Here is a 57671-nt window from a genome sequence, read left to right on the forward strand (position 1 = left end):
CTTATGTGGACGTTACGAGGGGATTGACGAACGTGTAATTGAAGAGTATAATGTTAAAGAAATTAGTGTAGGCGACTACATTTTATCCGGCGGAGAAATACCTACCCTTACCATTCTCGATTGCTTAATTAGACTACTGCCAGGTGTTTTAATAAACCAAAATACCTTATCTTCCGAGTCTTTTGAAGAAGACGGAGAATTTAAGGGCGGGCTTGAATGCGGTCTATATACAAGACCTGAAATTTGGCGTGATCGAGCTGTACCGAGTGTTTTATTATCCGGTAACCACAGGCTAATTAATGAGTGGAAAAAAGAGCAATCACGTATGATTACTAAATTACGCCGTCCGGAGTTACTTAAAGATTTATAGTATGGAGTTAAAAAAATGAATATTATTGATAGTTTTGAACAAGAAAATATTTCAAAACTTACGGCAAATAAAAAGATTCCTGATTTTGAAGCCGGTGACACAGTTAAAGTAACCGTTAAAATTATTGATAGATCGATTGAGAAAGACGGTAAGGAAAAATTAACGGAAAGATTTCAAGCTTATGAAGGTGTAGTTATCGCAAAAAGAAATCGCGGCATTACTTCATCTTTCTTAGTACGTAAAATTAGCCATGGTGAAGGTGTCGAAAGACGTTTTATGACTTACTCGCCGATAGTACACTCTATTGATGTAGTAAAATACGGGGTAGTTCGTCGTGCTAAACTTTATTATTTAAGAAATAGAAGCGGTAAGTCTGCTAGAATTAAAGAGAGACATATCCCTATTGCTAAAACTAAGGCAGCAAAAGCTTAAGTACGCTCGCGGTGTCTACCGGCGTTGTTGCATAGTGCGATGTTATTCCTGCGAAAGCAGGAATCCAGAAAAAAGCGAGATGTCATCCCGTGGCTTGACCACGGGATCTAGAAAAATAATTAAAAAAGACTGGATACCGTGAATAAATCACGGTATGACAGAAAATGAAGAGTAGGTAGACGAAGATCAACTTCAAAAAGAGCAAGGAGTTCACAAGACGAGGAGCGGCAGCAGTTACTTAATACGTGAGCACCGCAGTACTTGTAGAACGACGTAGCCAATTTTTGAAGTTCAACGAGCATATATACTCAAATGATTTCAAGAATTGAATTTGTTATTAAATGGTGAACGCATGCAGCTTATACTTAATAAGTGAGTACGTGAATCCATGAAGATAACAAAGAGCAATTCTTGAAATCAGCAGAGTATATACTTAAATCCCTAAAGTATCCCTATAAAGTTCTAGCATAGCATCTTGCTCGGCAAGTTTATCTTTATCCAATTTCTTTAGTTTCAATATAGATTTCATAGCTTTAACATCAAATCCATGTGAAGAAGCATCTTGGAAAATGTCTTTTACTTCTTGAGATAAATCAGCTTTTTCTTGTTCTAATCTTTCTATTTTGCTTATATATTGCTCTAATTGTTCTTTTACTACTACTTCTGACATAAAAAATCATTTAACCTTTTTGAATTTACTATATAATACAAATATAATCCTTATTCAACAAAATATATAATAATGCAAATTTATCCTTTAAGACTTTTACCTAATAAAATCGATTTTGATTTTATGAACTTTAAAAAAGTCAGCTACACTTTCTCAATTATTTTATCACTCATTAGCTTTATTTGGATCGGTATATATAAATTTAATTTCGGTATTGATTTTGCCGGCGGTATAGTTATTGAAGTAAGGCTTGATCAAGCTCCTGATTTGCCAAAAATGCGGGGGGTTCTAGGTGAGCTTGGAATAGGTGAGGTGGTCTTACAGAATTTCGGTAGTGAGCGTGATTTATCTATTAGATTCGGTAGTAGTAGCGAAGAAAATCTCATGAAAAATATTGAGTTAATTAAAGCATCTTTGCAAAGTAATTTTCCGTATAAGTTTGAATATCGTAAGGTAGATTTTGTCGGTCCGCAAGTCGGTAGGCAGCTAATAGAAGCGGGGACTATGGCGATGCTGTTCTCTTTCTTAGCTATTATGGTTTATATTTGGGTGCGTTTTGAGTGGTATTTCGGTCTTGGTATACTTATCGCTTTAGTGCATGACGTAATACTCGCTCTTGGGTTTATGAGTATGACAAAGCTTGATTTTAACTTAAGCACTATTGCCGCAGTGTTAACTATTATAGGTTATTCCGTTAATGATTCGGTAGTAATATATGATAGGATTAGAGAAAATTTACGTAAATATCATAAAAAAAATATCACGGAAATTATAAATTTAAGTATCAATGAGACTTTATCAAGAACTATTTTAACAGTAATTACTACACTACTTGCCAATTTAGCCCTTATTCTTTTTGGCGGTGAGGCAATCCGTAGTTTTAGCGTACTTGTATTTTTTGGGATAATAGCCGGTACTTATTCGTCAATTTTTATCTCTGCTCCGATACTTACAATGTTTGCTAATAGGAAGTTTAATAAAAAAGTAATAGAAAGGTAATAAATCGTCATTGCGAACTGGTATCGCCTGTGTGGATGCCAAATCGTCATTGCGAGGAGCGAAGCTTTGCTGCAATCCAGAAAAAATAATTAAAAAAATTCTGATTTACAGAATTTTTTACTAGATTGCTTCGTCAAAATTTTCAATTTTTCCTCGCAATGACGATTATTAATTTAACACTATGACTTATAAAAATTTTTTATGCTAAAAGAAGAAGACAAAATTTTTACTAACCTACATGGACAGCAAAGCCATGATTTGAAATCTAGCAAGAAGCGAGGCGATTGGGATAATACTAAAGCTTTGCTTGATAAAGGTAGAGACTTTATTATTGAAGAAGTCAAGAAATCAGGGCTTAGAGGGCGAGGCGGTGCCGGATTTTCTACCGGTATGAAATGGTCGTTTATGCCCAAAAATTCAGAGAAGCCTTGCTATTTGGTAGTAAATGCCGATGAGTCAGAGCCTGGTACTTGTAAGGACCGTGATATATTAAGGTTTGAGCCGCATAAATTGATAGAAGGTTGTTTGCTTGCAAGCTTTGCTATAGGAGCGAATGATTGCTATATCTATATTAGAGGTGAGTTTTATAATGAAGCTTCCAATATTCAGCGTGCCTTAGATGAAGCTTATAAAGATGGGTTGATAGGAAAGAATGCTTGCGGGTCTAGCTTCGATTGTAATATTTATTTACATCGTGGGGCGGGGGCTTATATTTGCGGTGAGGAAACGGCATTACTTGAAAGTTTAGAGGGTAAAAAAGGCATGCCTCGTTTAAAGCCGCCTTTTCCTGCTAGCTTTGGATTATATGGCTGCCCGACTACTATAAATAATGTTGAGTCTATTGCAGTAGTACCGACCATTTTAAGACGAGGAGCTAGTTGGTTTGCTTCTATCGGTAAGCCTAACAATACCGGTACTAAGATTTTCTGCATATCGGGGCATGTTAATAAGCCTTGCAATGTTGAAGAGGCAATGGGAATTTCGTTAAAAGAATTGATTGAGAAATATGCTGGCGGTGTTCGAGGCGGTTGGGATAATCTTAAAGCCATAATTCCGGGCGGTTCTTCCGTGCCTTTACTTCCTAAGTCATTATGTGAAGTGGATATGGATTTTGATAGTTTAAGAACCGCAGGTTCCGGACTTGGTACAGGCGGTATTATAGTTATGGATAAATCTACCGATATTATTTATGCAATAGCACGCCTTAGTAAATTTTACATGCATGAATCATGCGGGCAATGTACTCCTTGCCGTGAAGGTACGGGCTGGATGTGGCGAGTTATGATGCGGTTAGTTAAAGGTAATGCCCAAAAATCCGAGATAGATGAACTTCTTAATGTTACAAAAGAAATAGAGGGGCATACTATTTGTGCCTTAGGTGATGCGGCAGCTTGGCCGATCCAAGGGCTGATACGCCATTTTAGAAGTGAGATTGAGGAGAGGATAAGAAGTTATAGCGTGGCTTTTTAGGGCTATATAAATGTTCAGGATGTCATTCCTGCGAAAGCAGGAATCCAAAAATAACTTCAAATATCTTATCTATAAGAACGTTACATATTTGATGAAATAAACCTATAAAAAACAAGTTTTTATAGGTTTTACTGGATTCCCGCCTACGCGGGAATGACATCAAAAACTCTGACGACATAGTTAAAAGTCACGTAACAAATATTTAAAATAATTAAGAGATTATGCAAACAGATAATACAAAACCAAACACTAATAAAACAGCTAAGCAAGAGTGGGGGTCTTTTGCTTTTGTAATATGTATCGCTTTACTTATTAGAATACTTATTATGGAGCCGTTTACCGTTCCGACCGGTTCTATGAAAGCAACCATACTTGAGAATGACTATATATTTTCTACGAAATATAGTTATGGTTATAGTAATTATTCTTTATCTTTTTTCGATTTTATTCCTCTTTTTAAAGGACGAATATTTGCACGTGAGCCTGAGCGTGGCGATATTGTAGTTTTCCGTCCGCCTAATAACATGAGCCTTAGATATATAAAACGCTTGATAGGATTACCGGGTGATAAGGTGCAATTGATCGATGACGTGATATATATTAATGATAAAAAAATAGAACGCACGGAAGTTGGAACTTATATAAGCGAAGAGGGGATAAAATATTTAAAGTTTAAAGAAACTTTGCCAAACGGTAGGACATATTTTTCTTATAAGCTTGCTCCTATTTTGGGCGTTATATATAATGATAGATACGGTAATACGGATGTTTTTTATGTACCTGAAGGGAAATATTTCTTTTTAGGGGATAATAGAGATCAGTCAAATGATAGTAGAGTAAATCTTGGATTTGTACCGTTTGAAAATTTTATTGCTAAAGCGCAATTTATTTGGTTCTCAACAAAAATAACTTGGTGGGATAATGATATAGGAGTTATTAATCTAGTACTAAAATTAAAGCCATGGATTGAATCTGTTAGGTTAAATCGAATTTTCAGAAATCTTTATAACACGGATGAGTAATGGAATCATTTGAAAAGTTAGAAAAGCTGCTTGGCTATAGTTTTAAAAATAAAGAGCTTTTAATAGAGGCGTTGAGTCACCCGTCTTTAAGACAGCACCACGAATATAAGGATGATAAAGATTATGAACGATTAGAGTTTTTAGGTGATGCCGTATTAAATTTAGTAATCACAGAAATTTTATTTAGGAATTTTGCAAATTATAATGAGGGGAATTTAGCTAAAATTAGATCATATTTAGTTTGCAAAGAAACAATATGTGTGGTTGGGACCAAGCTCACTTTAAAAGATTATATAATTATGACTCATGGCGAAGAAGTAGCAGGAGGGCGTGATAATCCTAATAATATAGAAAATGCTACGGAAGCTTTAATTGCAGCTATATATCTTGATAGCAATATTGAAACAACCCATAATATTATCGGGAAATTATGGGCAGAATTTATAAAAGTTCAGAATTTAACGGATTATGACCCAAAAACTGCTTTACAAGAATGGGCTCAAGCGAGTAGCCATCACCTACCTATATACCGTCTGATAAAAAGAGAAGGAGCAGCCCATTTATCAACTTTTACGGTGCTTGTGAAAGTAAAAGATTATGAACAAACAGGCACGGGGCATTCTATAAAAGAAGCCGAAAAAAACGCAGCAAGGAAATTATTACATAGACTTAAAAATGATTAATCAAGCTCAAAAAACTATATCTGTCTGTATAATAGGGCGACCAAATAGTGGGAAGTCGACTTTGCTAAATAGAATAATCGGTGAGAAGCTTTCAATTGTTACCCCAAAAGTTCAAACTACTAGGTCAATTATTACCGGTATTATTACCTTAAAAGATACGCAGGTAATTTTATACGATACGCCCGGTATATTTGAGCCGAAAGGGAGCCTAGAGAAAGCAATGGTAAGATGTGCTTGGTCTAGTTTGCATAGTGCCGATATCGTTATGCTAATTATCGATAGTTTAAAACCGTTTGATGATGTAACACATAGTATTTTAGATAAGCTTCGCTCACTTAATATTGTTCCGATATTTTTATTGAATAAAATAGACATCGAATCAAAATATCTAGATGACATTAAAGCTTTTTTAACGAAAAATCATCCTGATAGTTTGCTTTTTCCTATATCCGCTTTATCAGGTAAAAATATTGATGGATTACTTGAATATATAACAAGTAAGGCAAAGATTTCTCCTTGGCTTTATGCAGAAGACGATATAACGGACTTACCGATGCGTTTTATTGCGGCAGAAATCACAAGAGAGCAGTTATTTTTAAATTTACAGCAAGAACTCCCGTATAAATTAACCGTGCAAACCGAAAAATGGGAAGAACTCAAAGATAAATCCGTAAAGATTAATCAGGTTATAGTAGTTTCAAGAGAGAGCTATAAAACTATAATACTTGGTAAAAACGGCTCTAAAATCAAAGAGATAGGGGCAAAATCTCGAATGCAAATGGAGCGGTTTTTCGGCTTTCCTGTTCATTTATTTTTGTTTGTTAAGGTGCGTGAACTGTGGGAAAATAACCCGGATTTTTATCAGTATATGAAGATATAATAAATTTAAGCGTCATTGCGAGGAAAAACTATAAGTTTTGACGAAGCAATCTTAGGAGTCCTACTTTATGAGATTGCCACGCTCCTTTTAGTCGCTCGCAATGACGATTTTAGAAAAATAACATTAAATAATCATGATAGTACTTGGGATTGATCCGGCACTTGGAAGCCTTGGATGGGCAATAGTTGCAAGGCAATCGACAAAATTGAAATATTTAGCTAGTGGTATTATTAAAACAAATAGTAAGGATGAAATTCATCATAGACTTGCTTTTATCAATAGCACGTTAGAAAAAGTAATATTAGAATATCAACCGAATATGGCAGCGATTGAAGAAACATTTGTTAATACTAATAGCGTGACTTCGTTAAAGCTCGGCTATGCTAGAGGGGCGATAATGTCGCTGATCGGTAGGTATAATTTGGACATGCGGGAGTTTAAGCCGAATACGGTAAAAAAAACCGTGACCGGTTATGGGCATGCAGAGAAAGACCAAATTTTGCATATGATAAAGTTACTTCTGCCTGGAACTTCTGCTATTACCAACTCTGATGAAGCTGACGCAGTTGCAATCGCTTATACTTGTCATGTTATGAGAGTTTAAATGAATCCGGTTATAATATTAGTTGCCCCGCAAATGGGTGAGAATATCGGTGCTACCGCAAGAGCAATGAAGAATTTCGGCTTAAATGAGCTTAGAATCGTAACTCCAAGAGACGGCTGGCCTAATGAGCAAGCACGTAGTAATGCAGTCGGAGCGGTTAATATTATAGATAATGCAAAAGTTTATGATAGTCTTGAAGATTGTATTAAAGACCTCGAATATTTATATGCTACTACTTGCATTAAAAGGGCTATGAATAAAGATTACGTATTTTCACAAAATTTGCCTTTAGATTATCCAAATTCTGCAAAAGTCGGGATAATGTTCGGGAGGGAAAATAACGGGCTTAGTAATGAAGAAATCTCACTTGCCAATAAGATTATCACTATTAATACAACCGAATTTAGCTCATTAAATATTGCTCAAGCGGTTATTATTATATGCTATGAATTATTTCGTAATTCTATGCCTAGAGAAGATATATACAATATTCAAAAATTAGCTACCAAAGAAGAAATAGAGCATTTCTTAACAAACTTATTTGGAAAACTCGATAAAGTCGGATTCTTTAAAGCTCCTGACAAAAAGCCTGCTATGCAGCAAAATATCACTAACATATTTACGCGTATCAATAATCTCTCTACTCCTGAAGTTCAAACGCTACAAGGCATTATAAAGTCTTTGTATACTCGATGAACTTCAAAAATTGGCTACGTCGTCCTACAAGTACTGCGGTGCTCACGTATTAAGTATACGCTCCGCTCCTCGTCTTGTGGACTCCTTGCTCTTTTTGAAGTTGATCTTCGTATACTGCTAGGAATACATCATTCTTGATGAGAGGCATTTATTTTATCAAAGGTCTAATAATTTTAGCTACTCTTTCTGCTTCATTTAAAGGTGTGTAGCTATATTCCTCCAGCATTGTTACGGACTCATCAAAGGTTCGTGCTATTTTCTGTTCTACTAACTGCTTTATAAAAATCTTATGTTTTGAGGAATTAAAGTTTGGTGGGCAGAATATATAAAGGGGCTTGCCGCTTGAAGCTGCTTCACTGCACATTGAAATCGAGTCGACCGTAGAGATTATATATTTTGCATTGGCAAGCATAGCTATATATGGATTATAGCCTGCGTCTTCGTTCGGGTCATAAATAATTGTAGAAGACGGCATATTATTTTTAATAATTGATTTTACGGCTTGTGGTGTACGTCTGCTGAAACTAATGAAAAACGGTATTTGTTGATTAGTATATATTTTATTTAATAATGAAGAAAATAAATTTGCTTCATTTTCATTGAAATTAAATTTTTTATTATTTCCGCCGATTATCACTGCAATAAATTGTTTAAGATTAGGATAATGGTTTTGTAGTTCCAAGTTCGCCGCGGCGAACTTTTCGGTTACGTTATTGATAGCCCCATTGATGGGGATGATGTTTTTGTTCTTGGTGTCATCCCGTGGCTTGTCCACGGTATCCAGTAAATCAATAAACAATCTGGATCCCGTGGACAAGCCACGGGATGACAAGCGACGGCAATCATGATAAGGCAGAATAACGGCATCAAATGAATTATAAGGCAAAGAGGGCTGCATTATTTGTATTAACGTAACATTTTTGAATTTCTTTTTTAAATAAAATGCTAGTACTGCCGTTCTTCTCCCGGCAGTTATTATTATGTTGGGAAGTGGTTTTGCTATGATATCCTGCAATAACTCACTTTTTATATGAATAGGATAATATTTTAGTAAAAAATTCGGTAGCTTAGCTAAGCAATTATATTGCAATTTAATTATCGTATATTCTTTTGTTAATTTTTCTGCGAGTGCAATAGCCTGATGCGTGTTTCCTGTTCTATCATCTGCCAATACGTATATACTCGTTGAACTTGAAAAATTGGCTACGTCGTCTTTGTAAGACCTCGGATGCTCACGTATTACTATACGCTCCGCTCCTCGGCTTACAGACTCCTTGCTCTTTTCCAAGTTGAACTTCGTATCACAACTCTTCATTTCATAGGAGTATATTCTCATGATAAATATTCTTTTAAAGGTAATGTTAATAAGTTTGTTATAGGTAGTGATTTATCACAAGCATCGGCTATTTTCGGCATAATCGGAATTTGAGCGATTAGAGGAATATTATATTTTTGCGATAAATGCCCGCCGCTGTTATTTTTAAGCATATAACTCATATTCTCAATTATCCCCAAAATAGGTAAATTTAGTTTTTGATATAAATCTATGGAACGCACTACATCTATCTCCGATATTTTTTGCGGTGCAGTTACGATTATTACGCCGTCTAAATGATAATTCTCTAAAAGGCTTAAATGAATATCACCTGTCCCCGGCGGCATATCGATAATTAAATAATCTAAATTATCCCATTTTGTTACCGATAATAATTGATAAATAGTCTTACTCGCCATAGGACCGCGCCAAATAATTGCCGAATGGTCTTTAATAAAAAAACCTATAGACATAATCTGAGTATTTCTAGTCGTTATCGGTATTATTCGTCCATCTGTTGTTTTCGGCACTTCGTTAATGCCGAATATATGCGGAATTGACGGACCGTAAATATCGGCATCTACTATTCCTACTTGGTAATTTTCTAGGCTCAATTGCTGAGCAATAAGAGCCGATATTGTAGATTTTCCGACTCCGCCTTTGCCTGAGGCTACTAAGATAATTTTTTTTACGTTTTCTACAAAATGTTTTGGTTTTTGAGCTTTTTTCTCCATCGGTTTACTTTCGGTGAAAACAATTGTTATTTTATTTATTTCCGAAATCTCATTAAGTTTATCAATTGCTTTAGCTTTTATTTCTTCGGCTTCTAACTTGTTTTTACCTGATATATCTATGGAAAAACCTATATTATTACCCTTAATTATAATATCCGATATAACTTTATTTAAAAAAGTACCGTCTTTAAATATAATATGCTGAAGTTTATCAATAATTTGCTTTTGGTGTAAATCCGCCATAATTAAATTTCCTTTTTGAGGCTGTTTAAGTTCGTAACTTGACGTTATATGCTATAATATATATAATCACTTAATCCTTAAAATAATATAAAAAAGCAAATGCTTAGTAAAAAATATAGCTCGATTTTAAAAAAATCCCCATGGAAAGATTTTGATTCTGATAAAGAAGATAACATATTCACAAGACCGCGTAAAAATCAATTTAATTTTGATAAATTTCAATTCCAGTTTAATTTTAATAGCAAAACAATAATTTTAGCTGTTGTTGCAGTGATTGCTTTATGGTTTGCTTCGGGTATTTATGAAATAAAAGAAGGTGAAGAAGCGGCAGTAATAAGATTTGGGCGTTTTGTGCGTAAGGGCTATCCCGGGCTTAATTATCATTTACCGACTCCTTTTGAAAAGATAATAGTTGAGAAAGTTAAACAATCACGGCGAATTGAGATTGGTTATCGTACAAATAGCTCGGCACGTAGCGGTGGCGATAATACTAAAAATATTGCCGGTGAAAGTATAATGCTTACCGGTGATGAAAATATCGTTGCTTTAAATTGCGACGTAATGTGGCATATTAATAACCTCGAAGATTTTATTTTTAACGTACAAAGACCTGAAGAAACAGTAAAAGCAACGGTAGAAAGTGCTGTTAGAGAAGTAATAGGCAATACTCCTATTTCGTGGGTATTATCCGATCAAAAGCAGGAAATTACTTATAAAATAGAAAAATTAGCACAAAAGATACTGGATAGTTATAATGCCGGGGTGATGATTGAGAAAGTGCAATTATTGAAAGCTGAACCGCCTGCGGAAGTGATAGACGCTTATAGAGACGTGCAAACTTCAAAAGCAGATAAAGAGAAAGAAATAAATCAAGCTCAAGCCTATAATAATAAAATTTTGCCGGAAGCTAGAGGAGCGGCTGCAAAGATTATACAAGAAGCAGAAGGTTATAAAGAAGAAGTTATATCAAAAGCAGAAGGTGATAGCCAAAGATTTAATGCCATTTATAAACAATATACTATAGGTAGGCAAGTAACTAGAGATAGGTTATATTTAGAGGTAGTCGAAGAGATATTAAGTGGTTCAAATAAAACGATTATTAATAATGCACTACTACCGCATATGGCTATAAAATAGGTATACTAAGATAGAACTTCAAAAATTGGCTACGTCGTTCTACAAGTTCTGCGGTACTCACGTATTAAGTATACGCTGCGTTCCTCGACTTGTGAACTCCTTGCTCTTTTTGAAGTTGATCTTCGTATACCAAGAGTCCTACTCTTCATTTTATCGGAATGACATTTAAACAACAAGGAATATTAAATGCAACAAAAGATTTATTATATAATTTTTACAATTGTTTTCGGGCTGATACTGATTTTTAGCTCCTTATTTTCAGTTGACCAACGCCAGTCTGCTGTAGTATTCCAGTTTGGTGAAGCAGTTAGAACTATAGAAAATCCAGGGCTGAATATTAAAATTCCGTTTATTCAAAATGTTGAATTTTTTGATAAGCGTCTTTTAGATGTTGAGGTTGAGGCAAAAGAACTAACGGCTGCTGATGGTAAACGAGTTATTGTCGATGCTTATGCTAAATTCCAAATCAATAATCCCGTAATGTTTTATAAAACGGTACATGATTATCAAGGTGTGAAAATTAGGCTGACTCGTAATCTTGAATCGTCAATGCGTAAAGTGATAGGTAAAATTTCGCTAAGTAGTCTTTTAAGTCAAGAGCGTAGTAATGTAATGCTAAATATCTTAAATCAAGTAGACGGAGAAGCTAAAAGCTTTGGAATTGACGTTGTAGATGTTAGAATTTTAAGAGCAGACTTACCGAAAGAAAATAGTGCGGCTATTTATCGCCGTATGCAAACGGCACGTGAAAAAGAAGCAACCCAAATTAGAGCAGAAGGACAGGAAGAAAGCGTGCGTATTCGTTCAAAAGCAGATAAAGAAAGTAAAATAATACTTGCTAAAGCTTATCGAGATGCACAAATTATCAAAGGTGACGGCGATGAGAAAGCAGCAAAAATATATAATTCTGCTTATTCCGTCGATCCGGAATTTTATAAATTTTATAGATCACTTTTAGTATATAAAAATTCTTTAAAGAAAGAAGATACTAATTTTGTGATTTCACCTGAGGCTGAAGTTTTAAAATACCTTAATTTAACTAAGTAGTATACTTGTTTATTTGAAAAATTGGCTATGTTGTCTTTTGCTGATAATCCTCACGTACTAGTATGTACGCTGCGGTTATCAGCTTCAAGACGGCTTGTTCTTTTCCAAATAAAACTTCGTCTACTTATTGTTTATTTTACTTTGGAGTATATGATTAATTTAAAAATATTTCTTGTTATAATAGTTTTAATATCAAGTAACGTTGTTCTAGCAAAAGAAAATAGTAAATCTTTAAAAGTAGCGGATCAAGAAGAGGATGAATTTACTGCAATAAATTCTGCTCCTTTAAAAGTAAGTGAAGCTGCCCGTTATAGCTTTGCCGATATAGTTGAGCCGTTAATTCCTGCAGTTGTTAACATTTCGACAATAGAATATGTTAATAGTAAGTCGGAAAACGCTGAGAAAGATCCGCTGCAAGAAAAAAAGCCTTTAGACTTCATTAATGATTTTTTAGAAAAGCTTAATATACCGCTGAATTTGGAAGAGGTCGATCAAACTCCTAAAAGCGTTCCGCTTGGTTCAGGGTTTATTATTGAGCCTAACGGTTTAATAGTGACAAACTATCATGTAATTGCAAATGTTGATAAAATTAATATAAAACTTGCAGATAATACCGAATTATCTGCTAAATTAATAGGTAGCGATACAAAAACCGATTTAGCTCTCTTAAAAATAGATAGTGAGGAACCGTTACCGTTTGTTGAGTTTGGAGATTCAAATGATGCAAGAGTAGGAGACTGGGTTATTGCAATCGGTAATCCGTTCGGTAATCTAGGGGGTACGGTGACAAGTGGTATTATCTCCTCGAAAGGGCGGGATATCGATATAGATACTGATAATATAGTCGATAATTTTATTCAAACGGATGCTGCAATTAATAACGGTAATTCCGGCGGTCCTATGTTTAATTTGGATCAGAAAGTAATTGGCGTAAATACGGCAATTTTTTCACCGCTCGGTACAAATATAGGTATTGGTTTTGCTATTCCCTCAAATACTGCAAAGCCTATAATCGAACGTCTTAAGAAAGACGGAAAAGTAAGTAGAGGACGTCTTGGAGTAACAATACAAGATTTAACCGAGGAAATTTCTGAAGGGTTAGGGCTTAAAGATACTAGGGGGGTGTTAGTAGCTAAAGTACAAGAAGACGGTCCAGGTGATAAAGCAGGAATTAAAACAGGTGATATAATAATAGAGTTTGCAGATATACCGGTTAAAAATACTAAAAAATTGCGTGTAATTATTGCAGATGCTCCTATTGATCAGGAAGTAAAAGTAAAAATACTTCGCGATAAAAAAGAGCTTGAATTACCTATTAAAATTACTTCAGATAATGAAGAAGTTACTAAGGATTCTACAGAAGAGACCAATAAAGAAGAAATAACAAACAAAGAAAAAAATAATTTATCTATTACTAAAAATAATATTACTTTTAGTAATTTGACTGAAGAATTAAGACAACAATATAATATTCCGAGCAATAAAGCGGGAATAGTTATAACCAATATTGATGAAGAAGAAAGTAGTTTCAAAATTGGCGATCTGATAACCAATATTAATCAGGAAAGCATAGACAATATAAGTAAGCTAGAAGAATTATATGAAAATGCAAAAAAATTGAATAAGCAAAATATTTTGCTCTTGATTGAAAGGGACAGTGGTAATATGTTCGTGCCGTTACAAGTTATATAGAGTGATTATCGTCATTGCAAGGAAATACGAAGTATTGACGAAGCAATCTAGTAAAAAAGTCCTGAGATTGCTTCAGCCACGTTGTGGCTTCGCAATGACGTTAAAAAGTCAAGCCATACAAAAATAATACCTAAATAATTTATGAATGAAAAAATAGCAATTTTAAGTGCATACAGTTTTGTTAATATAGAAGAACCGGCGAATTTGATACCGAAACTTTTGCTTATCGGTAAAAAAAAATATGTTAGAGGTACTATTTTATTAGCTAACGAAGGTTTTAACGGTTCTTTTTCAGGCTCATATGAAAATGTAAATCTTGTACTTGAAGAACTAATAAAACTAACCTATCCCAAAGATGTTAACGTTAAAATAAATTATAGTGATGTTCATCCTTTTCATAAGCTGAAAGTTAGACTTAAGAAAGAGATTGTAGCGATGAATGTCGATGATTTGAATGTTGATTTATTTAAAGGCGAATATATAGAGCCGAAAGATTGGGATGAATTTATCACCAAACAAAATGTTATAGTAATAGATACTCGTAATGATTATGAAGTTGAGGTCGGTACATTTAAATCGGCAATTAATCCTAATACTAAAACATTTAAACAGTTTCCTGCTTGGGTTCAGCAGAATCAAGAATTGCTCAAAGGTAAGAAAATTGCTATGGTTTGTACAGGTGGTATTAGGTGTGAAAAATCCACCAGCCTACTTAAAAGCATAGGTTATGAAGAGGTATATCATTTAAAGGGTGGTATATTGCAGTATTTAGAAGATACGCAAAACAAGAATAATTTATGGCAAGGTGAATGTTTCGTCTTTGATGATAGGAGAGCAGTAGCAGATGATTTGTCACCCGCTGAAGGACATTGGTTACAGAGATAGATGTCGTTGCCCGATTTTCCATACCTAATCGTCATTGCGAGGAGCGAAGCGACGTGGCAATCCAGAAAAAATAATAAAAAAATTCTGATTTACAGAATTTTTTACTGGATTGCTTCGTCAAAATTTCAATTTTTCCTCGCAATGACGTGACGTTATACAAGTTTTTTATTATTAATATTATGACTAAAACCAAACAAGAAATTTATAATAAGCGTCCGACTTCGCCGCATTTAACTATATATAAGCCGCAAATTAGTTCTACTTTATCAATTTTGCATCGTATGACCGGCGTAGCTCTATTTTTTGCAGTATCGATTTTGGCGTGGTGGTTGATTCTTAGCAAATATGACAATAATTATTTACAACTTGCTAATTGCTGCATTATAAAAATATGCTTAGTAGCAGTGAGCTACGCTTGGTTTTATCATTTATGTAACGGCATTAGGCATTTATTTTGGGATATCGGTTATGGCTTTTCTATAAAAGCAGTTAATATCACCGGTTGGTGTGTAGTAATATGTTCTATATTATTAACTATATTGCTATGGGTATAAAAATATAAATAAGAATAATGAAAACCACTTTACCTGAACGTTCTTTAAAGATTGAAGTAAGGCTTAATTTTATAGTGCAGCAGATTTTAGATATTGCACAAGATAAAATAGCCATGATTATCTTGTATGGTTCATTTGCTAGAGGTGATTGGGTACGTGATCTACCGAACGGTTACCATAGCGATACCGATATTTTGATAATCCTAAAAAAAGGTAAATATAAAGGGCATGCTACTTTAAGGCTAGAAGATAAAATATATAAAAGATTAGAAAAGACGGGTGTAATAAATCCTAAACAAATTATCCCGTATGATTCACTAATATCGATAATTCTAGAGTCAATAGATGAAGTAAATAGGCAATTAGAAAAAGGACGTTATTTTTTCACTGATATTAAGAAAGAAGGTATTCTTTTATATGATAGCGGTGAATTTACACTTAGCGAAGCTAAAGATTTACCTTGGAGCGAGATGAAAGAAATTGCTAAAGATTACTACGAAGAATGGTTTGATAAAGGTAAAGATTTTTTAGATGGAGTAGATTACTATTTAAAAAAAATCGATATGCCGTTGCTGCTTTCTTGTTACACCAAGCTACAGAAAGTCTTTACAGTACTATTTTATTAGTGTTCTCTAATTATAAACCTAAACTACATAATTTACAAAAATTAGGTAGCATGGTAGGAAATTATGATAATGAATTATGGACTGTATTTCCTCAATTAACCGAAGAGCAAAAAAAATGTTTTGAGCTTCTTGAAAAAGCCTATGTTGATGCAAGATATGATAAAAATTATAAAATTACTAAAGAACAGCTTTTATATTTGATTGATAGAATTGAAAAGCTAAAACAGATAACAGAAAAAATATGTTTAGAGAAAATTAATGGTATATGATTTTAAAGCGGAAATTGTAAAAGCAAAAAATAGCGGTTCTGCTAAAAGCGGTTCACATCATTGGTTATTACAAAGAGTAACAGGAATTATATTAGCTTTATGTTCCGTGTGGCTAATATATTTTACGTTAACCAATAAAAATAATGACATAAATATTATTATGTGGGAGCTTAAAAAACCTTTTAATGTTGTGGCATTATTAATTACGGTAGCTATTTCGTTATATCATGCGATGCTTGGTATGCGTGTAGTGATTGAGGATTATGTAAGTTGTCACAAATTACGTAATATATTGATTATAATAGTGCAATTATTTTGTATTGTGACTATTGTGGCTTTTATAGTAGCAATGTTTTATAGGGGGTGAAATGTTATTAGATAAATTAGAATTATTGCAGAAAGCTGTAAGCATAGGAATATATCAAGCAGAAAATAATATATTTAGTGAGAAATCAATTTTAGATTTGATTGATGATGAAAAAATAAATTAACTATATCGTCATTGCGAGCAGGTATTACCTGTGTGGACCGGTTTTCCGTCATTGCGAGGAAATTACGTAAGTAATTGACGAAGCAATCTCAGGATATTTGGCGAGATTGCCACGTCGCTTCGCTCCTCGCAATGACGTAAAACATTTCAAAATACAAGATAAAAAATTAATTTAATGACCAAAGCGTATAATATCATTCATCACAAATTTGACGTCGTTGTCGTAGGTGCCGGCGGAGCAGGGCTTCGTTCTGCATTCGGTATGGCTAAAGAAGGGCTAAATACCGCCTGTATAACTAAGCTGTTTCCAACTCGTAGTCATACTGTGGCTGCTCAGGGTGGAATTAGTGCAGCACTTGGGAATATGGGCGAAGATGATTGGCGTTGGCATATGTATGATACCGTGAAAGGTTCAGACTGGTTAGGTGATCAGGATGCTATCGAATATATGTGCAAGAACGCTCCCGATGCGATTTTAGAGCTTGAGCATTACGGCGTACCTTTTTCAAGAACCGAAGAAGGAAAAATTTATCAACGTCCTTTTGGCGGTATGACTACGGAGTATGGTAAAGGAAAAGCAGCTCAGCGTACATGTGCTGCGGCAGATCGTACGGGGCATGCCATACTGCATACTTTATATCAGCAGTCACTAAAACATAAGGTGCAGTTTTTTGTTGAGTATTTTGCTATTGATTTATTGATGGAAGACGGTGAATGTAGAGGTGTAGTTGCGTGGAATTTAGATGACGGTAGTCTGCATTGTTTTAGAGCTCATAATGTAGTGCTTGCAACGGGCGGATACGGGCGTGCTTATTTTTCGGCAACGTCCGCTCATACTTGTACGGGTGATGGAGGCGGTATGGCGATTAGAGCAGGTTTGCCGCTGCAAGATATGGAGTTTGTACAGTTCCATCCGACAGGCATATATTCGGCGGGCTGTCTTATTACCGAGGGAGCTAGAGGTGAAGGTGGATATCTCGTTAATGCAAACGGAGAGCGTTTTATGGAGCGTTACGCTCCGGCTGCAAAAGATTTAGCTTCAAGAGACGTAGTTTCAAGAGCGATGACTATCGAGATTCGTGAAGGGCGAGGAGTCGGCGAGCATAAAGATCATGTATTCCTGCATTTAAATCATTTATCGCCTGAGATTTTACATAGTCGTTTGCCGGGTATTTCTGAGACGGCTAAAATTTTTGCCGGTGTTGATGTTACTAAAGAGCCGATACCGGTACTTCCCACGGTTCACTACAATATGGGCGGGATACCGACTAATTACCACGGTCAAGTCATAATTAAAGATGGTACGAATCACAATAGTGTAGTAAAAGGACTTATGGCAATCGGTGAAGCGGCTTGCGTATCTGTACACGGTGCTAATCGATTAGGGTCAAACTCTTTACTTGATTTAGTAGTATTTGGTAGAAGTAGTGCTTTAAAAGCAGCTGAGCTTATTAGTCCAGCGAGTCCCCATAAGCCTATAAAAGAAGAAAGCTTTGAAAAAATTATAAATAGATTTGATAAAGTCCGTCACGCTAATGGTAATATTTTAGTTGCAGATTTAAGGCTTAAAATGCAAAGAACTATGCAAAGCCACGCTTCGGTATTTAGAACTCAAGAAGTACTAGATGAAGGAGCAGAAATGATTAGCGAGATAAGAAGTGGCTATAAAGATATAAAAATTAACGATAAGTCTTTGATTTGGAATAGTGATTTAGTCGAAGCCTTAGAGCTAGATAATCTACTTGATCAGGCTTTGGTAACGGTATATTCAGCAGCTGCAAGAAAAGAAAGCAGAGGAGCTCATGCTAGAGAAGATTATCCTGATCGTAATGATGGGGATTGGATGAAACATACTCTTAGTTCTATCGATGAAGCAGGTAAAGTAGTTCTTGATTATAAACCTGTAACGCTAACCACTTTAACCGATGAGATAAGTGCAATTCCACCGGCCAAGAGGGTGTATTAAAAAATCGTCATTGCGAGGAAAAACTGTAAGTTTTGACGAAGCAATCTCATGAAGTATTATAAAATTCCTGAGATTGCCACGTCGCTTCGCTCCTCGCAATGACGAAAACACCGATCCAAGCAGGAATAAATCTATAATAATTTATGTTTGAGTATTTAATAAAATTTTATCCAAAAATCCTTTTTATTGTAGAGGGGACTTTGGTAACTTTAAAATATAGCGTTATTGCCGTTATATTCGGTTTAGTGATAGGGATGTTGCTCGCTATTTGTAAGGTAAATAAGAATCGTGCTTTAAGGCTTTTTGCAAATTTCTATACTTCTATTTTTAGAGGAACGCCTTTATTAATCCAATTAAGTATTATTTATTTCGCTTCACCTTATATTATAGGTGTTAAATTCAGTGTGTTTATGGCGGGAGCTATTTCTTTTTCCCTTAATTCAGGAGCATATGTTTCCGAAGTAATCAGAGCGGGGATTAATGCAGTTGATAAAGGGCAGTTTGAAGCGGCTGAAGCTCTTGCTATTCCAAAGTTTTTAATAATGAAAGATATAATTCTGCCGCAAGCAGTTAAAAATATTTTTCCGTCATTAGTAAATGAGCTTGTAAATTTGATTAAAGAATCAGCCATTATTTCTATGCTTGGAGAAATGGATTTAATGCGTAGAGCACAAATTGTATCAATTGAAACATATAATTATTTTTTTCCAATGCTTATTGCTGCGTGCTGTTATTATATTTTAGTGATGTTAATCAGCTTTATAGCAAAAATAATTGAGAAAAAAATGATTGTTAATTAAAACATACTTGCTTTTATGGAAAAAGTAATTATAATTTAAATTTAGTGTAATTTACAAATTCTTATAATTTGTATTTAGAAATGATTTAAAATAAAGGGTGGAAGTATTTTTTCACCCTTTAATTATCGTATATATAAGTTTTTTTTGGAGTATTTTTTTTAATGCCGACATATAATCAATTAGTACGTTTTGGGAGAAAGTCAAAAACTCGTAAGACCAAATCTCCTGCCTTAGAATCTAATCCTTTTAAAAGCGGTGTTTGCCTAGTTGTAAAAACCGTTACCCCTAAAAAGCCTAACTCTGCACTTCGTAAGATTGCAACGGTGCGTTTAAGTAATAAAAGAACAGTAAATGCATATATTCCCGGTGAAAAGCATAGTGTAAAGGAGCATGATAGGGTATTAGTAAGAGGCGGTCAGGTTCCTGATCTTCCGGGGGTGAAATATCATATCGTACTCGGTGCATATGATATTGCCGGAGTTAAAGGGCGTAAGCAAGGTCGTTCACGTTATGGTGCTCCTCGTAAACAAGTTGCAGTTACAAAAAAATAAATTATTAGTTTAGAGAGAAAAAATAAAATGTCACGTCGTCACGCCGCCGAAAAGCGAGTAATTTTACCTGATATGAAATATAACAGTATTTTACTGTCAAGATTTATCAATAATATTATGAAAGAAGGGAAGAAAGCCCTTGCAGAGAAAATTGTTTATTCAGCCTTTAATAAAATTGAAAAGAAGCATAGAGTCGATCCGTATCAAACCTTTAATAATGCTATGCATAACGTGAAGCCGCATTTAGAAGTAACTTCGGTTAGGGTTGGAGGAGCTAATTATCAAGTTCCGACGCATGTTGATGAAAGAAGAGGATATGCTCTTGCTAGCCGTTGGATTATTAATGCTGCGTCAAAACGTTCTGAAAAAATGATGATTGATAAACTTGCTGAAGAGCTGTTTGAAGCTTCTAATAATAGAGGCGTCGCCATTAAGAAGAAAGAAGATACTCATAAAATGGCTGAAGCTAATAAAGCTTTCTCTCATTTTAGCCCTAAAAAAATGAAATAAGGTAGGGTATATAATGAGTAAAATAAATAAACTTGAGCATATTCGTAATATCGGTATATGTGCCCACATTGATGCCGGTAAAACCACAACTACCGAACGTATTTTATATTATACCGGTAAATCGCATAAAATAGGTGAAGTTCATGAGGGCGGTGCTACCATGGACTGGATGGAGCAGGAGCAAGAACGCGGTATAACCATTACCTCAGCTGCTACTACTTGTAGATGGCAAGATAAGATAATTAATATTATCGATACTCCCGGACACGTTGATTTTACTATCGAAGTAGAGCGTTCGCTTCGTGTTCTTGACGGTGCGGTTGCAGTATTTGACGGTGTAGCAGGTGTTGAACCTCAGTCTGAAACGGTTTGGAGGCAAGCAGATAAATATAATGTTCCTAGAATGTGTTTTGTCAATAAAATGGACAGAATGGGAGCAGATTTTTATAGATGCGTTGAAATGATCAAAGATCGTTTAGGAGCAAAACCGCTTGTTATTCAGTTGCCTGTAGGGATTGAAGAAAATTTTAAAGGTATAATTGATCTTGTTAAAATGAAAGCAGTGATTTGGAAAGATGAATCACTTGGTGCTGAGTATTTTGAAGAAGATATACCTGCCGATATGAAAGACAAGGCTGAAGAATATCGTGCTAAATTACTTGATATGGTTGTCGAGTTAGATGATCATGTTATGGAAAAATATTTATCAGGTGAAGAAGTAACAGAAGAAGAAATTAAAAGATTAATCAGAAAAGGTACTATTTCAGCAGCATTTTATCCGGTTTTATGCGGTAGTGCTTTTAAAAATAAAGGAGTACAGCCTTTACTTGATGCTGTAGTAGATTTTCTACCTTCGCCTATTGATATAGGTATAGTAAAAGGTATGGAAGTAAGTACCGGTGAAGAAAAAGATTTTCCTATTTCGGTAACTGAGCCTTTTGCAGCTTTAGCATTTAAAATTATGAATGACCCGTTTGTTGGTTCATTAACTTTTATTAGAATATATTCAGGTAAAATTGCTTCAGGAACAACTGTTATTAATACTGTAAAGAATAAAAGAGAAAAAATCGGCAGAATGCTATTAATGCATGCTAATAATCGTGAAGACGTAAAAGAAGCGTCAGCAGGCGATATAGTAGCTTTAGCAGGTCTTAAAGATACTACTACGGGTGATACGTTATCCGATATGGATAAGCAAGTAATCTTAGAAAGAATGGAATTTCCGGAGCCGGTAATTGAGCTTGCGGTAGAACCTAAATCAACAGCTGATCAAGAAAAAATGGGTCTTGCACTTTCTCGTTTGGCCGCTGAAGATCCATCATTTAGAGTTTCAACGGATCATGAAACAGGGCAAACAGTGATAAAAGGAATGGGAGAACTCCATTTAGAAATTATCATTGATCGTATGAGAAGAGAGTTTAAGGTTGAAGCAAATATAGGAGCTCCTCAAGTAGCATATCGTGAAACTATAACAAAAGCTTGCGAAATCGATTATACCCATAAGAAACAATCCGGCGGTGCAGGACAATTTGCTCGTGTAAAAATTATTTTTGAGCCTCTAAAAGAGGTAAAAGATTTAAAAGATGAAGATAAAAATAAAACTTTTGTCTTTGAAAGTAAAATCGTCGGCGGTGCGGTGCCTAAAGAATATATACCGGGTGTTGAAAAAGGTTTAAATAATATTAGAGAAACCGGTGTTATTGCTGGTTATCCTATGATTGATTTTAAAGCGACTTTAGTTGACGGTGCGTTTCATGATGTAGATTCGAGTGTACTTGCGTTTGAAATTGCTGCAAAGGCAGCCTTTAGAGAAGGGATGCCGAAAGGTAATCCTAAATTACTTGAACCGATTATGAAAGTTGAAGTTATCACTCCTGATGAATATATGGGTGATATTATAGGCGATTTAAATAGTCGTAGAGGGCAAATTCAAAGCATGGATCCAAGAGGAAATGCTCAAGTAGTTACTGCGAATGTTCCTTTAGCGGAAATGTTTGGCTATGTTAATACGCTTAGGTCTTTATCTCAAGGTAGAGCTCAGTTTAGTATGACATTTTCTCATTATGATCAAGTGCCGAGTCAGGTAGCTGATATTATTAAAGCTAAAAAATAATTGATGGATCTAATTAGATATAATTAATGTCATGTCTTGCAAAGGTAAATGTTGTTTTACTGTGACAACTTATAAATTAGAAGTACCGATTATTATAGTAATTTTTTAATAATAACAAATATTTTTAATAAATTTATTGATTTTTTATTAAAAATATGATAGGAGTGTAGCTCAATTGGTAGAGCGCCGGTCTCCAAAACCGGAGGTTGCGGGTTCGATGCCTGTCGCTCCTGCCATTATAGGTTTAGAGCTTTTTTGCTATAAAATATAGAATTTTTACAAAATTTGCTTATAGAGAAAAATTTGAAAGAGATACTTCACCTCGAATCGCAGCGTACATACTAGTATGTGAGAATTCCAGTGCTGGATCATTGTGTCAATTACCTCTAGAAGTAGAATTTTAAAGAAGTCTAATAAATTACCTAACAAAAATATGTTTAAAGAATATAAAATTTATAAGTTTTTTGAACAAGTTAAACAAGAAACTTATAAGGTAGTTTGGCCAACTAGAAAAGAGCTTGTTGCTTCAACATTAGTAGTAGTAGTAGCAGTTTTTATTTTTAGCCTAATTTGTTTGGTACTTGATTATAGTATACATAACATAATGCAGCTTTTGCTTAATATCGGCAAATAGTATAAGGAATAAATTGTGACAGAACAGAGTATAGATAATATATTGCCTTCTTCTGAAAAAAATGTAAAGCAGTGGTATGTAGTACATACGGCATCAGGAGCAGAGAAACGCATTAAAGAAGATATGCTTAGAAGAATCTCTAAACAGAAAATGACGGATTTTTTTGAAGATATATTAATACCTGTTTTTGGAGTTTCTGAAGTTAAACGCGGTAAAAATGTCAAGGTAGAAAAAAAATTAATGCCGAGTTATATCTTGATAAAGATGAATATGACTGATAAATCTTGGCATTTAGTGAAAAATATACCTGGTGTAACCGGCTTTTTAGGAAGCAAAACTACGCCAAAAGCTCTTACAGAAAGCGAAATACAAAATATTTTTAATAATTTAGAAGCAGAAGCTAAAGAAGCAAAGAATTCTAAATTGTATGAAGTTGGTGAAATAGTGACTGTTACAGACGGTCCTTTTGAAACTTTCATGGGTACAGTAGAAGAAATAGATCAAGAAAAAAATAGGTTAAAAGTTTCAGTATCAATATTTGGTAAAGCAACTCCAATAGAACTAAATTTTAACCAAGTAAAGAAAAATGATTAAAGGTAGTTAGATTTTTATACTAATCAGTATATTGTTGCTATTAGCCTAACCAGCACAACTTATAAAACACTTGTTTTTTTAAGATATATTTTATTTTAGATTCCTGCTTTCGCAGGAATGACAAGTTTATACACTATTAATTTAAGAGAAAAATAAGGATATTTATAAATGTCTCAGAAAGCAATAAAAGGGTATATTAACTTGATAATTCCGGCAGGCGGAGCCACTCCTGCTCCTCCTATAGGACCGGCCCTTGGGCAAAGAAAAGTTAATATTAAAACATTTTGTGATGAATTTAATAATAGTACAAAAGATAAGGAAAAAGGAGTACCTTTGCCGACTTTAATTACTGTTTATGAAGATAGTAGTTTTTCTTTTAAAATAAAAACTCCTCCTGCCTCTTATTTTTTAAAGAAATATGCTAAAATTACTAAAGGTTCTAGTGCTACTAAGAAAGAAGCCGTAGTAGGTAAAGTTACTATGGATGATTGTCGTGAAATTGCAAAGTTAAAAATGCCTGATTTAAATACAAAAGATATTGAAGCAGCAACAAAAATTATTTGTGGTAGTGCTGCATCTATGGGACTTGAAGTGGTAGGGAATTAATTATTATGTCAAATAAGAAAGATGTTGCCGTAAAAATTAGCGGCGGTAAAAAAATAAGAGAAGCTAGAGAAAAAGTAAAATCAGATAGTTTATATAACTTAACAAATGCAGTTGAACGATTAAAATCAGCATCATATGTTAAATTTGATCCAACCTTAGAAATAGTTATGAAGCTTGGAATTGATCCTAGGCATTCCGATCAAATGGTACGTGGTGTAGTTAATTTACCTGCCGGTACAGGTAAAACCGTAAGAGTTGCCGTTATTTGTAAAGAAGAAAGAGAAGAAGAAGCTAAAAGTGCCGGGGCAGATTTAGTAGGTTCAACAAATATTATTGATGAAATTAAAGCAGGGAAAATTAATTTCGATGTATGTATAGCTACTCCCGATATGATGGCAGCTATAGGTTCAGTTGCAAGAATTTTAGGACCAAAAGGTTTAATGCCTAACCCTAAACTTGGCACCGTAACTTTAGATATTAAAAATGCTATTAAAAATGCTAAAAGCGGTCAGGTAGAATATAGAGCAGAGAAAGCAGGTATAATTCATGCAGGGCTTGGAAAATTATCTTTTTCAGACCAAGATTTATTAAAAAATTTAAATGCGTTTATTGAGGCAGTAGTTAAAGCGAAACCTGCTGGATTAAAAGGAAGTTATTTAAAAGCAATGTATTTATCTTCTACTATGGGAGCATCGGTACAAATAGATTTAACTAGTATAGCATAATTTTTATAGCCGTTTAACGGTAGTATAGTAATAATAAAAAAGCTTTGTTATTTTAAGCATTTGTATCAGTTTAAATATATTAAACTGTGTTATAAAAGGAGAATTAAAAGGTGTTAAGATCAGAAAAACCGGTAGCAGTAGAGGATATTGTAAATATTTATAAAGAATCGCCCTCCGTAATTATTACTCATTATCATGGGTTAACCGTTAGTCAAGTGAGTTCACTTAGAGAATCACTTAAATCTAAAGAAGCAGGTTTTAAAGTAGTTAAAAATACTTTAGCAAAAATAGCTGCAAATCAAACAGGGCTTGATAGTATTGCTAATTTATTTGCAGGTCCTACTGCTATTGTTTATTCTAAAGAACCGGTTGAGATGGCAAAATTAGTAGTTAATTTTGCTAAGGCTAATGATAATCTTAAGATTATTGGTGGAATAGTCGATAATCACGTATTAGATGAACATTCAATAAAAGAACTTTCTAAGCTACCTTCACTTAATGAGCTTAGAGGTAAAATTGTTGGGTTATTACAAGCACCGGCTACTAAGGTTGTAGGTGTTTTACAAGCCCCGTCTTCGAGTATGGCGAGAGTAATACAAGCACATGCTAGTAAAAATTAACTTAAAGGTTACTGCACTAGGGATTTTAATTGATAATTAAAGAGCTTTTATAGTGAAAATTAATAAGGTTTTTTATAGGAGATTGTTCTTATTTAAAAAAAATCTTATAATTTGCAACAAAAAAGAATTTAATTAACTTTGAAATACCTGATGCAGTAATCTCTCAATATAAAAAAAGTAAAAAGGAAAAAATTATGGCAGATTTAGCTAAAATTGAAGAACAATTATCATCATTAACATTAATGCAAGCAGCTGAGCTTGTGAAAATGCTAGAAGAAAAATGGGGTGTATCTGCAGCAGCTCCTGTAGCTGTAGCAGCTGCTGGTGCAGCAGCTCCTGCAGCTGAAGCAGCTGCTGAAAAAACTGAGTTTGAAATAGTTTTAATGGCTGCAGGTGATAAGAAAGTTGAAGTAATTAAAGTCGTAAAAGATATTACGGGTCTTGGTTTAATTGAAGCTAAGAAATTAGTTGATGAAGCTCCAAAGCCTATGAAAAGCAATGTGAAAAAAGCAGAAGCTGAAGAAATCAAAGGTAAGTTAGAAGCTGCTGGAGCAAAAGTTGAATTAAAATAATTATTTCTGCACTAGGTTCTGTAAAGAAAAATTAAATTATTCGTATTATTAGATATTTTTAAGTAAAAATTAATAAGATTCTTGTTGGAACAGTTATCTTTATTCCAAAAAAAACTTATAATTTTCAATCGAAAACAACTAAATATAGATTAATTTTTTTTACAGGACCTAGTATTTTTTGTATTACATGATAAAATATTTTATAGCTTTAAATTAACTTCTTAAAATCTAAAAAGCCTTATTTTAGTAATTAAATTTGAATAAGGCTTTTTTGTTTAAAAATTATTTTAAAGCTAATGTAAGTTATTTTTTTGAAATAGGTTAAAACTATTACATTGAAAATCTTATTGATTAAAATAATTTTGTTAACGTACCATACGTCTAGAAATTTAAATTATTAAAATTTTCTAGGTTCTGTGAACATTTATAATTGATTTTTAATGAAAATTAATGAGATTTTTGAAGGAATAATACCTAATTTTAAAAAAATCTTATAATTTTTTGTAACAAACAAATAACCAAAATCAAATCTTTTTGGAAATGTTCGCAGAGCCTACACAAGATCTAAATAGGAAACTTACTAGGTTTCTTTAATTTAAGTTCTATGTAAAAAAATTTAAAACAGTATATTTTTATTTTACTGCAAATTATAAGCATTTTATTGAAATAGGTAGCTATTCCAATAAAAATTTTACTGTTTAAAATATAAATAATTTAAATTTTATATACAGAACCTAGGTTTTGAACACTTTTGATTAATGATTATAATTAGGAGATATTTTTAAGCAAAAATTAATAAGATTTTTGAGAGGAGAGTTTATTACTATTTCAAAAAAACTTATGATTTACAGCTAAAAAGAGCCATAATTATGATTATTCTATTAAAAATGCATAGGACCTAATCACTTCAATACGGGCAGTAATTTTATCAGTCAGGAGATTATATGGTTTCATTAAGGGATAATATAGAAGCACAACCCTTGTCACATAATAGAAGAATAAGAAAAAATTTCGGTCACATAAATTTAGTAGCAGATATACCAAATTTAATTGAAATTCAAAAAAATTCATATGAAAAAAACTTTCTACAGTTAAATATTAAAGATTCTGAAAGAAAAAATAAAGGTTTACAATCTATATTAAACTCAATTTTTCCTATTTCAGATTCCTCCAATATTGCTAATTTAGAATTTGTAAAATATGAATTCGATACTCCAAAATATGATGTAGAAGAGTGCAGTCAAAGAAGTTTAAGTTATGCTGCTCCTCTTAAAGTTACTTTAAGATTAAGTATTTGGGATATAGATGAGGATACCGGTACTAGAGAAATTAAAGGGATTAAAGAGCAAGAAGTATATATGGGTGATATCCCATTAATGACTAAAAACGGTACTTTTATCATTAATGGTACAGAAAGAGTAGTCGTATCGCAAATGCATCGCTCACCTGGCGTATTCTTTTATCATGATGAAGGAAAAGTCCACTCTTCTGGCAAGCTTTTATATTCTGCTCGTGTTATTCCATATAGAGGGTCTTGGCTTGATTTAGAATTCGACGCTAAAGATGTTATTTATTTCAGGATTGATAGAAAAAGAAAGCTTTATGCGACTACTTTGCTTAGAGCTATAGGTATGAGTACTGAAGAAATTATAAAATTTTATTATAATTCAGTAACTTATAAGCTTGTTAAAAATAAAGGTTGGGCGGTTAAATTTATACCGCAGCATATTACTGCTCATCGTTTAACAAGTGATTTAGTAGATGCAGATACCGGAAATGTTTTACTGAAAGCAGGGCAAAAAATTACTCCGCGTTTAGCTAAAAAATATTTTGGGGAAGGGCTTAATAATATTTTAGTAGCTCATGAAACTTTAATCGGCAAATATCTATCCGAAGATTTAAGAGATCCTGCAAGTGATGAAGTATTAGCAAAAATCGGTGAAATGATAACTAGCGATATGCTAAATGTTATTAATGATCTTAAAATTAAAAATGTTAATGTATTAGTAATCAATCCTCAATCCGGTCCATATATAAGAAATACCTTATTTGCTGATAAGAATCAGGACCGTGAGGCAGCATTATGTGACATTTTTAGAGTTTTAAGACCCGGCGAACCCGCTAATATCGAAGCGGCTGAAAGCCTGTTTTATAATTTATTCTTTGATGCGGAAAGATATGATCTTTCAGAAGTCGGACGAATAAAAATGAATTCTAGGTTAGAGCTGAATATTTCTGAAGAAGTTACGGTTTTAACAATTGATGATATTAAAAATATCGTAAGAGTTTTAGTAGAGTTTAAAGACGGTAAAGGTATCATAGACGATATTGATCATTTAGGTAATAGAAGGGTTAGATCAGTAGGTGAATTGATAGAAAATCAATTTAGAATAGGTCTAGTCCGAATGGAAAAGTCGGTAATTGAAAGGATGTCGGCAAGTGATGTTGATACCGTAATGCCTCATGATTTAGTAAATTCCAAGATTTTAGTTTCAGTCGTAAAAGAATTTTTTAGTACCTCCCAATTATCCCAATTTATGGATCAAACAAATCCATTATCGGAAATAACCCATAAAAGAAGGCTATCAGCACTTGGTCCTGGAGGTCTTAGCCGAGATCGAGCAGGTTTTGAGGTACGTGACGTACATCCGACTCATTACGGTCGAATTTGTCCTATTGAAACACCTGAAGGTCAGAATATCGGGTTAATTAACTCTATGGCTACTTATGCTAGGATAAATAAACACGGTTTTATAGAGAGTCCATATAGAAGAGTTAAAGATGGGCATGTAACTGATGAAGTGGTATATCTTTCTGCTATTGAAGAAGGTAAATACAAAATCGGACAAGCAAATTCTAAAGTTGGTAAAGACGGGAAACTGCAAGGAGAGTTTATTAATTGCCGAGTTGAAGGCGGTAATTTTGTAATGGTAGAACCGGATGAGGTAGATTTTATTGATGTGACTCCTATGCAGGTAGTATCGGTTGCGGCTTCTCTTATACCTTTCTTAGAAAACGATGATGCTAACCGTGCTTTGATGGGTTCAAACATGCAAAGACAAGCCGTTCCTTTAATTAAAACGGATGCACCTTTTGTAGGTACTGGAGTTGAAGGGGTAGTAGCTAAAGATTCCGGAGCGTCAGTACTTGCATTACATGACGGTATTGTTGAGCAGGTAGATTCAAATAGAATAGTGATTAGAACTCTAGAACAAAAAGCCAGCGGTTCTCCTTCTGTTGATATTTATAACTTACTAAAATTCCAAAAATCCAATCATAATACTTGTATAAATCAAAAGCCTTTAGTTAAGGTCGGTCATTACGTTAAGAAAAACGATATTATAGCTGACGGTCCTAGTACGGATAACGGTGAAATTGCTTTAGGTAGAAACGTGCTTGTGGCTTTCTTACCTTGGAATGGTTATAATTTTGAAGATTCAATTTTAATATCCGAACGTATAGTAAAGGAGGATGTATTTACATCGATTCATATTGAAGAGTTTGAAGTAATAGCTAGAGATACACGCCTTGGTCCTGAAGAAATTACCCGTGATATACCGAATGTAAGTGAAGAAGCGTTACGTCATCTTGATGAGGTCGGAATAATTTACGTAGGTGCAGAAGTAAAAGCCGGTGATATTTTAGTCGGAAAAGTAACGCCGAAAAGTGAATCGCCTATTACTCCTGAAGAGAAGCTACTACGTGCTATTTTCGGGGAAAAAGCTTTTGACGTAAAAGATTCATCGCTGCATGTACCTTCCGGAGTTAGCGGAACTGTAGTAGAAGTAAGGGTATTTTCTCGTAGGGGTGTAGAAAAAGACCAGCGAGCTATTGCTATCGAAAAACAACAAATTGAAAAATTAGCAAAAGACAGAGACGATGAATTAGAAATTATTGAGCATTTTGTGTTTAGTTGGCTTGAAAAGCTTTTAATAGGGCAGGTGATTGTTAACGGTCCTAAGCAAATAAAAGCCGGACAAACAATTACTAGTGAAACGCTAAAAAGCTTATCTAAAGGGCAATTTTGGCAGCTTACCGTGGAAGATGCAAATGTAATGAATGAAATAGAGCAGATAAAGACTCATTATGATGAGAAAAAAAATGCTCTTGATAAAAGATTTGCTACTAAAGTGGAGAAGCTGCAAAGCGGGGATGATTTACCTCAGGGGGCTTTAAAAGTAGTAAAAGTATTTATTGCAACTAAGCATAAATTACAACCAGGTGATAAGATGGCAGGAAGACACGGTAATAAAGGTGTTATTTCACGTATTGTACCTGAAGAGGATATGCCGTTTTTAGAAAATGGAAGAGTAGTGGATATTGTTCTTAATCCGCTTGGTCTTCCGTCTCGTATGAATATAGGGCAGATTCTAGAGACGCATCTTGGGTGGGCATCAATAAATTTAGCACAAAAAATATCCGAATTAGTCAAGGAATATCAAAATAAACAGGTCGGTATTGAGCAGATTAAGAAATTCTTAATTGAACTGTATGGAGAAGATATTAATTCTATACTTGAAAGATCGGAAGAGGAGATTATCTCTTTCTGTAAGAAAGTAAGTAAAGGCGTACATTTTGCAACGCCTGTATTTGACGGAGCAAAAGTTCAGGACGTTAAAGATATGCTAAAGCTTGCCGGTCAAGATCCTTCAGGACAAGTAAAATTAATTGATGGTAGAACCGGTGAATATTTTGACCGTCTAGTAACCGTTGGACAGAAATATTTGCTGAAGCTGCATCACTTAGTCGATAATAAAATTCACTCTCGTTCTATAGGACCTTATAGCTTAGTAACGCAGCAACCGCTTGGAGGTAAGTCTCATTTCGGTGGACAGCGTTTCGGAGAAATGGAATGCTGGGCTTTACAAGCTTACGGTGCTGCTTATACGCTACAGGAAATGTTAACGGTTAAGTCGGATGACGTAAACGGTAGGATCAAAACTTATGATTCTATAGTACGCGGTGAAAATAATTTTGAATCAGGTATTCCTGAGTCATTTAACGTTATGATAAAAGAGTTTAGATCTTTATGTCTTAACGTAAAGCTTGAAGTGACTTCGAGCTAAGCAAGACGAGTCATTTCCGTACGTACATGGTATTGGCTTTATCCGTCATTGCGAGAAGAATTACGTAGTAATCAAGGCAAAGCAATCCAGTAAAAAATTCTGATTTACAGAATTTTTTTATTATTTTTTCTGGATTGCCACGTCGCTTCGCTCCTCGCAATGACTATTTGGTATTCAGGCGGGAATGACATATAGCAAGCAATAGGAACTCTAGTAAAATAGTATACTCGGAGTAAATAAAAAATTGATAGACGAAGGTCAATTTCAAAAAGAGCTAGGAGTTCACAAGGCGAGGAACGCAGCGTATACTTAATACGTGAGTACCGAAGCTCTTGTAGAACGACAACGCCAATTTTTGAAATTCTACCTGGGTATATACGAGTAATTTTTAAGGAAAAGTATTTATGAGCGTAGTAAATTTTTACGGACAATTAAGTAATACTCAACAATTTGATCAAATAAGGATTAATATAGCAAGTCCTGATCAAGTACGTTCGTGGTCTTTCGGTGAAGTAACAAAACCTGAAACAATTAACTATCGAACCTTTAAACCTGAGAAAGACGGTTTATTTTGTGCAAGAATTTTTGGTCCGGTAAAAGATTACGAATGTCTCTGCGGTAAATATAAGCGGATGAAAAACCGTGGTATTACATGTGAGAAATGCGGCGTCGAAGTTACGGTTTCTAGAGTAAGACGTGAAAGAATGGGGCATATTGAACTTGCAGCTCCCGTTGCTCATATTTGGTTTTTAAAGTCATTACCTTCAAGAATTAGTACGCTTCTTGATATGACAATGCGAGATGTAGAAAAGATTCTTTATTTTGAAAATTATGTAGTAATTGACCCTGGGTTATCGATTTTACAAAAAGGTGAACTTTTAACAGAGGAAGAATTACAGAAAGCAAAAGATAAGTACGGTGAAGATGCGTTTACTGCCTCTATAGGTGCAGAAGTAATACAGCAAATGCTTAAAGAGCTTGATTTCTCAAAGTTAAAGCAAGAGTTATACGAAGAGTTGCAAACTACTTCTTCAGAAGTTAAAAAGAAAAAACTAGTAAAGCGTTTAAAATTAGTAGAGGATTTTTTAGAGTCGGAAAACAAGCCAGAATGGATGATTATGGATGTTTTGCCGGTTATTCCTCCTGAAATTAGACCGCTTGTTATGCTTGACGGCGGAAGATTTGCTACTTCGGACTTAAATGAACTTTATAGAAGAGTAATTAATAGAAATAATCGTTTAAAGAAACTAATAGAGTCAAAAGCTCCTGATATAATAGTCAGGAACGAAAAAAGAATGTTACAAGAAGCGGTGGATGCGTTATTTGATAACGGTCGTCGAGGTAGAGCAGCGAAAAATGCTAATAAGCGTCCATTTAAGTCATTAAGTGATATGCTTAAAGGTAAGCAGGGTCGTTTCCGTCAGAACCTACTTGGTAAAAGGGTTGACTATTCAGGACGTTCGGTTATCGTGGTTGGGCCTGAGCTTAAGCTCCATCAATGTGGTTTACCTAAAAAAATGGCATTGGAGCTATTTAAGCCGTTTATTTATTCTAAGCTTGAGTTGTACGGTATTGCTACGACTATTAAAGCCGCAAAAAGAATGGTGGAAGCTGAAAAGCCTGAAGTTTGGGATGTGCTTGAAGAAGTCATAAGAGAGCATCCGGTTTTACTTAATAGAGCTCCGACATTGCATAGATTAGGTATTCAAGCATTTGAACCTTTATTAATCGAAGGTAAAGCGATTCAGCTTCATCCGCTTGTTTGTGCTGCGTTTAATGCAGACTTTGACGGTGATCAGATGGCGGTACATATCCCGTTATCGATTGAAGCACAGCTTGAAGCTAGGGTATTTATGATGTCTACAAATAATATCTTAAGCCCTGCAAACGGACGTCCTATTATTGTACCGGATAAAGATATAGTACTTGGTTTATATTATCTAACCCTTGCATTTGATAATGAAGCAGGCGAAGGGATGATGTTCTCAGATTTAGCAGAGATGGAACATGCTTTATATAATAAATTTATAACTATTCATACAAAGATAAAATATCGTAGAAATCAGCTAAATGCTGAAGGTAAAATGGTCCCTGTTATCATTGATACTACTTACGGTAGGTTAATGGTCGGTGAATTATTGCCTTCTAACCCTAATATAGAATTCAAGTTTATTAATAAACAACTAACTAAAAAAGACATATCATTAGTTATAGATTTAGTTTATCGTCACTGCGGTCAAAAAGCTACGGTAATTTTTGCCGATCAGCTAATGAAACTAGGTTTTAAATATGCTTGTTCTTCAGGTATTTCTTTTGGAATGGACGATATGGTAGTACCGGAATCTAAGAGTACTCATATCAATGAAACTCAGCTTGAAATAAAAGAATTTGAACAACAATATTCAAACGGTTTAATTACTTATGGAGAGAAATATAATAAAGTAGTTGATGCTTGGTCAAGATGTACCGATAGAGTAGCAAACGACATGATGAAAGAGATTGCTACGCCGCCGGTTAGCGATGATCCGAATCATCAGAAAATAAATGCTATATATATGATGGCTATTTCCGGAGCAAGAGGTTCTTTCCAGCAAATTAAGCAGTTAGGCGGTATGCGAGGTTTAATGACCAAATCAAACGGTCAAATTATACAAACTCCTATTATCTCTAACTTTAAGGAAGGATTAACTGAATTTGAGTGTTTTAATTCTGCTAACGGAATGCGTAAAGGGCAAATAGATACTGCTTTAAAAACGGCAAGCTCAGGTTACTTAACAAGAAAATTAGTAGACGTTGCACAAGATTGTATTATTACCGAAAAAGATTGTGGAACTGATAAAGGAATTGAAGTTAAGAGTGTTATTGAAGGCGGGGAAGTTATAGTACCTTTAGCTGAAAAGATTTTAGGTCGCACTGCTGCTATCGATATATTTCATCCGGTAACTAATGATCTAATTCTCAGTAAAGGCGAGCTTATTAATGAAGCAAAGTTAGAGCAGATTGAGTCGGCTGGACTCGATAGAATTATGATAAAATCCGTATTAACCTGTGAAAGTACTACCGGTATATGTAGTATATGTTACGGTAGGGATCTTGCTACCGGTACGTTGGTGTCGGAGGGTGAGGCAATCGGAGTTATTGCTGCTCAATCTATCGGTGAACCTGGTACGCAGCTTACAATGAGAACTTTCCATATCGGAGGAGCGGCAACAAAAGGTGCTGAGGTTTCTTCTGTAGAAGCTTCCTATGACGCAAAAGTGAAAATTATAAGCCGTAACGTTGTTATTAATTCCGAAGAACGTAAAATTGTTATGAGCCAAAATTGTGAATTATTATTACTTGATAATAACGGTAATGAAAAGGCTCGTCATAAAATTCCATACGGTGCTAGATTACTTGTTGATGACAGTGATATGGTTATTAAAACTCAAAAACTAGCGGAGTGGGATCCTTATACTATACCGATTATCACGGAGAAATCAGGTAAAGTTTTATTCAAAGATATGGTTGAGGGTATTTCTATTCGTGACGTAACTGACGAAGCTACTGGAATACCAAGTAAAGTTATTATTGAGTCAAAACAATATTCACGTGGGGCAGAATTACGTCCTCGTATACAGCTTTTAGATGCTAAAGGTGAAGTTATAACCTTATCAAACGGTTTAGAAGCTAGATATTACTTGCCGGTTGGAGCAGTTTTAAGTGTAGAAGACGGAGTACAAATATCTGTAGGTGATATTATTGCACGTATACCGAAAGAATCAACCACTACTAAAGATATTACCGGTGGTTTACCGAGAGTTGCCGAGCTTGTAGAAGCAAGACGTCCTAAAGATCACGCAGTTATTGCCGAGGTTGACGGTAGAGTAGAATTCGGTAAAGACTATAAATCTAAGAGACGTATTATTATACATCCGATTGATGAAACAATGTCTATTGAGTATATGGTACCTAAAGGCAAGCATGTTGTAGTTAACGAAGGTGACTTTGTTAAAAAAGGTGATTTATTGATTGATGGTAATCCGGTACTCCAAGATATTTTAAAAGTAATGGGAGTAGAGGTTCTTGCAAATTATATTGTTAAAGAGGTTCAAGCCGTTTATCGTCTACAAGGTGTAAAGATTGATGATAAGCACATAGAAGTTATTATTCGTCAGATGTTACAAAAAGTAGAAATCACGGATTCAGGTGGAACTACCTTATTAGCAGGTGAAAAAATAGATAGACATGAATTCGAGGAGATAAATGAAAAGGCTATTAAAAATGGTTTAAAACCTGCTGAAGCACAATTAATATTACAAGGTATTACTAAAGCTTCTCTGCAAACTAGATCATTTATCTCTGCGGCATCATTCCAGGAGACTACTAGAGTTTTAACTGAAGCAGCTATTGCCGGTAAGGTAGATAAACTACGAGGACTAAAAGAAAACGTGATAGTTGGGCGATTAGTACCTGCCGGAACCGGTTACTTTATGGATAAAATGCGTAAAGCAGCTGTAAAGCTTGATGAAGAGAATGTATAAATATACTTTTAATGTCATCCCGTGATTTATTCACGGGATCCAGTTAAAAATACTAATATTATTAGTATTTTTAGTTGTTTTACTGGATACCGTGGACAAGCCACGGTATGACATCGAGCTGGGTTTTCGAGGCGTGCAACAATGCTGATGCCTCCACAGGAATGGCATAAAAGCGTTAAGCAATGATTTGCTATTTATATTAATTTAGGCTATTTAACTTGAGGTCTGCTCACCTGAAATATTACCTAATATTTCAGGTATGTTTTCTTTGTTTTCTGAATTTTCGTTATTTACGTCTACTTCTTCATAATGTATTGCATTTCTTCTAGTAATTATACGTGCCGGAAGCCTAGTTCCATTAGCATTAGCAACTGCATCGCTATTGTTATTGGTGCTTAACGGTAATGGCATATTATATTAATATTTAAAGTTAATAACAAGCGATCGGTACTGTTAAATGCTCGTAGTTTTGACCTAAGTAAGATACTGGTTGTTCAAAGATATACATGTTATCATAATTATAATTACCGTATAATTGTAATCTTGCTAAAGAATCTTCATATCGGAAGTTTTCAAGTATTTCTTGATTTTTAGATATCTGAATTTCTGCTAAACAATGTTCAACATAAGTTTTCAGTGCCTCTTGACAAATTCCATCATGTAAAGCTTTTAACATGAGTAAGTTTACTAATGGGTTAATACCATTATTTGCATTAGTAGTAATCGTAGCTTCTTCGTGTTTTTGATCAATAGACATCTTCCCAAACTTCGCTTCTAGAGGTAATTTATACGTCGATCCGGTATTTGTATCCTCACATATGTCTATGGTGGCAAGCACTTCTGTGTCTCCTTTAAATTCCTCTCTATAAGCTGGTTTAGAAAGATGTCTCACAGGCAATTCAGAAATTAAAGGCTCTTCATTGATTACTTCTACTTTCTCTATTTCAAGATTTTCTGATTCAGTATTGATTTTTTCTTCAAAATTTATCTCTGGGAAAAGTGCTTTCACATCCGTTATTTCAAGCTTTTCTCCTTTTTTACCTACTTCATAAGCTTTAGAAACAATTTGTTTATAAATAACGTCAATTAATTCTCGTTTTGTTTGTATTTCATCAGAATAATTAATTCCTCCTTCATTCCAAAACTTTACTATTTTAGAAAAAGCAGGAATATATTTACCGGTCTTTGCTAAAAATTTTTGTATAAATGTAGGTTCAACAAGAGGTGCTAATGTAAGGTTTTCTTCATATTTTTTAAATACATACTCGACAATTTTAGGTATATTTTGATCTGTTTCTATTTCGTCAGGTAAGCCGTGTAATATTTTTTTGGCTATTGCTTGATCCATCTTTTTATACAAAATATTAACCCCGATCCATGTCCATATCGGATTAGCCGTAAAACAAAGCTTTGTTACATAAAATGCTAGCGATATAGGTAGAGATAATAACTTTAAATAGTTAAGGCTAGTATATCGTATTGGATAAGGCGTGAGGCTATAAATCTCATCCATATCTTGGTTTAGCTCACATGATGTTTTAATTATTGTATACTTCTGCTTAATTATATGAGAAGTGATGTCATGTACTGGCATATTATTACTTAAATTTAACTAATTCATCAGCAAAATATAAAAAACATTAACATTTGTCAAATGCTATTTAATGAGATTTTGTTTTAAATCAATTATAATACTTGCAAAGTTTTATCAAGATAAATAGAATTATCCAAAGTCAAAAGTAATATAAGGAATGAGTATGCTTAACATAAACTTTGTGAATGAAGAATCATCTACTAATCAGGGTCTAGTAGTTTTTATTGATGAACAGTTAAAGCTTGATAGTAATTTAATAGGGCTTGATCAACAACATCATGGATTAATTTCTAAAACTATTCAGAATAAACTGCAGTTTACCGGTAAATATGGACAGATTAAAGTTATTCCGTCTGTCATTAAATCAGGCGAGGTTAGATATTTGATAATAGCAGGTCTTGGGAATGAAGAAAAATTAACTGAAGCAAAAATTGAAGAATTAGGAGGTAAAATCTTACAAAATGCAATTTGTGCTAAAATTTCTACTATCGGCTTAAAAGTTACAAATAAAATTAGCAGGTTTACATCTCAAATATTTGCATCTTTAATTGCTAGTGGTGCATTTCTTGCTTCTTACAGATTTGATAAATATAGAACTACTTTAAAAGAAGCAGAGAAGTTTGCAGTAGAGTCAATTGAGATTTTTACCGATAATAGTACTGAAGCGGCAAAATTATTTGAAGTCAAAAAATTAATTGCTGAGGCAGTATTTTTTACACGAGATATATGTAATGAACCGTCAAATATTAAAACTCCGCAAGTTTATGCTGAAAGAATAGTTGATATACTTGAACCCTTAGGAGTAGATGTTGACGTTATCGGTGAACGTGAGATGAAAAATCTTGGTATGGGAGCATTACTTGGAGTTGGTCAAGGTTCACAAAACGAGTCAAAATTAGTAGTGATGGAATATAAAGGCGGCAGTAAAGATGCTCTGACTATTGCTTTGGTTGGTAAAGGAGTGATTTTTGATACAGGTGGTATTTCCTTAAAGCCGTCAAGTAATATGCATTTAATGAGATACGATATGGGAGGTTCTGCAGCAGTCGTGGGTGCTATGATTGCGGTTGCCGGTCAAAAATTACCTGTAAATATAGTCGGTGTTGTAGGGCTTGTAGAAAATATGCCGTCCGGTAATGCACAGCGTCCAGGGGATGTGGTAACTACTATGTCAGGGCAAACTGCCGAAGTTTTAAATACCGATGCAGAAGGGCGTTTAGTACTTGCTGATGCCGTTTGGTATGCACAAGAAAAATTTAAGCCTAAATGCGTGATTGACGTTGCAACTCTAACAGGAGCGATAACCGTAGCACTCGGCAGTACATATGCCGGTTGTTTTTCCAATAATGATGAGTTAGCTGATAAGTTAATAAAAATAGGGGAAGAAGTTAATGAAAAACTTTGGAGGATGCCGCTTCATGATGAATACGATGCAATGATCAATTCCGACATAGCCGATATGGCAAATATCGGGAATGTTCCGGGAGCTGCTGGAAGTTGCACGGCTGCACATTTCATTAAACGTTTCATTAAAGAGGGGGTTGATTGGGCACATTTAGATATAGCAGGCGTTGCAAATAGTAATAAAGCTTCAGCACTCGGTCCGAAAGGGGCAGTTGGGTATGGTGTGAGATTACTTGAAAAATTTATCAAAGAATATACTCGATGAACTTCAAAAATTGGCTACGTCGTTCTACAAGTGCTGCGGTACTCACGTATTAAGTATACGCTGCGTTCCTCGTCTTGTGAACTCCTTGCTCTTTTTGAAGTTGATCTTCGTATATCACATATTACTTAGTATATTATACCTACCATTTGTTTATTCTGAATATAATTATGAACACAATAAATAAACCTTATATATTTGTTATAGGTAATGAAAAAGGCGGAGCAGGTAAAACTACCTGTTCTATGCATCTAATAATCGCTCTGCTTTATCAAAATTATTCGGTAGTAAGTATAGATACCGATTCACGTCAAAGTTCATTAACGAATTATTTAAAAAATCGAGATTTATATAATAAACAAAATCCTGATAAACCTGTATTAGTACCGAAACATTTTCATATATCGGAAAGCGAAGTAGAAGAGCAAGTAAAGAGTTTTGAGGAAGTACTAGAAAATAATCAAGATGCCGATTATATAGTGATTGATACCCCAGGTAGTCATACTCCTTTATCAAGAGTTGCTCATTCTTACGCCGATACAATTATTACCCCGATTAATGATAGTTTTCTAGATTTAGACGTAATAGCAAAAATCGATAGTAAGGATGAAATTATTAGCCCATCAATATATAGTCAAATGATTTGGGAGCAGAAAATGGAGCGTGCTAGTCGTGATAGAATTAGTATAGATTGGGTAATACTTCGTAATCGTTTAAGCAATCTTGATGCGTTAAACAAAAGACGAGTAGGAAATGTACTGGCTAAACTTGCTAAAAGGATTAACTTTAAACTCGCAGAAGGATTTAGTGAACGTGTAATATATAGGGAGTTATTTTTACAAGGTCTAACATTACTTGATCTAAAAACTGCAAAATATGATAGAGCATTTAATAGCTCACACGTGCTTGCACGTCAAGAATTACGAAATTTTTTAGACTTTTTAGGTATTAAGGCTGCGTTCAAAGGTTAATTTTTATTAAAGTTTTTCTTGTATAAAGTTAAAAAATATATATAATACGCAAAATTAATATGTTTTAACTTTATAAGAGAAACAAATGCCAAATATTGCTGAAAATATTTCAAAACTACCGGAAGAACAAGAAAAAGTTAATAAGCTTGTTGATCAATACAAAAATTTAACTCCGGAAGAACAAAAAATTGTTGATAGAAAACTTAAGTCACATTTTACAAAAGAAGAGCTAGAACAAGATGAGCTTAAATCAAGAATGAATAACATACGTAGTAATTTGTCCAATAAAGACCAAGAAAAACTACAAGCAGGTAATAATTCTATAGGTGAAATAGCAAAAGATGTATTATCGTTAGTTAAAGGAATAATAAATCTAGTAGAAAATGTTGCAGAGATAATTAAAAACCCTAAGAAAGCAATATATGAATGGATTAAAGGTGAGTTAAATCAAGTAAAACCGGAGCAACAAAATTATCAGCAACTCCCATCAAAGCCAAAAGCTGCTGCAATATCAAGATAAATTTTTAGTTTTTATTTGCGAAAATTTGCAATTTTATGTATATAATATAGGGGAAATCGTATAATAAAGAAATAAAAATGCATAAATACAGAACTCATAATTGTAACGAATTACAAATCTCCGATGTTGGGAAAGAAGTTAAATTATCCGGTTGGGTACATAGAAGAAGAGATCACGGTAATCTAGTTTTCATAGATTTACGTGATCATTACGGTATAACTCAAATCGTCTTTACCGATCAAAACCCACAGCTTATGGAGGATGCTAGCCGTTTGCGTTATGAGTCGGTAATTACAGTAAGCGGTACAGTTGTAGCAAGATCAAATGATACTATTAATGATACGCTTCCGACAGGTCATATTGAGGTCTTAGCAGGTGAATTTATTATTGAATCGGCTGCAGATACTCTACCTTTTGTTATTAATACCGAAAAAGATGCTCCGGAAGATTCAAGGCTTAAGCATCGTTTTTTAGATCTTAGACGTGAGAAATTGCATAATAATATAATACTCCGCTCACAAATTATTTCTCATATTCGTCATTTGATGACGGGAAGAGGTTTTACCGAATTTCAAACACCGATTTTAACGGCAAGTTCACCTGAAGGTGCTAGAGATTTCTTAGTACCGAGTAGAATGCATCCGGGTAAGTTCTATGCGTTACCGCAAGCACCTCAGCAATTCAAGCAGTTATTGATGGTATCAGGCTTTGATCGTTATTTCCAAATTGCTCCTTGTTTTCGGGATGAAGATGCAAGAGCCGATAGATCACCTGGCGAGTTTTATCAGCTAGATGTAGAAATGTCGTTTGTTACACAGGAAGACGTATTTAGTACTATTGAGCCTGTGATGTATGATTTATTCACTAAATTCACGGATAAAAAAGTATCAGAGACTCCTTTTGTTCGTATTCCGTATAATGAATCTATGCTAAAATACGGCTCTGATAAGCCTGATTTACGAAATCCTATTATAATTGCTGATGTAACTGAGATATTTAGAGATTCCGATTTTACGATTTTCAGAGAGAATATCAAAAAAGGTAGTATTGTTCGTGCAATTCCTGCCCCTAAGGCAGCTGCACTGCCTCGTAGTTTCTTCGATAAAATGATAGAGTTTGCGATATCGGAAGGAGCAGGTGGACTTGGCTATATTCAGTTTAGTGAAACCGGTGAAGCAAAAGGACCGGTAGCAAAATTCTTAAGCCCGCAGCAATTAGAGAGTTTAAAAGCTACAGCTAGTATTAGTAACGGTGATGCCGTATTTTTTGCTAGCGATAAAAAAGAAAAAGCTGCAAAGCTTGCAGGTAAGGTTAGAATAAGGCTTGGCGAAGAGCTTGATTTACTTGAAAAAGATTGCTTTAAATTCTGTTGGATTACTGATTTTCCATTTTATGAATTAAATGAAGAAACAGGAAAAATCGATTTTAGCCATAATCCGTTTTCTATGCCGCAGGGGGGAATAGACGCTTTAGAGCAAGCTAAAACCACTGAAGAGTTATTAGAACTTACCGCTTATCAATATGATATTGTTTGTAATGGTATTGAGCTTTCCAGCGGTGCTATTAGAAACCATAAGCCGGAAATTATGTATAAAGCATTTTCCATAGCAGGTTATAGTGAAGAGGAAGTTGATAAGAGATTTGGGGGGATGATTAGAGCATTTAAGTTTGGAGCACCGCCGCATGGCGGGATAGCCCCGGGAATTGACCGAATCGTTATGCTGCTTGCAGAAGCAACCAATATAAGAGAAATAATTGCATTTCCTTTAAATCAGCAAGCTGAAGATTTACTAATGAACGCTCCAAGCTATGTAGAAGATAAAGCTCTAAAAGAGCTAAGCATTATGCTATCACCGTCAGCTAGAAAAAATGCAGAGAAAGAATAAGAATTCATAGTTGTTGTATGGCTCAAAAAATACGCTTGGTGTCATTCTCACGTAGTATTGTGTGGCATCGAAATCCCTCGTCATTGCGAGGAGTGAGGTAGTCCCGACGTGGCAATCTCAGGAATTTCGCCTGAGATTGCTTCGTCAATTACTTCGTAATTTCTTTGCAATGACAATGAAACAGAACCACGCAACAATACCGTGACTGCTCGCAATGACGTTTAAGGCATATCCTCAACAATGCCTATCTTTGTTTCTGATTTTCCCTTTTAGCTTGTAATTTAGAGAATGCAATTTCTTTTACCGCTTCTACTCTTTTTGGCTGAATGCCTTGATTTCCTTTTTGTTTTAATATGTTGCCAATTTTTATACTTTCTGCTATCAGCTTCTGTGTATCATGAATTTTATTTAAATTTTCAGGAGAAATTTTTTTCATAAAATAGTTTGAAACGTTAGATAAACCTATCTTTTCACAAAAATTTCCTACCTTGTAATATATAGTATCTTTGGAATTTAACTTGAAAGATTTAGCATTTAATAAGTTAGTCGTATTTTCGATATTATCCTGATATTTTAAATCTTTCTTTATACCCATCCTGCTCAGTAAGATAATTTTCTTTTTTTAGCTCTTTCATTATATTGTCGTAGAATTTTGTTACTTCTTTATCGGTTACGTTTTTAGTTGTTGCCTGCTTTGTAAAATCAACGATTAGTGACTCCAACTTTTCGCCTGTAGATTTATCTTGTGTACGCATTGATTTTACAGGATCAGAAATTTGTACTTCTACTTTATCTTTCTTAACCTCAACTTCTGTTTCTTTCCATTTTCCTTCTAAATCTTTGCTCCATTGTTGTTCCTTGATTATTTCTTTTTTCAAGCCTATAGAAGTTTTAATTTGGTAATTATTTTCATACGCCCACTCTTTAGCATCTATACCTTCAATTTTAATGTTATTATTTATTGCATAGAGTACCGGATCTTTTACAGGTGAGTTAGCGAAAGCCTCTAACCAACCACCATTGTTAAATTCAGGTAAAACATTACTGAATTTTGTTACTATCTCAGCTCCTTTGGCAACTTCTTGCATATTAATAAGATTTTCTTTTATACTGCCTTTATAGTGTTTCCTCAAATCATCAAAATTTTTAATATTAGTGGATAACGCAATATTTTTCGGATCAAACCCAGCTTTTTTTAATTCATCAATTTTTTGATCAACTATTGCCTCCATCTGTTTCTCATCAAATTGACTTATCATTTGATTTAACGATTCGCTATATTTATCGATACTAAATGAGAAATTACCTGCTTTAATAGCAGCACTGTAGCCGACTCCAGGATGTGCAAACATTTCATTTGTTGATTGGATCATACTGCCAAAATCCTTATGAAATGCTAAAAAAGAGCGACCATGATCAATTTTGGTTATTGTTTTACCATCCTGCACCATTAAATTACCAGCATGATAATCTACTTCCCCCAGCATATGACAAGCAGCTATGGCTTTTTCAAATCCTTCCAGCTTTTTTAAATTTTGATCATTAGCTCTGACTCTAGTTTGACCCGATAAACCGGAAAATTCTGTTAGTGTTACAGCATTATCAAAAAATTTAGAACGTACATAAAGTGAATCAGGGTGTTTTTCATCTGCTTTTACTAGACCTTCTTTTGGTGCTCGATCATGTAATAAAAATTGATACATGGTAGAGCCTATTAATTCTTGTACCCCATCTCTTCGGTCAGCAATAGCCTGTTTTCGTGCCTTATTATCTTGTATTTTTTGGCATGCAGCATGAGTTTTATAAAAATGTTTTAAAATAAAAGTATTTCCTAGCTCATCTTTAGCAACATAACCCGCAGAAACTCCCGCTGCTTTTTTACCTGCTTGAGCAAATTCGGTTTGCTGTGCTACCCTCTTATCACGTAGCATATCATCAATTGCTTTTTTAGGGTCATTAGGATTTCTTATTCCTTCAAGTTTTCTGTAATCTGCGTTATATCGGCTATCATCTAATCCAACTTGTCGTTCAATTGCGTCTTCCATAACTAAATGCTGTAAAAGAGGTGTATCGATTATTTCCCTTAATTCCTTATTTTTATCTCCTGGAAATGTATTTTTTATTATTGTTGTTACTTTAGCTAAGTCTGTAGTACTAAAATTAGCTAATTCTATTTGACTGATATATAGGCTTGTAGTAGTAGGGGATTGGTCATTAGAAAGGTCAATAGCATATTCTGCAATACCTTCGCAGGCTCTAGATATTTTAGCATTTAATGCTGTATCTTCTGTTTTGAGGGCTTTAAAAAGTTGTTCTTGTAATAATAATTCCTGTTGAGTTTTTTCTTTAGACATAAAAATAACCTGATTATATTAACTAATGCTTCAAAAATTTATTATATAAATTTATTAATCGTTATTAATTGCAGGGAAGAAAAAAATTCTAATGTGCAGAATTTTTTTATTATTTTTTCTGGATTGCCGAACTCGCTTCGACCGTTCGCAATGACGAGTCGGTATACATACAACAAGGTCCCGCTTTTGTGGGGGAGGTCTTTTTAAAAACTATTCAGTACTATAGATTTGATCGTGATATGACAATGAAAAAAACAAAGCCATGAATAAATCATGACTTTGCAGAAAGGATACCAATTAATCTCTTCTATTGCCTAAAAATCTCATTAAATATAGGAAAAGATTTATAAAATCTAAGTATAAAGTAAAGGCTGCCATAATAGAAAGCTTTTGTCCTACTTCATCGTTTCCTGCCATGTAATACATAGACTTAATCTTTTGAGTATCCCAAGCAATTAATCCCATAAATACTACTATTCCAATAAGAGAAGTAGCAAAAGAAAGAGCCGAGCTTTTTAGAAATAAGTTGACTAATGAAGCAATGATAAGACCTATAAGACCCATTGCAAAAAATGAACCCATAGATGTTAAATCTCTACTTGTACTATAACCGTATAAACTCATTGCTCCAAAAACGGAAGAGCAAATAAAGAAAGTACGAGCTATTGATGCACCGGTATAAATAAGAGCTAAATATGCAAGTGACATACCGGTTAAACCGGCATAAACCCAAAATAATATTTGTGCTGTTTTCAGGTTCATTCGTCCGAAACCCATAAAGAAATATAAAGCGATACCGAGCGGAGCAAACATTATAATAGTGCCGAAACCTGTTTGAAACATTAAATTATAAATAGGTTCAACTGATATAGTCGTTACGGCCGCTACACCGGTTAGTAAAAGTGCTAAAGCCATATAATTATATACTTTAAGCATATATTTTCTTAAGCCTTCATCAAAAGTTTTATTCTTCGAGGTGGCAGTTAAAGTTTTTGTATAATCGATCATAAGTAACCTTAGGATTATGTTATTTACATAATAAAATATAGTCTGTTAGAGCTGTTTTTTCAAGCTATAATTATAAATATCTTGCATTGAGTATAAAGCCGGTGATTTATCTTGTAGCCAAATAGCAGCTTTAATTGCACCAATGACAAAAGAATTTTTATTCAGAGCTTCGTGTTTTAAAGTGATTATTTCATCCTCCCCTAGGAAAGATATTTCATGTATACCGTGAATATTTCCACCACGAAGCGAGGAAATACCTATTTCTTTTTCGCTTGCAATCGTTTCAGCAAGCATAATAGCAGTTCCTGAGGGTGAATCTTTTTTATTACGGTGATGGGTTTCTAGAATTTCAATATCGTAATCATCTAGTATTTTTGTTGTCTTTCTTGCTAAATAGCTGAGCAAATTAGCTCCGATACTCATATTTGCAGAATATAAAATAGGTAAAGTTTGAGCTGCTTTTTGTAAAAGCTTAAAATGTTGAGGTTGAAGTCCTGTGGTTCCGATTACTAATTTTGTATTATGTTTTAATGCATAATTAATTAATTTTTCTAATATTTCAGGAGTAGAAAAATCGATAATTACATCAGAATTTTTACAAAAATTATCTAAATCATCTAAATTATTAGTACTATTAAATTTTGCTGAAATTTTACAATTTTCAAATTCGTCTATTCTTTCAGCAATAGCTTTTCCCATTTTACCGGTAGCACCACTAAGACCTATATTAATCATGTTTGATTTATTGTAAATTTGTATAAGATTTATGAAAATATAATAGAGGTTTTAAGTCATTTTTAATAGCAGTATTTATTACTTCGCCAATAAATATAACATGGTCACCGGCATCATAAGAAGCATATTTATTACATTCTATATGACAAGTTGCCCCGTTTATTAAAGGACAATCGGTTTTATTGCCAAGCTCATAAGCAATTTTTGTAAATTTATTAGGTTGTGATTTAGCAAAATGTTTTGAGATATCAATTTGATTCTCTGCTAAAATACTAACTGCAAACTTATCACTTTTTTGAAAACTGTTTATACTAAAAGAGTTTTTATTAAGGCAAAATAATATTAACGGCGGTTTTAAAGATACAGAAGTAAGAGAACTAGCAGTAAAGCCAAAAAGCTCGTTATTACAATTTGTTGTTATAATAGTCACTCCCTGAGGGAATCGACTCATAGTATCTTTAAATTGACTTTCTGTTACTGTCCCAGCCATTTTTTCATAATTTTGTTAATAGTTCCGTCTTTTTTTAATGAATCGATTGCCTCATTAATTTCATTAATTAGCCCTGAGTTTTTAGACATACCTATAGCAAAATCTGATGAAAATTCTTCTAAAGTACTGCTTTCTAAATTTGAATTATTTTCTTTTAATTTTTTGCCTTGAAATTCCTCAGAAATAATAGCATCTATGACTCTGGCTTTTAATTCTTCAACTAACATTAAATGATTTGCTAAAGAATGAACTTTAATATTCATTGTCTGTGATAGGTCTTGTGCTTTTTTTTCTAAAACACTACCGAGCTGTACTCCTACTATTTTATTCTCTAGATCTTTGCTATTTTGTATATTATCGCCTGTTCTATATATTATGGCAAATCTTGCAGTAGCGTAATTATCGGAAAAGCTGATATATTCGGAACGCTCCGGTGTTACGGAAAGCTCCGCCACCGCAACATCAATATTTTCGCTAACCAAAGCTGCAAGTAAACCGTTAAAGTCGAAGTTTTTTATGATAACTTTTTTATTTAGACGTTCACTTATTGCTTTTATGATATCAATATCAATCCCAACAATCTCTCCATCTTGAATGAATTCATAAGGAGGATTATCTGCGGCAGTACCGACTATTAAAGTTTTTTCCGTTTCTTTTTTTTCACAAGAAACTAATAAAAAAGATAGTAAAAATATTTTTAGAAATTTCATAAAAATAATGTTTTAAGTTTGAGTATATCTTGTATTACCTGTAGCTTGTACTTGCATTATTATGGATCATTTTATGTCATTCCCGCGAAAGCGGGAATCCAGTAAAACCTATAAAAAACTTGTTTTTTATAGGTTTATTTTATCAAATATGTAACTTCTATATCAATATTGAAGTTATTTTCTGGATCCCCACTTTCGCAGGGATGACATCGAACGCTTTTTTCGAGTCATGTAACAACGCCAGCAAATGCTCGCAATAACGATTAAGTATACATGCAACAATACCTAAATATCGTTAAACATCAAGAATCTAGCTTATCCTTTAAAAGCTGATTCACAAGCGTCGGATTAGCCTTACCGCCGGTTTTTTTCATTACCTGCCCTACAAAGAAACCAAATAATTTATCCTTTCCGCTTCTATACCCTTCCACAGACTCAGGATTTTCAGCTATTACCTCATCAATTATTGCGTTTAGTACGTTATTATCCGAAACCTGTACAAGTCCGTTTTCCTCTACTATTTTATCAGCTGCTTTACCGGTTTCAAACATAATTTCAAAAACAGTTTTTGCAATTTTACCGGAAATAGTATCATCTTCTATTAATTTTAGTAGTTTGGCAAAGTTACTAGGAGTAATTTTGCACTCACTTATTCCTATCGAAGTCTTATTTAATTGTCCAAATAACTCACCGGTTAACCAGTTAGCAAGCATTTTAGGGTTACATTCATTTACTGCTTTCTCAAAATATTCGGCAACCGATTCATCGGCTACTATTACTTCGGCATCATATTTACTTAAGCCAAATTCTTTCGTATATTTTTCAATCTTTTGATCAGGTAGCTCAGGTAAGTTTGCTTTTAGCTCGTTTATTAACTCATCGGAAATAATAAGCGGTAATAAATCAGGATCAGGAAAATATCTATAATCAAGTGCTTCTTCTTTTAAGCGCATAGTTCTTGTTTCACCGCTATCGGCATTAAACAAGCGTGTTTCTTGAATTATTGCTTCACCGCTTTCAAGCAAGTCTACTTGTCTTTTAGCTTCAAATTCTATTGCTTTAATGATGTTACGAATTGAGTTAATATTTTTAATTTCGCATCTTGTACCAAGTGGTTCACCGCTACGTCTTACTGAAATATTAGCATCACAACGCATTGAGCCTTTTTCCATATCACCGTCGCAGCTGCCAATATAACGTAGCAAATTTCTCAGCTTTTTTACAAATTCAGCAGCTTCATCAGGTGATGATATATCAGGTTCGGTCACAATTTCCATAAGTCCAATACCGGCACGATTTAAATCTATAAAGCTGTAATGTGGTGATTGATCATGCATAGATTTACCCGCATCTTGCTCTAAATGCAAACGGTTAATGCGAATAGTTTTAAGATCGCCGGTACTAGTCGGTATTTCCATAGTTCCGTTTTGCACTATAGGATAGTAAAATTGCGAGATTTGGTAACCTTGGGGCAGATCGGCATAAAAATAATTTTTACGATCAAATACCGAATATTTATTTATTTTAGCTTTAAGCCCAAGCCCTGTTTTAATTGCTTGGTGTACGCAATGCTTATTTAATACCGGTAACATCCCGGGCATTGCTGCATCAACATAGGAAACCTGCGAATTTGGACTTGCTGCAAAAATAGTACTACTTCCTGAAAAAAGCTTAGATTTTGAGGAAATTTGAGCATGGATTTCAAGCCCTATTACATATTCCCATTTCCCCGTATTACCTTCAATATATGCCATAATTAAAAACCCTTTGGCTCAAATTTAATATGTTTTACACCTGACTCAATTGTCGATGCTACTTTCAAAACATTATATTCGTCTAATTGTTTACCTATAATCTGCATTCCAAGAGGTAAACCTCGTGCCGATAACCCGGCAGGAACCGATGCACAAGGTAAACCGGCTAAACTTGCAGGAATGGTAAATAAATCGTTTAAATACATAATAGTCGGATCATTTTGTTTTTCACCGATCTTAAAAGCTTCGGTCGGTGCTGCAGGTAACAAAATGGCGTCAACTTTTGCAAAAGCATTATTAAAATCGTTTGCAACTAAACGACGTACTTTTTGAGCTTTTAGATAATATGCATCCATACAACTAGATGAAAGCACATATGTTCCAATCATAATACGACGTTTTACTTCCTCCCCAAATCCGGCTGATCTAGTCATTTCATACATTTCGTCAAGCGTCATATTTTCACGTTCTACTCGAAGACCGTATCTAACGCCGTCATATCTAGATAAATTTGAAGAAGCTTCAGCCGGTGCTATTACGTAATAAACGGCAACACCGTATTTAGCATGCGGCAGCGTAATATCAACTATTTCAGCACCGGCGTTTTTAAGTAGCTCTATGGTATCCTGCCACATTTTCATAATATCAGATTCAATAATATCGCCTTCACCAAGGCTAAGAGGTACGCCTATCTTCATATTTTTCATAGAACTTCCGATAGCGGATTGTAGTTCTGGAACTTCTACTTTAATCGAAGTAGAATCTTTTTCATCAAACCCCATCATCGCTTCAAGCATAATGCTACTGTCTAAAACGCTTCTAGTAAATATTCCTGCTTGATCAAGGGAGCTAGCAAACGATACCATTCCGTATCTTGAGCAACGACCATATGTCGGTTTAAATCCGACTAAACCCGTAAAACTTGCAGGTTGACGTACCGAGCCTCCAGTATCGCTACCAAGAGCAGCAGATGCCATAAATCCGCTAACTGCTGCAGCTGAACCGCCTGAAGAACCGCCTGGAACTAAATCTGCATTATCATCATTTGCTTTCCAAGGGCTAATTACATTTCCAAAACAACTAGTGATATTTGCCGAACCCATCGCAAATTCATCCATATTGGTTTTGCCGAGCATCACACCGCCCTTATCAAAAATATTTTGTGTAACGCTTGATTCATAATTAGGTATAAAATTTTTCAGTATATTAGAACACGCTGTAGTTCTAATTCCTTTCGTACAGAAAAGATCTTTAGCGGCAAATGGTATACCCTCAAGTGTTCGCGGCTGATTTTGAGCATAATTTTGATCGGCTGCTTCAGCTTGTTTTAAAGCTAAATCAAAAGTTTCAGTAACATAAGCATTTAGGTTTTTATGTTTCTCTATTTGTTTAATATATGCCTTAACTAATTCCTTACTTGTAAAATCTTTATTTTTTAGACCTTTTACACTGTCTGCTACTGTTAATTTGTTTAGTTCCGTCATAATTATTCAACAACCTTTGGAGTGATAAAATATTTTACTTCTTTAGCAAGTTGAGCACTATTTCCGCTTACATTATCAAATAATTTATTTGATAAATCAGAACTCGTAACGGCGTCCTCTCGCATTCTAGCATTCATATTAGAAACCGAAGTTAAAGGCTCTATATCTTTGCAATCTATTTCATTTAAAATATCAATCATATTCATAATAGTACTAAGCTGAGTAGAAAATTTTTCTACAGTATCTTCTTCAAATTTTAATCTAGCTAATTTTGCTATTTTCTGTGCTTCTTCTTTTGTAATCATAGTTTTATTATTTTGAGTGGTATAGTCTGATGTTATTTCCGTGAGGCATTGTTGTGGGTATCAATTCCATCTCTGTCATCCTAGCTAACTTTATCAATGTTGTTGCATGGTTCGGTTTTCAGCGTCATTGCAAGGAAATTACGTAAGTAATTGACGAAGCAATCCAATAAAAAATGTTGAATTTAGCATTTTTTATTATTTTTTCTGGATTGCCACGTCGCTTCGCTCCTCGCAATGACGATTTGGTAGACATGAAACAACGTCAGTCAAGCCATGGTATGACAATTTACATAACCTTATCAAACAGTCATTATTTCTTGTTCTTTTTGTTTTATGCTTAAGTCAACTTTACTACTATAATCATCGGTTAGTTTTTGTACTTGTTCAGATAAGTTATGATGCTCATCTTTTGCAATAATATTATCCTTTTCTAGCTTTTTAAGTTCTTCATTGCCGTCTCTTCTAATATTACGTAATGAAATTTTAGTATCCTCACCGTATTTATGAGCAAGCTTTACAAGTTCTTTACGTCTTTCTTCAGTTAAAGCCGGTATCGGTAACCTAATCAATTGACCGTCCGTTGCAGGAGTTAAACCAAGATTTGCTACCGTAATTCCTTTTTCTACCGAGGACACCATAGATTTATCCCAAACCTGCACGTTAATTGTTCGTGCATCAGGGGTGGATAGAGAAGCAACTTGTGAAAGCGGCATTTTACTCCCGTAAGCTTCCACGGTTACGCTATCAAGCAAATTAACCGAAGCTCTACCGGTACGCAAGCCTTTAAGCTCATGATCTAAAACTTTCAGAGCTTTATCCATCTTTTCTTGTAAGTTTTTCTTTAACGTTTCTGTGTCCATATTTATTCATCCATATATTTATTTTATCTGTATATTATTATTAGTACATGAACCAAGTACATTATTGCGTGGATCGGTTTTCTATTGTCATCCCGCGAGCTTGTAGCGGGATCCAGTTAAAATACTAAAATTATTAGTATTTGTTTATTATTTTTATGGACCCCGTGGTCAAGCCACGGGGTGACATAGTGGATTTTACTAGTCCACGCAACAAGGCCTCCTCGCAATGACGAAAAACCGAGTCACACTACAATATATTATTCCTCAATTGTCGTATATTCGCCTTTATCTTGTATTACTCTAGCAAAATTTCCTTGTTCTTTTATCGAAAATACTCTTATAGGTAATTTATTTTCTCTTGCAACTGCAATAGCTGCCGTATCCATGACTTGCAGGTTGTTAGTTATAACATCTTTATAGCTAATAGTGAAATATTTTTTAGCATCAGGATTTTTTTTAGGGTCGGAATCATATACGCCGTCAACCTGAGTTGCTTTTAATAAAATATCGCAATTCATTTCGATTGCACGAAGTACTGCGGCACTATCGGTTGTACAAAAAGGGTTACCCGTGCCGCCAGCAAAAATTACTACATGCTTTTTTTCCATATGTCTTTTAGCTTTGCGGCGAATATAAGGCTCACACACGCTCATCATAGGAATAGCCGATAGAACTCTTGTATAGATATTGAGGCTTTCCATAACGTTTTGCAATGTTAAAGCATTAATCACCGTTGCGAGCATACCTATATAATCCGCTGAAGCTCGGTCCATACCGACAAGTGCTGCATTGATCCCTCGATAAATATTCCCGCCTCCGACTACAATAGCGACTTCTACTCCTAAATCAATGACCTCCTTAATATTGCCGGCAATCTTTTTTATTACCTCATATTCATGTCCAAATTGCTTGTCTCCCATTAAAGCTTCCCCTGAAACTTTAAGCAAAACTTTTTTATACTTTAGAGCATTTACATCTGATATCATTTTCTACTTCAAGTTGTTTTTAATATTTGCTTAATTTTTTTAATCATTCTACCTCTTTGTAGGTCGGTAATCGATGATTTAGTGAGTGCATGTACTAATAGCATATTATTATTTATATCAAGTGTTACCGTACCAGGTGTTAATGTAATCGAGTTACTATAAATTACTTCACCGATTTCTTCTAGCCCTTCTGCGTCAATCCATTCAAAAACCGGCTCTATCTCTATCTTTCTTTGCCAAATTATTTTAATAACCGAGAAAGCTGATTTCCATATTTCTAATAATAACCAAGGAAAATATAATATAAATTTAATTTTAGTGAGCATTAACATTTCCGGTTAATTTGATATTTGAAGTAAAAGGTATTAGTAGCATTATAAATACAAATAACAGCCCTATCATATTAAATATATTATTTATTGCAATTACAAAAGCATCATTATTTAATTTGTTTGCTAATAACAAATAGGATGCTTTTTCAGGATTAAGGACTTTCCCGCTTAATAACTCAGTATAAGAATCTAGCTGTTCTAATGCCATTATAGAAGTAGACGAGATATTTTCCGATAAATATTGCATAAAGATTTTAGTATCATTAGTAAGTATAGTACTGATTACTGCAAGCCCTACTGCTCCTCCTAAATTACGGGTAAGATTATAAAGCCCGCTAGCGTTACCTACTCTTTCTTTCGGCATATTGCCAAGAGCTATATTATTAGTCGGTATAAAACAAAACATTAATGAAAGCCCTCTAACAAATTGAGGAAGCACAAATGCAGCGAATTTAGAATCAGGCGTTAGAAAACTATTCAAATGACATCCGAGAGCAAACCCTCCAAGCCCTATAATAAGCATCAGGCGTAAATCTACCCCTAGCCCTAGCATCCTACCGGCAAGTGGTGCAGATAAAAATTGTGCTCCGCCCGTCACCATCATAGTAGCTCCGATTTGTAATGTATCATATCCGGCAATAGTAAAGAGAAATAGCGGTAATATATATACTGCCCCGTATAATCCGATACCCATAACGAATGAATAAAGGCAACCAAAAGTAAAGTCTTTATAAAGGAATGTTTTTAAATCTAAAATTGGATTAATAAAGGTTAGTTCTCTAATGATTAATAAAACAAAACCTAAAGCTACTGCAATACTTAAGAATAGTATTAAATTATCCTCAAGCCAACCTTTTTTGTTTCCTTCTTCTAAAACATATTGTAATAAGCCGAGCGTTAAAGCCATTAATAATATACCGAGAAAATCAAAATTTTTCAGTAATTTATAATTTGGTTTATCAAAATCCCCATATAAAAATACTACCGTGCATACGAAAATACCAGGTATGACGTTTAATAAAAACATAAAATGCCATGATAAAATCTCCGTAATATATCCACCGAGTGTAGGTCCTAAAGTAGGGGCCACAGTTACGACAAGACCGATTAAGATAGTAACGGTAGGACGTTGTGATGCAGGAAAAATTATAAAAACGGTACTAAATACCGTCGGTATCATAGCACCGCCAAAAAATCCTTGTAATGCTCTAAAGATAATCATTGATTCAATATTAGTTGCGAGCGAACATAATACGCTCATAACCGTAAATCCTAGAGCTGCAATAAAATAAGAAATTCTGGTAGAAAGTAACCTTGCTAAAAAGCCGGTAATAGGAATAATGATAACTTCAGCTATTAAGTAAGATGTTTGAACCCACGAAAGCTCATCGCTTGATGCAGCAAGACCTGCAGCTATTACGGATAATGAGCTAGCGACAATCTGAATATCAAGTACCGACATAAACATCCCGACAACCATACCAAAAAAAGCAAATAATTGCTTTTTAGAAAGAGCAGGCGGTTGTAAATTATCATTTGACATAATTAAATTATACAGTTTAAATTAAATAAAGTTAATAAGTGACATAAAAATATATGTTTAAAATAAAAAATTGTTGTACAACTTTTAATTTTTAATTAAACTATTTATTAGGATATAAGTAGACAAGACCTAATATATGGTAATCATTTTATTTATATTTAGCAAATAATAAATATGTGATTGATTTATTAAAAAATATTTACTATAATATTAACATTTATTAACTATAATTGATTTATCAATATGCAAAATCCAGTACAAAAAGTTATATCTTTTTCAGAGCATAAATCTGATATAGAACGCATAAAGAAATCAATAGAAGAAGGGTGGGCAATAGTAAAGCTAGTACCTAATAAAGACCGTTTTATTGGACTTTTAGAAAAGATTTCGCATGCTGAAGATGAAACAATCTATATTCCTCCAAGAAAAAAGATAATAGTTAACTAATTTTTTTAGTTAACTACTACTCTTGCAATTTTCTTCTCAAGCTATTGTACTTGAATCGATAGCTTGCTTTATAATAACATGGTTACTACCTTACCTATAAAGTCACTGTTCACGGATTTTCAAATTTTGCTTAATTTTATAATCTTTCGGTGTAATTTTTATATATTTTTAAGTGTTTAATTACAATTTTTTCAAGTAATAATGGTTTTCGCTTATACTAATTTATATTAGCGATACTCAAAAATTGAGAAAACTAAAAACCCGTGAACGCTCACCCTATAAAATAATAAATTAAAATTTTCTATTGATAATAAAAATGGGGTATTGCTAACTAAAAGCGGATATCGTCATTGCGAGGAGCGAAGCGACGTAGCAATCTAGAAAAAATAATAAAAAAATTCTGATTTACAGAATTTTTAACTGGATTGCTTCGTCAATTACTGCATAATTTCCTCGCAATGACGTTAATTTATTAACTAATCTATCTAATGCCAAAAATGGTGCCAATGTGGGGATTTGAACCCCAGACCTACGCATTACGAATGCGCCGCTCTACCAGCTGAGCTACATCGGCAAGGCTGAGATATGTCATTCCTGCGAAAGCAGGAATCTAAGTAAGCATATAAGAAACTATGTAATTTTTATCCAATTATTAAGGTTGTTTTACTGGATTCCTGCTTTCGCAGGAATGACATAGAACTATGCGACAATGTTTACAATCAGCATTTTTATAAATGCGTTGAAAATCTTAAATGGAAATGCTGCGTATCGTCATATTTCTTCTTCTTAACCGGGAAACCCCAATCCATTCTGATCGGTGCAAAACGTGTTACCCAAATAAAGCCGAAACCAACGGAAGCTCTAAGCGATTTATCGTTATAAAAACCGTTTGGAGTTTGATATTGTTTCTTATTTAAACCTACTCCCCAGACACTTCCTAAATCCATAAAGACTGCACCTGTTAAATTAAACTCTTCAGGTACAGGAGTTGGGAAATTAAGCTCTGTTGAGAATGTATAATATCTCTCACCGCCAAGTCCTTCATTAGTGACCTTTTCGCGAGGTCCTACACCACCGCTTGCAAAGCCTCTTAAACTATAATCACCTAAATTAAAGCGATCAGAAATTCTAATAATTTTTCCTCCAAGCCCTGCAATATCACCACCGGAAGCAGATAATTTTAAAGTAAGTTTGTTATGTATGAAAGATTTATAATATTTACCGTCAACTTCATGTTTTATATATTTGTTATCACCTCCAACGCCGGCAAATTCTTGGGTGCCGCTTACTAAATAACCGTTCTTTGGAACAATTTTATTATCGGTTTGATCATAAGTAATAGTATGTCCTATAGCAGAAGTAATAAATCTTCCCATCTGCTCATTTAAGAATATTGAGCTTGATGGACTCGGTGCACTTAAAATATCACGTTTAATTAAATAATCTATTTCGTGACCTAAATCCTCTTTAATTTCATAGCCAAGAGAAGTTTTAACCCCTATAGAGTGTAACTTATAGCTTTGATCGGTTGTATTTAATACACTAGCACCGCGTCCGGTATAGTTTCTAAAAGCATTTACGCCAAGTGATAAATCACGATCTAAAAAGTGTGGTTCGGTAATACCGCCGTAATAGCTTGTACTGTTTTTACTTACTTGTACACCGGCATTAAGTAGTTTACCGGTACCGACTAAATTACGCTCTAAGAAAGAGAAACGCCCGAATAAACCGCCGGCAGTATTATATCCTAAATCAAACCCTATAGAGGAAGTAGATTTTTCATCAACTTCAACGTTAACATCATATTTATCTTTAGCTTTAGTCGGAGCTAAGCTAATTGCTACTTTCTCAAAATAATCTAAATTTCTAAGGTTACGCTCGCCTTTTTCAATATATGAACGGTTAATTATGTCACCTTCTTCTGTTTT

The 57671-nt window shown here is 34.2% G+C and carries 52 protein-coding genes, 2 tRNA genes and 2 pseudogenes (2 of these 56 running past the window's edge); 37 read left to right on the forward strand and 19 right to left on the reverse strand.

All coding sequences use genetic code 11. The annotated features are described in order from the left end of the window. A pseudogene (locus H6P87_RS07455) lies at window positions 1-370 on the forward strand (RNA methyltransferase) (its annotated part extends 14 nt beyond the left edge of the window); the annotation flags it as partial. A 15-nt stretch (window positions 371-385) separates the two neighbouring features. Next, window positions 386-802 (forward strand): 50S ribosomal protein L19, encoded by a 417-nt coding sequence (gene rplS / locus H6P87_RS00815; protein WP_202069644.1) that lies wholly within the window; start codon window positions 386-388, stop codon window positions 800-802. Between the two features lie 433 nt (window positions 803-1235). Here rplS and H6P87_RS00820 read toward each other — a convergent pair whose 3' ends face one another. Continuing rightward, on the reverse strand, window positions 1236-1472 hold the full coding sequence (locus H6P87_RS00820) for a DUF2312 domain-containing protein (protein WP_004996682.1): 237 nt from the start codon (window positions 1470-1472) through the stop codon (window positions 1236-1238). A 72-nt stretch (window positions 1473-1544) separates the two neighbouring features. On the opposite strand from H6P87_RS00820, the gene secF reads away from it, so the two are divergent. The 7 genes from secF (at window position 1545) to H6P87_RS00855 (ending at window position 7826) form a co-directional block, all read left to right on the forward strand. Continuing rightward, entirely contained in the window at window positions 1545-2471 is a 927-nt protein-coding gene (gene secF / locus H6P87_RS00825) for a protein translocase subunit SecF (protein ID WP_202069645.1), read from the forward strand. 201 nt (window positions 2472-2672) lie between these two features. After that, on the forward strand, window positions 2673-3941 hold the full coding sequence (nuoF, locus tag H6P87_RS00830; RefSeq protein ID WP_202069646.1) for an NADH-quinone oxidoreductase subunit NuoF: 1269 nt from the start codon (window positions 2673-2675) through the stop codon (window positions 3939-3941). Between the two features lie 221 nt (window positions 3942-4162). Continuing rightward, window positions 4163-4963, forward strand: a complete 801-nt coding sequence (gene lepB, locus H6P87_RS00835; RefSeq protein ID WP_202069647.1) for a signal peptidase I — start codon at window positions 4163-4165, stop codon at window positions 4961-4963. Further along, window positions 4963-5646 carry a ribonuclease III gene (gene rnc, locus H6P87_RS00840; RefSeq protein WP_202069648.1) on the forward strand — a complete coding sequence of 228 codons (684 nt, stop codon included), beginning with the start codon at window positions 4963-4965 and terminating at the stop codon, window positions 5644-5646. The genes lepB and rnc overlap by 1 nt, the downstream gene beginning before the upstream one ends. Further along, the gene (gene era / locus H6P87_RS00845) at window positions 5639-6526 is read left to right on the forward strand and encodes a GTPase Era (RefSeq protein WP_202069649.1); all 888 of its coding nucleotides are present in this window, start codon (window positions 5639-5641) and stop codon (window positions 6524-6526) included. Before rnc ends, era begins: the two co-directional genes overlap by 8 nt. 133 nt (window positions 6527-6659) lie before the next feature. After that, window positions 6660-7130, forward strand: coding sequence for a crossover junction endodeoxyribonuclease RuvC (ruvC, locus tag H6P87_RS00850; RefSeq protein WP_202069650.1), 471 nt, complete (start codon window positions 6660-6662; stop codon window positions 7128-7130). After that, the gene (locus H6P87_RS00855; protein WP_202069651.1) at window positions 7131-7826 is read left to right on the forward strand and encodes an RNA methyltransferase; all 696 of its coding nucleotides are present in this window, start codon (window positions 7131-7133) and stop codon (window positions 7824-7826) included. Between the two features lie 148 nt (window positions 7827-7974). Here H6P87_RS00855 and H6P87_RS00860 read toward each other — a convergent pair whose 3' ends face one another. After that, window positions 7975-9006 carry a mitochondrial fission ELM1 family protein gene (locus H6P87_RS00860; protein ID WP_410528061.1) on the reverse strand — a complete coding sequence of 344 codons (1032 nt, stop codon included), beginning with the start codon at window positions 9004-9006 and terminating at the stop codon, window positions 7975-7977. Between the two features lie 152 nt (window positions 9007-9158). Next, window positions 9159-10118, reverse strand: a complete 960-nt coding sequence (locus H6P87_RS00865) for an Mrp/NBP35 family ATP-binding protein (protein ID WP_202069652.1) — start codon at window positions 10116-10118, stop codon at window positions 9159-9161. Window positions 10119-10217: 99 nt separating this feature from the next. Between H6P87_RS00865 and hflK the strand changes: the two genes are divergently transcribed. From hflK to rpoC, 23 genes are all read left to right on the forward strand, one after another. Then, window positions 10218-11255 (forward strand): FtsH protease activity modulator HflK, encoded by a 1038-nt coding sequence (hflK, locus tag H6P87_RS00870; protein WP_202069653.1) that lies wholly within the window; start codon window positions 10218-10220, stop codon window positions 11253-11255. A 186-nt stretch (window positions 11256-11441) separates the two neighbouring features. Continuing rightward, entirely contained in the window at window positions 11442-12302 is an 861-nt protein-coding gene (hflC, locus tag H6P87_RS00875) for a protease modulator HflC (RefSeq protein ID WP_202069654.1), read from the forward strand. A gap of 150 nt (window positions 12303-12452) precedes the next feature. After that, entirely contained in the window at window positions 12453-13994 is a 1542-nt protein-coding gene (locus H6P87_RS00880; RefSeq protein WP_202069655.1) for a Do family serine endopeptidase, read from the forward strand. Between the two features lie 141 nt (window positions 13995-14135). Beyond that, window positions 14136-14879, forward strand: coding sequence for an oxygen-dependent tRNA uridine(34) hydroxylase TrhO (gene trhO / locus H6P87_RS00885; RefSeq protein ID WP_202069656.1), 744 nt, complete (start codon window positions 14136-14138; stop codon window positions 14877-14879). A gap of 179 nt (window positions 14880-15058) precedes the next feature. Next, complete coding sequence (gene sdhC / locus H6P87_RS00890; protein WP_202069657.1) at window positions 15059-15433, forward strand: succinate dehydrogenase, cytochrome b556 subunit; 375 nt, start codon at window positions 15059-15061, stop codon at window positions 15431-15433. A gap of 17 nt (window positions 15434-15450) precedes the next feature. Continuing rightward, window positions 15451-16059, forward strand: a complete 609-nt coding sequence (locus tag H6P87_RS00895) for a nucleotidyltransferase domain-containing protein (RefSeq protein WP_246437964.1) — start codon at window positions 15451-15453, stop codon at window positions 16057-16059. Next, window positions 16014-16328 carry a HEPN domain-containing protein gene (locus tag H6P87_RS00900; protein WP_246437966.1) on the forward strand — a complete coding sequence of 105 codons (315 nt, stop codon included), beginning with the start codon at window positions 16014-16016 and terminating at the stop codon, window positions 16326-16328. Before H6P87_RS00895 ends, H6P87_RS00900 begins: the two co-directional genes overlap by 46 nt. Beyond that, window positions 16318-16695: a succinate dehydrogenase, hydrophobic membrane anchor protein gene (gene sdhD / locus H6P87_RS00905; RefSeq protein WP_202069659.1), complete on the forward strand. Its 378-nt coding sequence runs from the start codon at window positions 16318-16320 to the stop codon at window positions 16693-16695. Before H6P87_RS00900 ends, sdhD begins: the two co-directional genes overlap by 11 nt. Before the next feature lies 1 nt (window position 16696). Then, window positions 16697-16819 carry a hypothetical protein gene (locus H6P87_RS00910; RefSeq protein WP_265738132.1) on the forward strand — a complete coding sequence of 41 codons (123 nt, stop codon included), beginning with the start codon at window positions 16697-16699 and terminating at the stop codon, window positions 16817-16819. A gap of 174 nt (window positions 16820-16993) precedes the next feature. Beyond that, window positions 16994-18784 (forward strand): succinate dehydrogenase flavoprotein subunit, encoded by a 1791-nt coding sequence (sdhA, locus tag H6P87_RS00915; protein ID WP_202069660.1) that lies wholly within the window; start codon window positions 16994-16996, stop codon window positions 18782-18784. 143 nt (window positions 18785-18927) lie between these two features. After that, window positions 18928-19584, forward strand: a complete 657-nt coding sequence (locus H6P87_RS00920; RefSeq protein ID WP_202069661.1) for an amino acid ABC transporter permease — start codon at window positions 18928-18930, stop codon at window positions 19582-19584. A 161-nt stretch (window positions 19585-19745) separates the two neighbouring features. Then, the gene (gene rpsL, locus H6P87_RS00925) at window positions 19746-20135 is read left to right on the forward strand and encodes a 30S ribosomal protein S12 (RefSeq protein ID WP_004996647.1); all 390 of its coding nucleotides are present in this window, start codon (window positions 19746-19748) and stop codon (window positions 20133-20135) included. Between the two features lie 27 nt (window positions 20136-20162). Beyond that, complete coding sequence (rpsG, locus tag H6P87_RS00930; protein ID WP_004996646.1) at window positions 20163-20645, forward strand: 30S ribosomal protein S7; 483 nt, start codon at window positions 20163-20165, stop codon at window positions 20643-20645. A gap of 13 nt (window positions 20646-20658) precedes the next feature. Next, a complete protein-coding gene (gene fusA, locus H6P87_RS00935) occupies window positions 20659-22758 on the forward strand; it encodes an elongation factor G (RefSeq protein ID WP_202069662.1) in 2100 nt (699 codons plus the stop codon). Window positions 22759-22918: 160 nt separating this feature from the next. Then, window positions 22919-22994, forward strand: a tRNA-Trp gene (locus H6P87_RS00940). A 197-nt stretch (window positions 22995-23191) separates the two neighbouring features. Further along, complete coding sequence (gene secE / locus H6P87_RS00950) at window positions 23192-23392, forward strand: preprotein translocase subunit SecE (protein WP_004996644.1); 201 nt, start codon at window positions 23192-23194, stop codon at window positions 23390-23392. 15 nt (window positions 23393-23407) lie between these two features. Further along, window positions 23408-23986, forward strand: a complete 579-nt coding sequence (gene nusG, locus H6P87_RS00955; protein WP_202069663.1) for a transcription termination/antitermination protein NusG — start codon at window positions 23408-23410, stop codon at window positions 23984-23986. A gap of 168 nt (window positions 23987-24154) precedes the next feature. Further along, on the forward strand, window positions 24155-24592 hold the full coding sequence (gene rplK / locus H6P87_RS00960; protein WP_202069664.1) for a 50S ribosomal protein L11: 438 nt from the start codon (window positions 24155-24157) through the stop codon (window positions 24590-24592). Window positions 24593-24597: 5 nt separating this feature from the next. Next, window positions 24598-25317, forward strand: coding sequence for a 50S ribosomal protein L1 (gene rplA / locus H6P87_RS00965; RefSeq protein ID WP_202069665.1), 720 nt, complete (start codon window positions 24598-24600; stop codon window positions 25315-25317). Window positions 25318-25427: 110 nt separating this feature from the next. Continuing rightward, complete coding sequence (gene rplJ, locus H6P87_RS00970; protein ID WP_040256974.1) at window positions 25428-25937, forward strand: 50S ribosomal protein L10; 510 nt, start codon at window positions 25428-25430, stop codon at window positions 25935-25937. A gap of 194 nt (window positions 25938-26131) precedes the next feature. Further along, on the forward strand, window positions 26132-26509 hold the full coding sequence (gene rplL, locus H6P87_RS00975; protein WP_011271456.1) for a 50S ribosomal protein L7/L12: 378 nt from the start codon (window positions 26132-26134) through the stop codon (window positions 26507-26509). Window positions 26510-27453: 944 nt separating this feature from the next. Beyond that, window positions 27454-31575: a DNA-directed RNA polymerase subunit beta gene (rpoB, locus tag H6P87_RS00980; RefSeq protein WP_202069666.1), complete on the forward strand. Its 4122-nt coding sequence runs from the start codon at window positions 27454-27456 to the stop codon at window positions 31573-31575. Between the two features lie 404 nt (window positions 31576-31979). Beyond that, entirely contained in the window at window positions 31980-36098 is a 4119-nt protein-coding gene (gene rpoC, locus H6P87_RS00985; RefSeq protein WP_202069667.1) for a DNA-directed RNA polymerase subunit beta', read from the forward strand. A 213-nt stretch (window positions 36099-36311) separates the two neighbouring features. Here rpoC and H6P87_RS00990 read toward each other — a convergent pair whose 3' ends face one another. Beyond that, a complete protein-coding gene (locus H6P87_RS00990; RefSeq protein WP_202069668.1) occupies window positions 36312-36509 on the reverse strand; it encodes a hypothetical protein in 198 nt (65 codons plus the stop codon). Window positions 36510-36528: 19 nt separating this feature from the next. Beyond that, window positions 36529-37692, reverse strand: a complete 1164-nt coding sequence (locus H6P87_RS00995; RefSeq protein WP_202069669.1) for a palindromic element RPE1 domain-containing protein — start codon at window positions 37690-37692, stop codon at window positions 36529-36531. Between the two features lie 163 nt (window positions 37693-37855). On the opposite strand from H6P87_RS00995, the gene H6P87_RS01000 reads away from it, so the two are divergent. The 4 genes from H6P87_RS01000 to aspS all read left to right on the forward strand — a co-directional run bounded on the left by H6P87_RS01000 (window position 37856) and on the right by aspS (window position 42735). Continuing rightward, window positions 37856-39361, forward strand: coding sequence for a leucyl aminopeptidase (locus H6P87_RS01000; protein ID WP_202069670.1), 1506 nt, complete (start codon window positions 37856-37858; stop codon window positions 39359-39361). A gap of 167 nt (window positions 39362-39528) precedes the next feature. After that, window positions 39529-40329 carry a division plane positioning ATPase MipZ gene (locus H6P87_RS01005; protein ID WP_202069671.1) on the forward strand — a complete coding sequence of 267 codons (801 nt, stop codon included), beginning with the start codon at window positions 39529-39531 and terminating at the stop codon, window positions 40327-40329. 85 nt (window positions 40330-40414) lie between these two features. Further along, window positions 40415-40849: a DUF3106 domain-containing protein gene (locus tag H6P87_RS01010; protein WP_202069672.1), complete on the forward strand. Its 435-nt coding sequence runs from the start codon at window positions 40415-40417 to the stop codon at window positions 40847-40849. 77 nt (window positions 40850-40926) lie between these two features. Beyond that, window positions 40927-42735, forward strand: coding sequence for an aspartate--tRNA ligase (gene aspS / locus H6P87_RS01015; protein ID WP_202069673.1), 1809 nt, complete (start codon window positions 40927-40929; stop codon window positions 42733-42735). Between the two features lie 244 nt (window positions 42736-42979). Here the strand turns inward: aspS and risK1 are convergent. From risK1 to H6P87_RS01075, 12 genes and pseudogenes are all read right to left on the reverse strand, one after another. Next, a pseudogene (risK1, locus tag H6P87_RS01020) lies at window positions 42980-45089 on the reverse strand (T4SS effector phosphatidylinositol 3-Kinase RisK1). A 297-nt stretch (window positions 45090-45386) separates the two neighbouring features. Next, window positions 45387-46097 carry a Bax inhibitor-1/YccA family protein gene (locus tag H6P87_RS01025; protein ID WP_040256992.1) on the reverse strand — a complete coding sequence of 237 codons (711 nt, stop codon included), beginning with the start codon at window positions 46095-46097 and terminating at the stop codon, window positions 45387-45389. A gap of 45 nt (window positions 46098-46142) precedes the next feature. After that, a complete protein-coding gene (gene dapB / locus H6P87_RS01030; protein ID WP_202069674.1) occupies window positions 46143-46832 on the reverse strand; it encodes a 4-hydroxy-tetrahydrodipicolinate reductase in 690 nt (229 codons plus the stop codon). A 7-nt stretch (window positions 46833-46839) separates the two neighbouring features. After that, window positions 46840-47322, reverse strand: a complete 483-nt coding sequence (locus H6P87_RS01035) for a flavin reductase family protein (RefSeq protein WP_202069675.1) — start codon at window positions 47320-47322, stop codon at window positions 46840-46842. Beyond that, complete coding sequence (locus tag H6P87_RS01040; protein ID WP_011271441.1) at window positions 47307-48032, reverse strand: ABC transporter substrate-binding protein; 726 nt, start codon at window positions 48030-48032, stop codon at window positions 47307-47309. Before H6P87_RS01040 ends, H6P87_RS01035 begins: the two co-directional genes overlap by 16 nt. Before the next feature lie 302 nt (window positions 48033-48334). Then, window positions 48335-49786, reverse strand: coding sequence for an Asp-tRNA(Asn)/Glu-tRNA(Gln) amidotransferase subunit GatB (gene gatB, locus H6P87_RS01045; RefSeq protein ID WP_202069676.1), 1452 nt, complete (start codon window positions 49784-49786; stop codon window positions 48335-48337). Window positions 49787-49788: 2 nt separating this feature from the next. Then, a complete protein-coding gene (gatA, locus tag H6P87_RS01050) occupies window positions 49789-51270 on the reverse strand; it encodes an Asp-tRNA(Asn)/Glu-tRNA(Gln) amidotransferase subunit GatA (RefSeq protein WP_202069677.1) in 1482 nt (493 codons plus the stop codon). Window positions 51271-51272: 2 nt separating this feature from the next. After that, on the reverse strand, window positions 51273-51575 hold the full coding sequence (gene gatC, locus H6P87_RS01055; protein ID WP_202069678.1) for an Asp-tRNA(Asn)/Glu-tRNA(Gln) amidotransferase subunit GatC: 303 nt from the start codon (window positions 51573-51575) through the stop codon (window positions 51273-51275). Window positions 51576-51874: 299 nt separating this feature from the next. Then, window positions 51875-52435, reverse strand: coding sequence for a ribosome recycling factor (gene frr / locus H6P87_RS01060; RefSeq protein ID WP_202069679.1), 561 nt, complete (start codon window positions 52433-52435; stop codon window positions 51875-51877). A 257-nt stretch (window positions 52436-52692) separates the two neighbouring features. Continuing rightward, window positions 52693-53421: a UMP kinase gene (gene pyrH, locus H6P87_RS01065; RefSeq protein WP_202069680.1), complete on the reverse strand. Its 729-nt coding sequence runs from the start codon at window positions 53419-53421 to the stop codon at window positions 52693-52695. Between the two features lie 8 nt (window positions 53422-53429). Next, complete coding sequence (locus tag H6P87_RS01070; protein WP_202069681.1) at window positions 53430-53753, reverse strand: monovalent cation/H+ antiporter subunit E; 324 nt, start codon at window positions 53751-53753, stop codon at window positions 53430-53432. Then, window positions 53737-55296 carry a DHA2 family efflux MFS transporter permease subunit gene (locus H6P87_RS01075; protein WP_011271434.1) on the reverse strand — a complete coding sequence of 520 codons (1560 nt, stop codon included), beginning with the start codon at window positions 55294-55296 and terminating at the stop codon, window positions 53737-53739. Before H6P87_RS01075 ends, H6P87_RS01070 begins: the two co-directional genes overlap by 17 nt. 243 nt (window positions 55297-55539) lie before the next feature. Here H6P87_RS01075 and H6P87_RS01080 point away from each other — a divergent pair, with 243 nt between their 5' ends. Further along, entirely contained in the window at window positions 55540-55743 is a 204-nt protein-coding gene (locus tag H6P87_RS01080; protein WP_202069682.1) for a DUF2674 domain-containing protein, read from the forward strand. 498 nt (window positions 55744-56241) lie between these two features. On the opposite strand, the gene H6P87_RS01085 is transcribed toward H6P87_RS01080, so the two are convergent. Together H6P87_RS01085 and bamA are read right to left on the reverse strand one after the other, a co-directional pair. After that, window positions 56242-56317 (reverse strand) — tRNA-Thr (locus H6P87_RS01085). Between the two features lie 154 nt (window positions 56318-56471). Beyond that, window positions 56472-57671, reverse strand: the 3' portion of a protein-coding gene (gene bamA, locus H6P87_RS01090; protein WP_202069683.1) for an outer membrane protein assembly factor BamA. Its footprint extends 1107 nt past the window's final position; 1200 of the gene's 2307 nt are visible here — the last part of the coding sequence; its start codon lies off the right edge, out of view — the gene reads right to left on this strand; its stop codon occupies window positions 56472-56474.

The sequence above is a fragment of the Rickettsia tillamookensis genome (assembly GCF_016743795.2).
Classification (GTDB): domain Bacteria; phylum Pseudomonadota; class Alphaproteobacteria; order Rickettsiales; family Rickettsiaceae; genus Rickettsia; species Rickettsia tillamookensis.

Excerpts from the sequence above, each read along its gene's own strand:
- rpsG (WP_004996646.1), top strand. The coding sequence starts at position 20,163 with ATGTCACGTCGTCACGCCGCCGAAAAGCGAGTAATTTTACCTGATATG.
- rpsL (WP_004996647.1), top strand. The coding sequence starts at position 19,746 with ATGCCGACATATAATCAATTAGTACGTTTTGGGAGAAAGTCAAAAACT.
- H6P87_RS00865 (WP_202069652.1), bottom strand. The coding sequence starts at position 10,118 with ATGGCGGATTTACACCAAAAGCAAATTATTGATAAACTTCAGCATATT.
- fusA (WP_202069662.1), top strand. The coding sequence starts at position 20,659 with ATGAGTAAAATAAATAAACTTGAGCATATTCGTAATATCGGTATATGT.
- H6P87_RS00990 (WP_202069668.1), bottom strand. The coding sequence starts at position 36,509 with ATGCCATTACCGTTAAGCACCAATAACAATAGCGATGCAGTTGCTAAT.
- nuoF (WP_202069646.1), top strand. The coding sequence starts at position 2,673 with ATGCTAAAAGAAGAAGACAAAATTTTTACTAACCTACATGGACAGCAA.
- secF (WP_202069645.1), top strand. The coding sequence starts at position 1,545 with ATGCAAATTTATCCTTTAAGACTTTTACCTAATAAAATCGATTTTGAT.
- dapB (WP_202069674.1), bottom strand. The coding sequence starts at position 46,832 with ATGATTAATATAGGTCTTAGTGGTGCTACCGGTAAAATGGGAAAAGCT.
- rpoB (WP_202069666.1), top strand. The coding sequence starts at position 27,454 with ATGGTTTCATTAAGGGATAATATAGAAGCACAACCCTTGTCACATAAT.
- H6P87_RS00820 (WP_004996682.1), bottom strand. The coding sequence starts at position 1,472 with ATGTCAGAAGTAGTAGTAAAAGAACAATTAGAGCAATATATAAGCAAA.
- rplK (WP_202069664.1), top strand. The coding sequence starts at position 24,155 with ATGTCTCAGAAAGCAATAAAAGGGTATATTAACTTGATAATTCCGGCA.
- H6P87_RS01080 (WP_202069682.1), top strand. The coding sequence starts at position 55,540 with ATGCAAAATCCAGTACAAAAAGTTATATCTTTTTCAGAGCATAAATCT.
- H6P87_RS01025 (WP_040256992.1), bottom strand. The coding sequence starts at position 46,097 with ATGATCGATTATACAAAAACTTTAACTGCCACCTCGAAGAATAAAACT.
- H6P87_RS00910 (WP_265738132.1), top strand. The coding sequence starts at position 16,697 with ATGTTATTAGATAAATTAGAATTATTGCAGAAAGCTGTAAGCATAGGA.
- H6P87_RS01000 (WP_202069670.1), top strand. The coding sequence starts at position 37,856 with ATGCTTAACATAAACTTTGTGAATGAAGAATCATCTACTAATCAGGGT.
- H6P87_RS00995 (WP_202069669.1), bottom strand. The coding sequence starts at position 37,692 with ATGCCAGTACATGACATCACTTCTCATATAATTAAGCAGAAGTATACA.
- rplA (WP_202069665.1), top strand. The coding sequence starts at position 24,598 with ATGTCAAATAAGAAAGATGTTGCCGTAAAAATTAGCGGCGGTAAAAAA.
- hflK (WP_202069653.1), top strand. The coding sequence starts at position 10,218 with ATGCTTAGTAAAAAATATAGCTCGATTTTAAAAAAATCCCCATGGAAA.
- gatC (WP_202069678.1), bottom strand. The coding sequence starts at position 51,575 with ATGATTACAAAAGAAGAAGCACAGAAAATAGCAAAATTAGCTAGATTA.
- H6P87_RS00855 (WP_202069651.1), top strand. The coding sequence starts at position 7,131 with ATGAATCCGGTTATAATATTAGTTGCCCCGCAAATGGGTGAGAATATC.
- gatA (WP_202069677.1), bottom strand. The coding sequence starts at position 51,270 with ATGACGGAACTAAACAAATTAACAGTAGCAGACAGTGTAAAAGGTCTA.
- sdhA (WP_202069660.1), top strand. The coding sequence starts at position 16,994 with ATGACCAAAGCGTATAATATCATTCATCACAAATTTGACGTCGTTGTC.
- rpoC (WP_202069667.1), top strand. The coding sequence starts at position 31,980 with ATGAGCGTAGTAAATTTTTACGGACAATTAAGTAATACTCAACAATTT.
- era (WP_202069649.1), top strand. The coding sequence starts at position 5,639 with ATGATTAATCAAGCTCAAAAAACTATATCTGTCTGTATAATAGGGCGA.
- H6P87_RS01035 (WP_202069675.1), bottom strand. The coding sequence starts at position 47,322 with ATGGCTGGGACAGTAACAGAAAGTCAATTTAAAGATACTATGAGTCGA.
- H6P87_RS01005 (WP_202069671.1), top strand. The coding sequence starts at position 39,529 with ATGAACACAATAAATAAACCTTATATATTTGTTATAGGTAATGAAAAA.
- trhO (WP_202069656.1), top strand. The coding sequence starts at position 14,136 with ATGAATGAAAAAATAGCAATTTTAAGTGCATACAGTTTTGTTAATATA.
- sdhC (WP_202069657.1), top strand. The coding sequence starts at position 15,059 with ATGACTAAAACCAAACAAGAAATTTATAATAAGCGTCCGACTTCGCCG.
- H6P87_RS00880 (WP_202069655.1), top strand. The coding sequence starts at position 12,453 with ATGATTAATTTAAAAATATTTCTTGTTATAATAGTTTTAATATCAAGT.
- H6P87_RS00895 (WP_246437964.1), top strand. The coding sequence starts at position 15,451 with ATGAAAACCACTTTACCTGAACGTTCTTTAAAGATTGAAGTAAGGCTT.
- rplS (WP_202069644.1), top strand. The coding sequence starts at position 386 with ATGAATATTATTGATAGTTTTGAACAAGAAAATATTTCAAAACTTACG.
- pyrH (WP_202069680.1), bottom strand. The coding sequence starts at position 53,421 with ATGATATCAGATGTAAATGCTCTAAAGTATAAAAAAGTTTTGCTTAAA.
- H6P87_RS00920 (WP_202069661.1), top strand. The coding sequence starts at position 18,928 with ATGTTTGAGTATTTAATAAAATTTTATCCAAAAATCCTTTTTATTGTA.
- H6P87_RS01070 (WP_202069681.1), bottom strand. The coding sequence starts at position 53,753 with ATGTTAATGCTCACTAAAATTAAATTTATATTATATTTTCCTTGGTTA.
- H6P87_RS01075 (WP_011271434.1), bottom strand. The coding sequence starts at position 55,296 with ATGTCAAATGATAATTTACAACCGCCTGCTCTTTCTAAAAAGCAATTA.
- H6P87_RS01040 (WP_011271441.1), bottom strand. The coding sequence starts at position 48,032 with ATGAAATTTCTAAAAATATTTTTACTATCTTTTTTATTAGTTTCTTGT.
- sdhD (WP_202069659.1), top strand. The coding sequence starts at position 16,318 with ATGGTATATGATTTTAAAGCGGAAATTGTAAAAGCAAAAAATAGCGGT.
- lepB (WP_202069647.1), top strand. The coding sequence starts at position 4,163 with ATGCAAACAGATAATACAAAACCAAACACTAATAAAACAGCTAAGCAA.
- rnc (WP_202069648.1), top strand. The coding sequence starts at position 4,963 with ATGGAATCATTTGAAAAGTTAGAAAAGCTGCTTGGCTATAGTTTTAAA.
- frr (WP_202069679.1), bottom strand. The coding sequence starts at position 52,435 with ATGGACACAGAAACGTTAAAGAAAAACTTACAAGAAAAGATGGATAAA.
- hflC (WP_202069654.1), top strand. The coding sequence starts at position 11,442 with ATGCAACAAAAGATTTATTATATAATTTTTACAATTGTTTTCGGGCTG.
- secE (WP_004996644.1), top strand. The coding sequence starts at position 23,192 with ATGTTTAAAGAATATAAAATTTATAAGTTTTTTGAACAAGTTAAACAA.
- gatB (WP_202069676.1), bottom strand. The coding sequence starts at position 49,786 with ATGGCATATATTGAAGGTAATACGGGGAAATGGGAATATGTAATAGGG.
- rplL (WP_011271456.1), top strand. The coding sequence starts at position 26,132 with ATGGCAGATTTAGCTAAAATTGAAGAACAATTATCATCATTAACATTA.
- aspS (WP_202069673.1), top strand. The coding sequence starts at position 40,927 with ATGCATAAATACAGAACTCATAATTGTAACGAATTACAAATCTCCGAT.
- ruvC (WP_202069650.1), top strand. The coding sequence starts at position 6,660 with ATGATAGTACTTGGGATTGATCCGGCACTTGGAAGCCTTGGATGGGCA.
- H6P87_RS01010 (WP_202069672.1), top strand. The coding sequence starts at position 40,415 with ATGCCAAATATTGCTGAAAATATTTCAAAACTACCGGAAGAACAAGAA.